Genomic DNA, 48,092 nt, shown 5'->3' on the forward strand with positions numbered 1-48,092 from the left:
CACGGTTGCCGAGTACCACGGACAGCACGAATCGATGTGGGGGTCGATCCAGGGTGGTGGGGTGTATTCGGGGGTGCCGTCGGGGTGGAAGTGGATGGTCCAGTGGCCGTGATGGATTTGGGTGTGGTGGTGTCGGCAGAGCAGGACGCCGTTGGTGTAGGCGGTGGGGGCGGTGCCGGTGGCCCAGTGGTGGACGTGGTGGGCGTCGGTCCAGGCCGGTGGCCGGTCGCAGCCGGGCCAGGTGCAGCCTTTGTCGCGCAGGGTGATGGCGCGGCGGATCGCGGCGGGGAAGACCCGGGTGGCGGTGCCGATGTCCAGGACCTGGGAGGGTGAGCCGAGCACGGCGGGGATGATTTTCGCGTCGCAGGCCAGGGCGCGGGCCTGGGCGGCGCTGATCGGGCCACCGTGTTCCAGGGTCCCGGTGCCGATCCCGGTGCGCAGCGCGTCGAGGTCGATGGTGACGGTGATGTGCGGTTGTTCCCCACCGGTGACCGGGGCGTGGGCGTTGTCCAGGTAGCGGCGCAGCGCTTCGAGCAGGCCGTGCCCGCGGCGGGTCGCTGCGGATCGGGGGTCCGGGCCGCCGTCGATACCGGGGATGGGGCGGCCGAGCCCGGTGATGGCCTGGGACAGGGTTTCCACCCCGAGGTCGTCCAGTTGCCCGGTGAGCCGGGTCAGCCCGGTCGCGGGGTTGCGGGTGCCCAGAGAAAGTTCCACCTTGTCCCCGGCTGGGGTGGGGTCAAGGTCCCCGTCCGGGTCGCAACTGGCGGCGACCATCCTGGCGAACACCGCGAACGGGACCGGTTCGGTGAGCACCGCGTTGTCGACCAGCAACCGCTGGCACAGCTCCCGGGTGTCCGGGTCCAGGGCGGCGGGCAGTTTGTTCATCGTGGTGACCACGACCCGGCACTGCTCCACCCCGATCGTCCCGGCGGTGACCGCGGCGGCCAGCAGCGGCAGCACCGGGCCGGTGACCTCCCCCGACGGGTGCACCCTGGGCAGGGTCACCGCGGCAGCGGTGACCCGGGCCCTGGCCTCGCCCTGGGAGATCAGCAGGGTGTTCCGCAGCAACGCCGCCGTCGAGGCGCAGCCGTGCGCCGCGGCGACCCCGCGGGTATCGAGCTGACCGGCCAGCTCGATCTGCACCGCCCCGACCAGCCGGGACAGCTGCTCGACCTGCCCGGCCACGGTCAGCAACCCCGGCCCGGACACCCGGCACCACCCGGTACCCGGCAGGTCGGCCACCGCAGCCCGCGCCGCGGCCACCGCGGCCACCGCCGCCCCGAACACATCCACATCACCCATACAAAAACCGTAACAGCGACCACCGACAACCCCCATTCCCCCGGAAACCCCCGCCACTCACCCCACCAATAATCAATGAGACGAGCGAACAATTGACCGCAGATATCGGTGTGCGGTGAGGGGAGGCGCGAAGTCGGCTTTTGTCGAGCTGGCGTGCGCACACGCATCTATCATAAGGGTCCGACAATCGTTGTGTCACAGGTACTCTGATGTGGACAACTGAGAATCGCGGTGCGGAATTGTGGACAGGTGATCGGTGAATACAGCACTGCATCCCTGCCACACATAGGGTGGGCGAATGGACTCAGAACTCGGTGGGCGCTGTCATGTGAATAGGAAGGCTGAATGGAACGCGGGTATCCCGAGCGGGTATGCCAAACATGCGTTGTGGTTTCGCCGCGCCCGCGCAGAAGGCCATCGTCCCCCGCGCGGCGCTTCCCCTGTCTGCCCTGTTACGGGCAGCTTTGGCGCGCCGCTCGGCCTCCCCGTTCCCATCGAGCTCCATCGAGCATGTTGGCCGGCGCCCTTCAGCGCACTTTCGCCAGCAGCTCCTCGGCCCGCTCGCTCAGCCGCTCGACCTCCGGACCGGGCGCGAGATCGCCCAGCAGGACAGCCATGTCACGGACTAACACCGTCAATGCGATGAGATGCTCGCTGGGTTCGTGGATCCGGACCGAGGAGAACGGGAACGCGACATTCACCCGGGTTGCCGACATCACCTTCTCCGGCGCCCTTTTGCCGTCCGATGCCTGGCCAGCGTTGTGCGACATCGCCCACCTGCTTTCCGCACTCGCATCGTCCCGCGGCGGAACTTGCGCCACCAGGGTCCTTGGACCCGCGCGCTCAGCGGCCGCGCGCCACTGCTTGGGACGGAGCCTCCGCGCCGTTGACGGCCGGCCCGCTGCCGGCAGGCGTCAGGCCACCGACCGGTGCGACCGCCACCGATCCGCGGGACCACACGGCGTACGTCAGTGGCACCCCTATTCGGTACGCGAGGTAGTCGTGAGAGGGCGCGTCGAGCACGTGCAGGTCCGCCCGCGCGCCCACCCGCACCGCGCCGACGTCGCTGCGCCGCAAGGCTGCGGCGCCACCGGCCGTCGCAGCGTGCACGGCCTCGGCAGGCGAAAGACGGCAGAGCAACACACCCAGGGCCACAACGAGATTCATCGACGATGTGTAGGAGGAGCCCGGATTGCAGTTGGATGCGAGCGCGACCGTCGCACCCGCGTCGACCAGCCGGCGCCCGGGCGCCGGGGGCTGCAGGGTCGACAGATCGCAGGCGGGGAGCAGAGTTGCCACCGTGCTCGATCCGGCGAGCGCCAGGACGTCGGCCGCCGAAAGATAGGTGCAGTGGTCGACCGATGCCGCGCCGGTGTCCACAGCGATGCGTACGCCGGGGCCCTCGGAAAGCTGATTGCCGTGCACCCGCAGCCCGAGTCCCTTGCGAACGCCGGCGGCGAGCACCCGCCGTGTCTGAGCCTCATCGAAAGCACCCTTCTCGCAGAACACGTCGATCCACCCCACCGAGGGCGCAACGACGTCGAGCATCGATCCGCACACCAGGTCGAGGTAATCGTCGGGTTCGTCAGCGAACTCCGGCGGCACCACATGGGCACCCAGGAAGGAGATCTCGTCGAAGCCCGCCGTCTCGGCTGCGGCCGCGCACCTCGCCTCGTCAGTCGCGGTCAGCCCGTATCCGGTTTTCGTTTCCATGCAGGTGGTGCCACCGGCGAGCATTTCCGCTCGATGCCGGCGCGCGCCGGCCAAGAGCTCGGCGTCGGTGGCGGCGCGGGTTGCGGAGACCGTCGCCTGCATGCCGCCCGCGGCGTAGGGCTGCCCTGCCATCCGGGCGGAGAATTCAGCAGCACGGTCGCCGCCGAAGACGACGTGACTGTGCGAGTCGACCCAACCGGGAAGGACCGCACGCCCTCCGAGGTCGACCGCCAGATCGGCCGTCGGCGCTGCCGACGACGGGCCCACCCAAACGATCCGCTCCCCCTCCATCACGACGGCAGCGTCGGGGATGATGCCGAGAAGGCCTGGGCCGAGCGAAGGATCATTGGTCACCAATTCGGAGATGCCGTGCAGTGCGAGACTGCCGCTCTGCGCAACAACAGGCATGCTCACCCCCAGGCTCGTTCGACAGCGGCGGCCAGCAACGGCCCCGGATCCCCGTACTTGACGTGTTTCCCCGCCTTGGCCCGGGTCAACCCTGCGACCACCACCACGTCGATGTCCTGCGCTGTGGCACACATCACCAGCTGTTCGGGGCCGGCACCTGCGGTACGCGCACTGTCGGTGCGCAGCGCCACCAGATCTGCCGGGGAACCGGCCGCAAGCACGCCCCCGGGTGACGCGATTGCCGCGTGCGAGTTGTCCAGTGCAGCGGTCCACAGGGTCGCCGGCGCGAACACACCACGGTGGCCACCCCGCAACCGTTCGCCGTACTCCAGGCCTCGGGCCTGGGCGAGCGGGTCGACGAGCACGTGCTGGTCGCCCCCGAGCGCCAACCTCGCTCCGGCGGCGTGGAGTTGTGCGGCCGCCGGCAACCCGTCGGCCAGGTCTGCCTCCGTGGTGGGACACACCACGACCGAGCCCCCGGCACTTCCCAGGAGCCGGATGTCGTCATCGGTCAGGTGGGTGGCGTGAACGGCCGCTGTCAACGGACCCAATGCGCCGGCGTCGGCGAGCAGCCCCGTCGGAGTCAGCCCGGTGGCATCCATCGAATCGGCGTTCTCCGCCGCCTGCTCGGACAGATGAACATGCAGGACGCGACCGGCAGCCGTATCGACGACCACAGGCAGATCCTCGGCCGGCACGGCACGGACCGAGTGCACGGCGACCCCGATCCTCAGCTCGGCGGGCAGCGCAGCGACCCGTTCCGCCCAACCCTGCACGGAGCGATCGGAGAACCGATGTTGCACACCTTTGACCGGCCGACCGAATCCGCCCGCCAGGTATGCGACGTCGATCAGTGTGAGCGAAATACCTGCCTGCGCAGCGGCATCCGCCACAGCAAGCCCCATCGCATTCGGATCGTCGTACGGGCGGCCATCGGGTTGATGGTGAAGGTAATGGAATTCACCGACCGCCGTATATCCCGCACAGAGCATCTCGAGGTAGGCGGCGAATGCGAGCTCGCGGAGGCTGTCGGGCTCCAGCCGGCCCGCGAGCTCGTACATCAGCTCCCGCCAGGTCCAGAACGTTCCCGTCCCGTCATGCGTGCGTCCGCGCAGCGCGCGGTGGAACACGTGCGAATGAGCGTCGGCGAAGCCGGGCACGACGAGCCCCGGAAGACGCTCGACAGGGGCAAACGAGTCCCGGGCGCGGGTTCCGGTCACCTCCGTGATCACTCCTGCAGCGCAATGGATATCGACGCCCGAGCGGATGTGCCCGTCGATCAACGCCGCGTCACACCGATAGATCCGGGGAGCCGCAGATGCCGTCACCGGAGCAGATTCTGCAGCGTGTCCGCCAGCGCACCGATACCGATCAGGCAGTCCGCCGGATCCGCATACTCCTCGGGCGCGTGCGACACCCCGCTCGGGTTGCGGACGAACAGCATCGCGGTGGGGACATGCGCGGAGAACACCCCGGCATCGTGCCCGGCACCTGTCGGAATCACTGGCGCCGCAAGTAGTTCCGAGAGCTCGAGTCCCAGACCCGCGTCGAAGGCGACTCGGTCGACCATCGACTCACGCTGCAGCATGACGGTGCAGCCCTCGGCGGCGGCCTCGTCGCGGACCGCTCCGACGATGGCGTCGACGATGGCGGCGGTCACGGTGGCGGACTCGTGTCGCACGTCCAGCCACAGCTGTACCGACGACGCAATGACGTTAGTCCCGCCGGGTACCGGATTGATCCGCCCGACCGTGGCAACTGCACCGTCGTTGTCGAGGGTCGCGCGGCGCGCGGCGAAGACCGCCGCGGCGGCCGGAATCATCGGGTCCTTACGATCGGCGGGCAGCGTCGTGCCTGCGTGGTTTCCCTGGCCGTTCACGGTGATGCGCCATCTGCCGTGCGCCACGATCTCGGAACCGACACCGACAACGGCTGCCGCGTCGGCACTCTGCAGGAGTCTGCCCTGCTCGACATGCAGTTCGACAAAGGCGCCGATGGAGGCGAGCCGGGCCGGATCCGGGCCCATCCCCGCCGGGTCGATCCCGACGTGGCGGGCGGCATCGGCGACCGACGTCCCGTCGGCGTCGTGCAATCGGCGAACCTGGTCGGCATCCACAGCTCCGGTCAGCAGCCTCGATCCCATGCAGGGCAGGCCGAATCGACCGCCCTCCTCCTCCGCGAAACATGCCACGGCGAGCGGGCGTGCGGGGGTCAGCCCGCGCAGCCGCAGTTCGTCGACCGCCAGCAACGCGGACACCACTCCCAGCGGACCGTCGAACGCCCCGCCGCCAGGCACCGAATCAAGGTGCGAACCGGTCACCACCGCGTCGGGTCCCGCCGCGCCCCACCACGCCCATAGGTTGCCGTTCCGATCGGTCTCGACGTCCAAGCCGCGGCGCTCGGCCTGCTCGGTGAACCACTGGCGCAACTGCGACTCGGCATCGTCGAACGCGTGCCGTGAATACCCGCCGCGGAGGTGGTCCCGGCCGACGCCGGCCAGGTCGGCCCAGGCAGAAGCGAACCTGCTGCCGTCAGCCGCGGATCCGCCGAACCTCATTCGCCGCCCCCAGACGTTGGTCCCGCACCATGACCGGCCGCAGCCGCGGCCGGTGCCATTGGAATGGTCAGATGATTGGCGACGGCGGCAGTGTCGGCCTCGGGGTAGCCGGCGTCGACATGGCGCAGGACGCCCATTGCCGGGTCGTTGGTCAGGACGCGCTCCACCTTCGCCGCGGCGAGTGCGGTTCCGTCGGCAACAGTCACCTGCCCGGCATGGATCGATCGACCGATGCCGACGCCGCCGCCGTGATGGATCGACACCCACGTCGCGCCCGATGCCGTGCTGACCAGCGCGTTCAGCAGCGGCCAGTCCGCGATCGCGTCGCTGCCGTCGGCCATCGCCTCGGTCTCGCGGAACGGCGAGGCCACGGAGCCTGCATCTAGATGATCACGGCCGATGACGACAGGTGCCGACAGCTTCCCGGAGGCCACCATGGAATTGAACTCCAGGCCCGCTCTGTCCCGCTCGCCGGCTCCCAACCAGCAGATGCGGGCCGGCAGACCCTGGAAGGCAATCCGCTCGGGGGCCAGCCGCATCCAACGCTGGAGGCTGTCGTTGTCCGGGAACAGCCGGCGGACCGCGTCATCGGTCGCATGGATGTCCGCCGGGTCACCGGACAGCGCAGCCCAGCGGAACGGCCCCCTGCCCTCGCAGAACAAGGGTCTGATGTACGCAGGAACGAAACCGGGGAAATCGAAGGCCCGCTCGTACCCGGCGAGCTGCGCCTCGCCGCGGATGGAGTTGCCATAGTCGAACACCTCGGCGCCGGCGTCCTGAAAACCCACCATCGCCTCGACGTGCGTGGCCATAGAAGCTCGTGCCCGCTCGGTGAACTCCTCGGGCTTCGCCGCGGCGTACGCGTGCCATTCCTCGACGGTGACGCCGGTCGGCAAGTAGGCCAATGGGTCATGAGCGCTGGTCTGGTCGGTGACGATGTCGATGTCGACACCGCGGCGCAACAGCTCCGGCAGCACGTCCGCAGCATTCCCGATGACAGCGATGGAGACGGCCCGGTGTTTCTTCTTGGCGTCGAGGGCGAGCGCTATTCCGTGCTCGAGGTCATCCGCGATAACGTCGAGATATCTTGTTGCAAGACGCTTCTGCGCACGCAGCGGGTCGCATTCGATGCACAGCACGGTGCCGCCGTTCATCGTCACCGCGAGCGGTTGGGCGCCACCCATCCCGCCCAGCCCGGCTGTGACGGTCAGCGTTCCGGCCAGCCCGGCCCCTGCGAGGCCGTCGCCTGGCCGTCCGGTGTTGAGCTTTTCGGCGACTGCGGCGAACGTCTCGTACGTGCCCTGGACGATGCCCTGGGATCCGATGTAGATCCAGGATCCGGCGGTCATCTGCCCGTACATCGTCAGCCCCATCGCCTCGAGCCGACGGAACTCGGGCCAGGTCGCCCAGTCCCCCACCAGGTTCGAATTGGCGATCAGCACTCGCGGCGCCCACTCATGGGTGCGCAGCACCCCGACCGGTTTGCCGGATTGAACCAGCAGGGTCTCGTCCTGATCGAGATCGATCAGGGTGCGGCAGATGGCGTCGAAGCTCGCCCAGTTCCGGGCCGCCTTGCCGGTGCCGCCGTAGACGACGAGGTTGTCCGGATCCTCGGCGACCTCGGGATCGAGGTTGTTGCAGAGCATCCGCAGCGGAGCTTCGGTGGACCAGCTGCGAGCGGTCAGCGTGGTCCCCCGCGCGGCACGGACAGGGCGTGGGCCGGACGCCGAGCCGGCGCGGGAGAACGAGCCGGCACCCGAAGCGGAAACGGCGCCCGACACCGGGACACTCGACACGTGCGAAGGCGGTACGGCGTTCATCGGATCTCCGTCTCGAGAGCTGTTGACACAGTGGTGGAATGGCTGTCCGCGGGCGACCCGCCGGGCGGCGAGGAAACGACACCGGGCAGTGCCGAACCAACACCGGGCACCGCGGAACTGACGCCGGCCGTGGAGATGGCGCCGGCCGCAGTGATGGCGCCGGCCGCGAGCAGGTCCACCACCGCGTCGATCTCGACCCCGAGATGCCGATCCGGTCCGGGTCCGCCGACCCTGGTTCGCACCGCATCGCGGACGGCGGCGGTGACGGGACCCGGCGTCAGCGGCGCGCGCAGATCCAGTGCCCGCGCCGCGGTCAGGATCTCGACCGCCAGCACTCGTCGGAGGCCATCCACGGCGCGGCGCAACTTGCGACCGGCGTGCCAGCCCATCGAGACGTGGTCCTCCTGCATCGCCGAGGACGGGATCGAGTCGACCGACGCGGGAACGGCCAGTCGCTTGAGCTCAGAGACGATCCCGGCCTGCGTGTACTGGCCGATCATGTGGCCAGAATCGACACCGACCTCGTGGGCGAGAAACGGCGGGAGCCCGTGGGACCGGGTTGCGTCCAGCATCCGGTCGGTGCGCCGCTCGGCGATGCCGGCAACGTCGGCGACCGAGATCGCCAGGAAGTCGAGGACGGCAGCAACCGGTGCGCCGTGGAAGTTGCCGTTGGATTCCACCCGCCCGTCGGGCAGCACCACCGGGTTGTCGATGGAGCTCGCCAGTTCGCGGTCGGCAATCCGTCGCGCGTGCTCGACCGTGTCCCGGGCCGCACCGTGGACCGCCGGCGAGCAACGGAGCGAGTAGGCGTCCTGGACGCGGGTGTCCTCCTTGCCGGCGTGCGAGGCAACAATCGCCGAACCGGCCAGCGCGGCCGCCATCCGCGACGCACTGACGGCCTGACCCTGCTGCGGCCGCAACAGTTGGAGATCGGCGGCGAACACCAGGTCCGTGCCCAACAGCGCCTCCACCGACATCGCAGCGGCGAGGTCTGCCGCGTCGAGCAGCACCGATAGGTCGGCGATCGCGAGCACCAGCATGCCCAGCATGCCGTCGGTGCCGTTGATCAGCGCCAGGCCCTCCTTCTCGGCAAGCACGACCGGCGTGAGCCCCGCGTCGGCCAGCGCCGCGGCGGACGGCCGGCGCAGGCCGCGGCGGTCGAACACCTCGCCTTCGCCCATCAAGGACAACGCCACGGTCGCCAGCGGTGCCAGGTCCCCGGAGCAGCCGAGGGACCCGTACTCCGGGACGACCGGCGTGATGCCCGCGCTGAGCATCGCGGCGAGCGCGGCCGCGGTCTCCGGTTTGATGCCCGTGCGGCCGCGGGCCAGCGTCGCCAAGCGGAGCAGCATCAGCGCCCTGACAACCTCCCGTTCCACCGGTTCGCCGCTGCCCGCGGCATGCGACCGGATCAATGACGCCTGCAGCGCGGTTCGCCGGTGCGGGGGGATCGACGTGGTGGCCAGCGCACCGAACCCGGTGGAGATTCCGTAGTGGGGATGGACGTCATCCGCGAGGGCTTCGACAATCGACCGGGTTGCCGCCATCGCCGCCAGCGCGTCGGCGGACAACCGGACCGGCCTACCGTGCCGCGCAACGGACAGCACCTCATCACCCCGCAGCGGCGCCGTTCCGAGCAGAACAGGATCGCCGGGCGTACCCGCCGACATCGAGCCGGGTAACAGGCGCTTGGACAGTGCATCGGACGTCACGGCTTCATTGGATGCCGTCAACCCTGCCGGCGCGAGTGGGCGGCAGCTGGTTCTGTCCGGTATACCGGACAGATGCCGACCAGGGAGCCCGCGGCGCCCGCACTCCGGCGCGGCCTCGAGGTGCTCGCCCTGCTCGGTTCCCGGGCGACGCCGGTGTCGGCAGGAGCGATCGCCAGGGAGCTCGGCCTTCCACGGTCCACCACCTACGAACTGCTCACCGAGCTCGCGGCGGCCGGCTTCGCCGTTCACCTGCCGAAAGAGCGACGGTGGGGACTCGGGCTCGCCGCATTTGAACTCGGAACCGCGTACCTCCGCGGGGAACCGCTGGAACGCGCGGGCAGACCCGTCCTCGCCCGGTTGTGCGCACGCACGGGTGCGACCGCGCACCTCGGCGTTCTGCACGGCGCAGAGACCCTGTATCTCGCGAAGGACAAGCCCGGCACCGGCCCCACCCTGGTGACCGATGTCGGCGTACGACTCCCGGCCGCGCTGACCGCGACGGGGCTGTCGATCCTTGCGCACCTTCCCGCCGAGCAGGTACGCGCGCTCTTTCCCGACCGCGCCGCGTTCGTCGACCGCACCGGTCGCGGGCCGGCCACCCTTCCAGAGCTCCGCACCGACCTGGCGGCGAGCCGGCGGCGCGGGTGGGCGATCGAGGACGGCCGGGTCTCGGTGGGCACGGCCTCGGTCGCGGCGCCCGTGTTCGATCACAACGGGCTGCCCATCGCAGCGGTCGGTGTGACCGTCGGACACCGCTGCACGGCAACCACCGAGACCAGTTGCGAGCATGACTTCGCCGAACTGGCCGGGCCGGTTCGGCACGGGGCTTGGGACGTGACCCAGGCGATCGGCGGACGCAGACCGTCTTGACCCGGCCGATCAGGCGGCCGGAATTCCCAGACGCAGCCGAAAGAGGGGATCCGAACCGCGCTGACCGTCGATCAGGCACCCGGCACTGCACCCCGATCGAACCGAATCAGCGGACCCCCACCGCGCGGATCGAGTCGATCGGGCGCCTGGGAGTACACCCCGACGAAGCCGAATCAGCGGACGCGAAGCGCACGACCGAGCAATCATCCGCCCCCCCCGACAAGGATCAGGCGACGAACCGATCGCCGACCGAACATGGCACCTACTCGGCGACACCTTCAGCCCGCGCCGCGGCCGTCACCGCGGTGGCGACCATCTCGGCCAACCCGGGTGTGAACGGGTCCGGAACGATCCGGTCGGCCGTCGCGCGACCCGGCACCGCGGCGCAGATGGCGCCGGCTGCAGCGACCTTCATGCCCTCGGTGATCCGGCTGGCACCGCAGTCCAGCGCGCCGAGGAAGATCCCCGGGAACGCCAGGACGTTGTTGATCTGATTCGCGAAGTCGCTGCGGCCGGTCGCCACCACGGCCGCGCCGAACCGGAGGGCGTCGACGGGGTTGATCTCCGGCGTCGGGTTGGCCATCGCGAAGACGATCGGCTGCTCACCCATGGTCGCGACCAGCGCCGGGTCGACGGCGCCGCCCGACACCCCGATGAACACGTCCGCGCCGGCCAGGGCATCGGCCAGCTCGCCGGTGACGCCACGCGGGTTGGTCCGCTCGGCCATCGATGCCTTGATCGGGTGCAGTCCTTGGCGGTCGATCGCCAGGATGCCCTTGGAGTCGACCAGGATCAGATCGCGCACCCCGGCGGCGAGCAGGATGTTCGCGCAGGCAACGCCGGCGGCGCCGACACCGGCGATCACCACGCGCAGGTCCACCATCACCCGCCGGATCACCGAGGCCGCGTTCATCAGGGCAGCAAGGACGACGACGGCGGTACCGTGCTGGTCGTCGTGCATGACCGGGATGTCCAGCGCCTCGATCAGGCGGGCCTCGACCTCGAAACAGCGCGGCGCCGAGATGTCCTCGAGGTTGATCGCGCCGAACGACGGCGCGATCGCGGTGACGGCGGCGACGATCTCGTCGGGATCGGTGGTGTTGAGCACGATCGGCACGGAGTCCAGTCCCGCGAACGCCTTCATCAGCGCGGACTTGCCCTCCATGACGGGCAGCGACGCCTTCGGCCCGATGTCCCCGAGGCCCAGCACCGCGGTGCCGTCGGACACCACCGCCACCACGCGCGACGCCCAGGTGTACTCCCGGGCGGCGGCCGGATTCACCGCGATCAGGCTGGAGACGCCGGCCACGCCGGGCGTGTAGAGCATCGAGAGGTCACGGCGATCGCGGAGCGGCGCGCGCAGGCCGATCGACAGCTTGCCGCCCCGGTGCGCGGTGAGCACGTCCTCCGGGGTGAATCCGGCCGCAGGAGCAGGGGTCACGTCAGTGCCGACGGGGAGATCAGTACCGACGGGGAGATCAGTACCGACGGGGAGATCAGTACCGCCGGGGAGATCAGTGCCGACGGGGAATACAGCGTCGACCACGGCAGCCGGCGGCAGATCGATCTCGACAGGTCTGTCAGTGGTCATCGACATACTCAACTCCAGTGGGTGAAGCGGGTCGCAGGCGGCGGTCCGGTCTCCGCAGCGCCTGCTCGATCGGACCGAGGAGGGAACGCCGTGGAAGAGCGTCGCAGCCGCGCCCGACCGTGCTCGGTCGGGGACAGTTCGCGTTCGACGGGCGGGCGCAGGTGTGCGCCTCGTTCGCGCGTCGCCCCTCGGCGATGGGCAGGTCCGTCACGGTGGGACGTCGACCGCCGCGCGGATGGGCCGGATCGGTCCATCGGGCAGAGGGGTGGTGCTCGCAGTTCGAGGGTGATTCGAGCGGGTGCTGCGGGGTGGTTCATGCGGGTGGTTCGAGCGGTGGTCCGCCCATGATGCAGGACGGTACGTCAGTTGGCGGCATCGGGTCGGCGTGTTGCCGCACCGGGCGCGTGTTGTGGGCCCCGGGTTAGCTGTGGGTGCCGGGTTAGCTGTGGGTCCCGCGCGTGTTGCGGGCCCCCAATGTGCTCTGCGGCCTGCATGTGCTGTGGGACCCGCATGTGCTGTGAGGCCCCGCGGGTGTTGTGGGCCGCCGCGGGTGGGCCGGCACTGGAAGACCCAGAGTTGCCGGCACCGAAAGACCCGCCTCGTCCGGGCGAATCGATTGCGACTTCAGGCCGGAACGGCGCCGGCCTGCTTGGCGAGGTCGTCGATGGTGGCCGCCATCCGCAGATCGCGCTCCGTCACGCCACCCTCGGAGTGTGTCGAGAGCACGAACAGCACATCGCGCCATCTGATGTCGATGTCCGGGTGGTGATCGGCCGCCTCCGCGGCCACCGCGACGGCGTCGACCAGCCCGATCGCGGCGGGAAAGGTCGGCGCGGTGTACCGGCACCGCACGTCGTTGTTGTCGCCTCCCCACCCCGGAAGGGCGTCGAGGGCATCGGCGATCTCGGGGCCGGTCAGCAGCGTCATACGGCTCACGCTGCCCCGCCGGAGGGCCGCCGGTCAAGGATCGGCGCCCGGATAGGATCCGCCACCATGCAGGTACGCGAACTACTGGTGCCAGGGGCGTTCGAGTTCACGCCCGTCCAACACGGGGACGACCGGGGGCTGTTCCTCGAGTGGTTCAAGATCGACAAGCTGGTCGAGGCGATCGGCCACCCGCTCTCCCTCGCCCAGGCGAACCTCTCGGTCTCCAGGGCGGCCACGTTGCGCGGGGTGCACTTCGCTGACGTCCCGCCCGGCCAGGCCAAGTACGTCACCTGCCCCCGCGGGGCGGTGCTGGACTTCATGGTCGACGTCAGGGTCGGATCGCCGACCTTCGGCGCTGTCGACGTCGTCCGGCTCGATTCCGAGCACCGGCGTGCCGTTTACCTGTCGGAGGGCCTCGGTCACGCTTTCCTGGCGTTGGAGGACGACTCGACGCTGACCTACCTGTGCTCGACCGGCTACGCGCCCGGCCGGGAGCACGGCATCAACCCGCTCGACCCGGGCCTGGCGCTGCCGCTTCCGGAGGGCGTTGATTTCCTGCTGTCGGAAAAGGACGCCGCGGCGCCCACCCTCGAACAGGCCGCCGAGTCCGGCCTTCTGCCGACCTGGGAGGCCTGCCGGGAGTACGTCGCCGGCCTTCGTTGAGCTGAACGCACCGAGCCGCCGACCCACGCGGCGTGATCGACCCGGCCCGGTGTGCGACCAGCCACCGGGATCCACCCACTTCACCGTTCAATCGGGACAGAAGTCGGACAGAAGGCGGAACAGATGGCCCACAGGATCGCGCTGATCAGGCACGGACAGACCGAGTGGAGCAAGAGCGGCCAGCACACGTCCACCACGGACATCGACCTCACCGACGAGGGCGTGCACCAGGCGATGACGATCCCCAGCCTGCTGTGGGGCCTGGAGTTGGCGCCGGCAACGGTCTGGAGCAGCCCGCGGCTGCGCGCCCAGCGGACGGCCGCACTCGCCGGCCTGCACGTCAACAAGATCGTCGACGACCTGGCCGAGTGGGCGTACGGCGACTACGAGGGGATCACCAGCAAGGAGATCCGCAAGACCGACCCGGGCTGGTCGGTGTTCACCATGGGCGCCCCCGGCGGCGAGTCACCCGAGCAGGTCGCGGCCCGCTGTGACCGCGTGCTGGCGAAGGCGAAGGAACGGCTCAGCAAGGGTGACGTCGCCCTGTTCTGCCACGGCCACATCTCCCGGGTCCTGGCGATGCGGTGGGTCGGCCTGCCGGTCGCAAGTGGCGGCCTGATCCTGATGAACCCCGCCGCGGTCACCGTCCTGGGCCACTACCACGACGCGCCGTGCATCGAACATGCCAACGTCGTGCCCCTGCGCGGCCCGTTGCTCGCCCAGCCGCTGGACGACGACGAAGGCGGCGACTCCGCGGCCACCGGGCCGGCCAACACCGGGCTGGGGCATGCCTGACCCGCGAATTGTCCCGATCGAGCCGGATGACGTACCGGCAGTGGTGCAACTGGTCTACGACCTGGCGGAGTACGAGCGGCTCCGCGAGAACTGCCTGCTGACGGTCGACCAGCTGCGGGACGCGCTCTTCGGCCCGTCACCAGCGCTGTTCGGGCTGGTGTCCCGGGCCGACGGGATCGTGGTCGGCTACGCGCTCTACTTCCTGAACTTCTCCACCTGGGAGGGCGTGCACGGCATCTACCTCGAGGACCTGTACGTGCGCCCCGATGTGCGCGGCTCGGGTCTCGGCAAAGCCATGCTGGTCGCCCTGGCCGAACTCGCTGTCGAGCGCGGTTACGCCAGGGTGGAGTGGTCGGTCCTGGACTGGAACCGACTGTCGATCGACTTCTACGAGGCGCTGGGTGCGGTGCCGATGGACGGCTGGACGACCTACCGGCTCACCGGTCCGGCCCTGCGGCAGGTGGCCCTGCCGGAGCCGGACCTCCAGAAGGCGGACCCGCAGTAGGTGGACCGACAGCAGGTGGATTCGCAGTACGTGGATTCGCAGCAGGTGGACCCGCAGCTGATGGACCCGCCGGGGGCCGATCCGCAGACGGCTCGTCCTCCGCGAACGGCTCGTCCTCCGCGAACGGCAGCGGGAAGCTACTGACCCAGGCGTTCGCCGGCTTGCTGAGCAACAGGTAACCGGTGACGCCGCCCAGCGCCAGCAGACCGATGCCCCACGCGTACTGACCGCTAGGTGCGATCAGCCAGACCCCGACCGCGACCAGCACGACCTGCGCGACCAGGCACGGCGTCCGACCCCAGCGCCGGCCGTGCACGAGGGCGTTGGCGCAGATCCCCAGCAGCAGCGCCAGGACGACGTAGTAGAGGAATTGGGCGAACGTCCGCCCGACGGCGATGTCCTCGGCGAGCCCGGAGACCAGGGTCGCGACGGACAGCACGAGCAGCCCGACCCCCTCGAGAAACACCAGCAGTGCCGCCATGACGACAGCCCGTGGCGGCGGGATGCTGAGGGGGCGGGGATCGACGGGCACGCTCACGTCGATCACGCTACTCACCCGACCCGGGCCCGCCCGGAACGACGCCAGCGGGCCGCACGCCGGGACGGACCCGGGCACGTAGGCTGCGCTGCGATGCGAGCACTGCTGATCGTCAATCCCCACGCGACCTCGACCAACGAGCGACGGCGTGACCTGCTGGCGCACGCACTGGCCGGCGAGATGACGCTCAGGGTGGCGCACACGGAGCGCCGCGGGCACGCTGCCGAGCTGGCCGCGGCTGCCGCGGACAGCGGAGTGGACGTCGTCGTCGTGCACGGCGGCGACGGCACCGTCAACGAGGTGGCCAACGGGCTGATGTACCGCGGCCGCCGCCGGGACATGCCGCTGCTGGCGGTCGTGCCCGGTGGCTCCACCAACGTGTTCGCCAGGGCGCTGGGGGTCGATCCGGACCCGACCGTCGCCACCGAGCAGATTCTCGAGGCGTTGGCGAAGGACCGTACGACGACCGTCTCACTCGGCCTCGCCGGGGACCGGTACTTCACCTTCAACGCCGGTCTCGGCCTGGACGCCGAGGCCGTCCGGGCTGTGGAGAACCGCCGGGGCGCCGGCAGCACGATCTCCAATGCGATGCACGTCCGCTACACCGTCAGCCAGTACTTCAGGTCAGACCGGCGACATCCGCGGCTGACGCTGGAGCTGCCGGACCGCGAACCGATCACCGGGGTGCACCTGGTCTTCGTCTCCAACGTCGACCCCTGGACCTATCTCGGCCCACGGCCGATCAGGACGAACCCGGGCACCGCCGTTTCCACCGGTCTCGGTGTCTTTGCGCTGACCAGCATGTCCATACCGGTGGCGCTGCGGGCGAGCTCGCAGATCCTGACCGGGCGGACCGGGCGGTCCCGCCGGATCATCCGCGCGTACGACCAGCCGTGGGCCCAGGTGACGTGCAGCGAGCCTGTTGCACTGCAAACGGACGGCGATTATCTCGGCGAAAAATCGGACATGCGCTTCAGCTCTGTTCCCAAAGCCCTTCGATTAGTACTGTAGGGGCAGTCGCCGGACCCAGTGACGTGTTCGGCAGTTTCACTCAAACCCTGGTCTGAATCGTTCCGACCAGGCATCATGGTCCTTGTATCACGTGCGGACCGGCGTGAAGTGATGTCCGTAACCCCGCAGTGATCAAACCTTGACACCCCTGCTTGATGTGGAACCCTTCACAAGGCCGTGCGGTCGAAACCGCGCCAAACGGTCTCCGTTACCGAGCCGGAACATGAATCCGGCGATTGCACTTAGGAGTACAGACCCATGGACTGGCGTCACCGCGCGATTTGTCGCGACGAAGACCCCGAACTCTTCTTTCCCGTCGGCAACTCCGGGCCGGCCCTGCTGCAGATCGCCGAGGCCAAGGCCGTCTGTCAGCGGTGCCCGGTGACGAGTGAATGCCTGAGCTGGGCTCTGGAGACCGGGCAGGACGCAGGCGTCTGGGGCGCCATGAGCGAGGACGAGCGACGCTCCCTCAAGCGTCGCCGCGCCCGCGCGCGCGCCCGGAGCATGTAGCCCGGCTGGCCGGATGATGTCTTCCTGGCCCCGCGCGGCGATCAGCCTGCGCGGGGCCAGTTTCATGCCCGGGACAGAACGGGCCGACGTCGTCAACTCCGACCCCGCAGCGGCACCACGATGTGCACGGCCGTGCCGTCGGTCCGCTCAGGGGCGGCCCCGTTCGGTGACGCCGGCTCAACACCGGCCCCAACGGGCCCACCAACGACTCCAGCAGTGGCCGGCACGGCGACATCCGCACGATTGCCCATCTCGATGGTTCCCAGCATCTCCGCCGCGACCAGGGTCCGGACGATCTGCAGGCCGAGGCCGGCTGCCGTGTCCATCGAGAAACCGTCCGGGAGACCCACCCCGTCGTCGGTGACGAGGATGTCGAGCTGCTTGGCCGACCGCTTCACGGTGATGCCGACGAGGCCGCCCTGACCCTCCCCGGAACCGCCGGCGGGCGCCGGCACGAACGCGTGCTGCAGGGCGTTCTGCACGACCTCGGCCAGCACCATCACCAGCGGGGTGGCCAGCTCCGCCCCCAGGATTCCGAACGTGCCGAAGCGCCGCACCCGCGCGGAGGTTTCCGCGGCGGCGACGTCGCTGATCATCGGCACCAGCCGGTCGACGATCTGGTCCAGGTCGACCCGGTCGTCGGGCGAGGTCGACAGCGTCTCGTGGACGAGCGCGATGGACGCCACCCGGCGGACCGATTCACTCAGCGCCTGCCGCACCGAGGGATCGACGGACCGGCGGGCCTGCATCCGCAGCAGCGCCGCGACGGTCTGCAGGTTGTTCTTCACCCGGTGATGGATCTCCCGGATGGTGGCGTCCTTGGACAGCAGCGCGCGGTCCCGGCGCCGCACCTCGGTGACGTCCCTGACCAGCACCAGGGCACCGGACGGGCGGCCATGCGGGCGGAGCGGCAGCGCCCGGAACAACACAGTCGCCGCTCTCGCCTCCACCTCCATTCGCAGGCTGGCCCTGCCGCGCACCGCCTCGCCGATGCGGTTGGCGAGCTCGGCGGCATCGAACGGATCGTCGATCAGCGGCCGGGTGAGCGCGGCCAGGTCCTGCCCCAGCACCTCGCCGTTGTAGGCGAGCCGGTGGTACGCGGACAGCGCGTTCGGGCTGACGTAGACGACCCTGCCATCGGCGTCCAGGCGCAGTAGGCCGTCACCCGCCCTGGGCCCGGTGTGCATCTCGCCCGGGTGGTCGTGCGGCGGGAAGGTTCCGTCGGCCACCATCTGGAAAAGGTCGTCGGCAGCGTCGACGTAGGCCGTTTCCAGCAGGCTGCCTTCGCGGCCGACCAAGCTGCTGGTGTCCCGCTCGATGACCGCGATGACCTCGTCGAGGTAGCGGACGGGAATGACGTGCCGATGGATCCAGCTGCCGGGGAGATCGATCGGCGGTTCCTCGGAAACGACGCGCTCCTCCTCCCAGGCCCGGCGCAGCAGCGGGAACTCGGAGAAGCTGGCGCTGCCCAGCACCCGGTCGTCGACGAACGCCGTGACTCCCGTCGTCGGTCGGGCCTGCGCCGCGCAGATCAGCCGATCGGTGTCCGTCGGAACCCAGAGCAGCAGGTCCGAGAAGGACAGGTCGGCCAGCAACTGCCATTCGGACACGACCGCCTGGAGGTGCGCAACGGCAGACCCGGAGAGCGTCGAGTGCTCGGCGAGCACATCGGACAGCGTCGACATGGCGGAAGGTCCCGGTGTGGTTCGGCACGCCGTGCGACCGGCAGGGCGGCACGCTCGTGCGGGTGGTGGGCGGTCATCGGCGGCAGGACCCGGCGCAGCGGTCCGCAGTCAGGCGATCTCCGCGATGAGGTCGCCTTCCTGGACCAGCCCGCCCTCCTGGACGGCGACCTTGGACACGGTGCCGTCGACCTCGGCGAGCACCGGGATCTCCATCTTCATCGATTCCAGGATGACGAGCGTGTCGCCGTCGGCCACCGTGTCGCCCTCGGCGACAAGCACCTTCCAGACGTTGGCCACCATCTCGGCGCGGACTTCCTCGGCCATCGTCGATCCTTTCGCTTGCACAGGATGCGACCCGTCGTCGGCCGCACCTTTCCGGCCGGCCGGCTGCCGCACCAGGGACTGGCCGTCATCCTTTCACCACCCGGCACGTTCCCGATCACCACCCGGAACGGGGGCCACACCGCGGACCTTGGTGGCCGTTGCGCAGGCGTCGGGGCCGACGGCCACGACGTGGCAAAATAGATGGGCGTCGCGCCGTCCGGTGCGGCGGAGATCCATCGACGAGATCGCCGCAGTGGTCCCCCGCGTTGCCAGCCGGGCGGAGTGCGCTGGTGCGAGTCTGTAGGGAGCACTCATGAGCAAGCGCGGTCGCAAGAAGAAGTCCCGCAAGAAGAGCAGCGCCAACCACGGCAACCGTCCCAACTCCTGACGGTGTCGCCCCGCCGGGCCGGGCTACCCCGCCGGCCCGGCCTGTTGCGCGCCGATGCGTGGCGCTGGGGTCAGCACCTCAGGAGACCGCGGTTGACCTGAGGTCGATGTCGAGCGCGTGATCCCTGACGTGGTCCAGGGCCAGCCTGACGGCTCCCACCGAGACGACACTCTCCCCCAGCGGCGATGAGGCGACCCGCGGTGGTGTAGCGGTGAGCGCCGGAAGTTGCTCGCCGATCGAGTCCAGCAGAACGTCGGTCGAGTTGCTCACCGCACCGGCGAGGACGACCAGTTCCGGGTTGAACATCGTTCCGAGAACCGCAACGACCCGGGCCAACCTGATGGCGATGCGGTCGAGAATCTCCAGCGCGACCCGATCCCCGCCCGCGGCGGCCGCGAACACCATCTCTGCCGTGAGGTCGGTCGGCCTGCCCGACGACAGCTCGGTGAGGGTGGTCTTCTTCCGCCCCCGCAGGGCCGCTGCACCCCAGCTCCGGGCCAGCACCGCGACCCCCTCCGCGGAGCCGACCCCGTCGAGCATGTCCAGCCAGCCCAACTCGCCAGCGCCGCCGCCACTTCCGCGCAGCAGCCGGCCGGATTCCAGCAGGCCGACACCGAGCCGCTCCCCCGCCAACACCACCGCGAGATTGTCCACCCCCTGCCCGACGCCTTTCCAGCGCTCTGCGAGCGCTGCGAGGTTGGCGTCGTTGGCCGTCAGCACCGGCGCCGCAACCAGATCGGCGACGGCGAAGCGGCGAGCTTGGTAGCTCGCCTGTGACGTCTCGTGTTCGGACGCGATGGTGCCGTCGAGCTCGACTCGGGCAGCAACGCCCATGCCGACCGCCAGCACGTGCAGAGCGGGAACGCGGACCTCGCCGAGCAGCTCCACGGTTGCGTCCCGCACATCGGTGCCATGCACCGCAGTGTCGTCGGGGTCAGTGATCAGCACCCGCTTCGCGGCGATGGTTGCCCCGCGCAGATCCGCCACCAGCAGGGTGGAACTGTGCGCCCCGGCGTCGACACCGAGGACACAGCCTGCCCGCTCGTTGAACTGGAACCATCTCGACGGTCGGCCGGAGCGGTTTCCCGCCTCACGCATCGACTCCATTTCGCGAAGCCAGCCGAGCTTGATGAGCTCGTTGCAGACCGCGTGCACGGTCGCCCTCGTCAGACCGGTCTGAGCCATCACAGCGGAGCCCGTGATGGCGCCCTCGGCGGCCGCTGCAACTGCGAGCACCCGCCCGAGGTTCACCCGACGGACCAAAGGGGTGGTGTCCACCAACAACTTTTCCATCACTACTTGACCTCCGAGGGATGCCCGGCCACACTACATCAAGACCTAAATTAAGGTCATAAATCATCCAGCGTGTGGCCGCCCGATCGCCGGGGAACATGTCTGCTGCCTCCAACGAAGGAGTTCCGATGAATGCCGCTTTCCGGCCCGAATGCCCCACCGGTTCGTCATGACAACTGCCGGAAGAATGCGGCGGTCACTGTTGGTTCTGCCGTCGGCGGTTCTGTTGGCCGCGTCCGGCCTGCTGGCAGGATGTTCGTCCACCGACGGGGTCACCACCTTGACGTTCATGCAGAACAAACGCGAGGTGGTCCAATACTTCGACAAGGTCATCGCTGATTTCGAAGCCGAGAATCCGGACATCACGATCGTTCAGGATTTCAACGAGGGCAATTTCGTCCCGAGTCTGATCCGTGACAGCCCGCCCGACGTGGTGACCCGGGGATATGGCTCGACCACGGCCGACTTCACAAAAAAGGGTGTCTTCGCAGATCTTTCCGGGATGCCGGCGGCGGCGACGGTGGATCCGAAGGTCCAGCAGCTGGTCAACGACTGGGGTCAGTACAACGGCGAGACCAGCGCGCTGCCCTTTTCGCTGACGGCTGCGGGCGTCATCTACAACAAGCAACTCTTCACCAAGTTCGGTGTCACGGTGCCCACCACCTGGGACGAATTCCGAAAGGCCTGCGAGACCTTCAAGGCCGGCGGCGTCACCCCGATCTACGGCACCTACAAGGACGGCTGGACCGTCAATCAGGGTGCATTCGACTATGCGGCGGGCGGACTGCTGGACGTCCAGGACTTCTACGAGACCATGGTCGAGGAAGGCAGCACCGTCGGCCCCGATTCACCCGTCTCGTTCAGCCGGACGCTCCCGCCGGTCACCGATGCGATGAAGACGCTGTTCTCCTACACCCAGCCGGATGCCCCCAGCCGCGCCTACCAAGATGGCAACGCGGCGTTCGCCAACGGCGAGGCGGCCATGTACCTGCAGGGACCGTGGGCGCTGAGCGAGATTCTCAAGGCGAACCCCGCTGCCGACGTCGGCACGTTCGCGCTACCCATGACGAACAATCCGGCGGAGACCAAGGCGCGGGTCAACGTGGACATGTCCCTGTCCATCACCAAGGGCACACCACACCTGGAACAGGCTCAGCGCTTCATCGACTACCTGATGCAACCCAGGGTGCTGAACACCTTCAACGCCGAGAACGCCGCGTTCTCGACGCTGAAAGGGGCACCTCCCCAGGAGAACCCACAACTCGCCGGTCTGGCTCCGCTGATCGAGGAAGGCAAGTACTACCAGGGGATCTCCACCTACCTGCCGGCGGCGATCACCAAGGACAACTACATCCAGGCCTTCGCCATCGACCAGGATGCCGACGCCTTCCTGTCCACCCTTGACGCCGATTGGCAACGCGTCGCCGAACGCACCGCAAACTAGGCATCCCGAAGGAGATCCCATGTCCGCCAACGAACCTGCGGTGTTGCAAACGGCCGAGTACGAAGCCGTCGAGCATGCCCGCCAACCCGACGCCCCGCCCAACAAGGACAAGGTTGACCGCGCCTATTACTGGATGATCATCCCGGTACTGGCGGTGTTCGGTTTCTTCATCACCCTGCCCGCGCTGATCGGTGCCTTCTTCAGCTTCACCAACTTCGCCGGGTACGGCGACTTCGAGTTCATCGGCTTCACCAATTACGTCAACATCTTCAAGGACCCCAGCGTCCTGCAGCCGTATCTGTTCACGTTCTTCCTGGCGGTGGTCTGCACCGTCGTGGTCAACGTCGTCGGCCTTGCCGTCGCGCTCGGTCTCAATGCAAAGATCAAGTGGCGGACCGGGGTCCGCGGGATCTTCTTCATCCCGATGGTCATGTCGGCGCTGATCGTTGCGTATATCTTCAACTTCCTGTTCTCCAATTCGCTGCCGACCATCGCGACGAATCTGGGCATCACGCCGCTGGCCACCAGCATCCTGGCCAACGAGAAGTGGGCCTGGCTGGCGATCGTCGTCGTCACCGTCTGGCAGGCCGCACCCGGCACGATCATCATCTACCTGGCCGGACTGCAGGCCATCCCCACCGAGATGTACGAGGCCGGCGCACTGGACGGAGCCGGAGCCTGGCGCCAATTCCGCAGCCTCACCCTGCCGCTGTTGCTCGGGTACCTGTTCATCAACATCATCCTGGGGTTCAAGGGCTTCCTGGGCGCTTACGAGATCATCGTCGCGCTGACCGGCGGCGGACCCGGTACCGCCACCATCTCGGTGGCGATGAAGATCTTCTCCGGCTTCACCGGCGGCGACTACGCCTACCAGATGGCCAACGCGGTCATCTACTTCCTGATCACCCTGATCATCTCGCTCATGCAGCTGAGGATCATCCAGCGCCGAGGGGTTGCACTCTGATGACCACGACAACCGCTCTCCGAACCACACCGACGGCCGAGCCGGCGGCGGCACCCCGACGTCGCCGGTTCCGCGCCGAACGCGACGGCTACCGGGTCAACTGGTGGCTCACCGCGCTGATGCTGGTCGCGTCGCTGACCGTCCTGGTCCCGCTGTACTTCGCCATCGTCATGTCGTTGAAGACGCCCGAGCAGATCGCCAACGGATCGGGCTTCGAACTGCCCAATCCGGTGCGGTGGAGCAACTTCTCGGAGGCTTTCACCCTGGTGAACTTCCCGACGGCGTTCATGGTGACCGCCGTGGTCACCCTCGTGACGGTGTTCGGATCGGTGCTGGCCAGTTCGCTGGTCGCCTACGCGATCGCCAGGAACTGGGAACGCAGGTTCTTCAAGATCTCCTACATCTACCTGCTCTCGGCGCTGTTCATCCCCTTCCCGGTGATCATCCTGCCGCTGATCAGGCAGACGGCGCTGCTCGGTATCGACAGCCCGGTCGGCGTCACCATCCTGCACATCGTCGGCGGCATCTCGTTCTACTCGTTGCTCTACATCGCCTTCATCCGATCGCTGCCGACCGAACTCGAAGAATCGGCGCGGCTGGACGGCGCCAGCACCTGGCAGGTCTTCTGGAAGATCATCTTCCCACTGCTCGCGCCGATGAACGCCACCGTCGGGATCTTCGCGTTCCTCGGCTCGTGGAACGACTTCCTGCTGCCGCAGATGATGATCGCCGACCCCGCACTGCAGACGTTGCCCGTCGTGCAATTGCTGTTCCAGGGCCAGTTCAACACCAACTACGGCCTCGCCTTCGCTTCCTATCTGATGGCGATGGGGCCCGTGCTGATTGCCTACCTGTTCTCGCAGCGCTGGGTGATGTCCGGCGTCATGCGCGGCGCCGTCAAATAACCGCAAACCTCCAACGAAAGGAACCTGCGCCCGTGCCCGCGTCGAGTTCTGTCACGCTGCCCACCACCGATCCCCGCCAGCACACTGCACAGCACCAGTGGTGGAAGTCCGCCGTGGTGTACCAGATCTACCCGCGCAGTTTCGCCGACTCGAACGGCGACGGGATCGGCGATCTGCCCGGCATCATCGCCAGGCTCGACTACCTGGCCGAACTCGGCGTCGACGTCCTCTGGCTGTCCCCCGTCTACCCGTCGCCTCAGGACGACAACGGTTACGACATCAGCGATTACCAGGACATCGACCCGACCTTCGGGACGCTGGACGATTTCGACGAACTGCTCGCGCAGACCCACGCCCGGGGCATGAAGCTGGTGATGGACCTGGTGGTGAACCATTCGTCCGACGAGCACCCGTGGTTCGTGGAGTCCCGCTCCTCGAAGGACAACCCCAAACGGGACTGGTACTGGTGGCGGCCGCCGCGGGCCGGTCGGCAGCCGGGCGAGCCCGGTGCGGAGCCGACGAACTGGGAGGCGGCCTTCAGCGGGTCGGTCTGGGAGCTCGATCCGGCCACCGACGAGTACTACCTGCATCTGTTCTCCCGCAAGCAGCCCGACCTGAACTGGGAGAATCCGGAGGTGCGGGGGGCCGTCTACGCGATGATGCGGTGGTGGCTCGATCGCGGTGTCGACGGATTCCGGATGGATGTCATCAACATGATCTCCAAGGATCCGGCCTTACCCGATGGAGCGGTCAACGCCCGCAACCGCTTCGGCGACGGCCAACGGCATTTCATCAACGGGCCGCGCATCCACGAGTTCCTGGCAGAGATGCGCCGGGAGGTGTTCACCGACAGGGAGGGAGAGTTCCTGACTGTGGGTGAGATGCCCGGCGTGACGGTCGACGAGGCCGCGCTGTTCACCGACCCGGAGCGGGCCGAGGTCGACATGGTGTTCCAGTTCGAGCATGTCCAGCTCGATCAGGGTGCGCACAAGTGGGACCGCCGCCCGCTGGACCTTATCGATCTGAAGACCTCCCTCGGCCGATGGCAGGAGGGTCTCGCCGAGCGAGGCTGGAACAGCCTGTACTGGAACAACCACGACCAGCCGCGGGCCGTTTCCCGATTCGGTGACGACGGCCGGTACCGGGTGGAATCGGCGAAGCTGCTGGGCACGGTGCTGCACCTGCACCGCGGCACTCCGTACGTCTACCAGGGCGAAGAGCTGGGCATGACCAACGCCCCGTTCGGCGGGCCGGGTGATTTCCTGGACATCGAATCGGTCAATCACTTTGCCGCCGCCGTCGCGCTGGGCAGCGATGAGGAGGAGACGCTGGAGGCACTGCGCAAGGGCAGCCGGGACAACGCCAGGACGCCGATGCAGTGGGACGACTCGGCCGGCGCCGGGTTCTCCGAGGGGGTGCCGTGGGCGCCGGTGAACCCGAACCACCGGGACATCAACGCCGCCTCGGCGCAGGCGGATCCGGATTCGGTGTTCCATCACTACCGCCGGTTGATCGAGCTTCGGCATTCCGAACCCGTGGTCGCACACGGCGATTTCCGGATGCTGTTGCCCGATCATCCGACCGTCTACGCCTTCACCCGGACGCTGGAGGGGACCACGCTGCTGGTGGTGGCGAACTTCTCGGGGAGCGATGCCGACGTGCACGACGAAATCGCGGATGCCGGCAGCTGGGCCGGGCGGCAGGTCGTCCTGGGGAATTACCCGGCCCGTCCTGAAGCGCGGATGGTGCTGCGGCCCTGGGAGGCGCGGGTCTACCGCCACGGGTGACGACCGCCGGGAAGCATTCGGTGTCGCAGTCGGTTGCCAGCAGCGAGAGCAACCACTGCAAAGAATGGGGCGTCACCATGACCTACGTCATCACCGGTGCGACCGGCCAGCTCGGCCGCCTCGCCGTCGAATCCCTCCTCGCGCGCGGCGTCGAGCCCGGCAACATCCTCGCCACCGGGCGCAACGTCGAGCGATTGAAGGACCTGGCCGACCGCGGGGTACGTACCAGAGCCATCGACTATGACGAGATCGATTCCCTGCGAGCGGCTTTCAGCAGAGGTGACACCGTCCTGTTCGTCTCCGGGAGCGAAGCGGGCCGGCGACTGGCCCAGCACCGCAACGTGATCGAGGCGGCCCGGCAGGCCGATGTCGGCCTACTCGCCTACACCAGCATCGCCAATGCCGAGCTGTCCAGGATGCAGCTGGCGGCCGAGCACCAGGCCACCGAGGAAGCTCTCGCAGCGTCCGGCGTCCCGTACACCCTGCTGCGCAACAGCTTCTATCTCGAGGTGTACACCGCGCAGCTGCCGACCTACACGGCCCCCGGCGCGGTGATCGGCAGCGCGGGTGGCGGCCGGATCAGCGCCGCGACCCGGCACGACCTGGCCGAGGCGGCGGCGGTGGTGCTGCTCAGCAGCGACCAGGCCGGGCGCATCTACGAACTCGGTGGCGACACCGCCTTCACCCTGGCCGATCTCGCCGCGGAGGTCAGCGCAGCCACCGGTGTGCCGGTCGAATACCGGGATCTCCCGGAGGCGCAGTACGCCGAGATCCTGTCGGCTGCCGGCGTGCCCGCGTCCTTCGCCGCGGTCCTCGCCGATGTCGACGTCAACATCGCGCGGGGAGCCCTCGAGGTGACCAGTGGCGACCTCAGCCGGCTCATCGGGCACCCGACCACCGGCATGCCCGAGGCGGTCCGGGCAGTCGTCTGAGAGCGAACCTGCCTGGCCGTCCCGGCGCCGCCGGGGCGGTCCGGGTGGGGCGGCCCGAAGGGTGGGTCAGCTATTCGGGACGATCGGTCAGCCGAAGGCTCTCGACCGTCACCTGCTCGACGCCGGCCTCGGTGACGCTGGTCACCTGAACACTGCTCAACTGTGCGAACAGCCTGTGCCGGAGCTGCTCGGGAGCCCGCTCGCCGCCGCACTTGCGGTGCAGCAGGTCCTTGAGCTTGCGGTCGAGCCCCGCTTCCATCAGGCACGGGGAACACTCGTCGAGGTGCTGCTGCACCTTCGCCCGATTCTCCGGGTCCATCTCGTTGTCCAGGAACAACCACACGTCACGCAGCACCGAGGTGCATTCGGACTCGGCATCCATCTCGTCGACAGGGTCACCGCAGGCCATCGCCGGCACCTTCCCTTCGGTCGTCGGATAGTGAGTCGTCGGAAGTGCTGACACCGGCGGGCACCGGCACCGGTGGACTGCTGTCGGCCGTGGTGGCCGCATCCCGCTTCGGTCGCAGGAAGCCCCGCTCCTTCGCGTACTCGGTGAGAAGGTCGCGCAGCTGCCGGCGCCCCCTGTGCAGCCTGGACATCACGGTGCCCAGCGGAGTGCCCATGATCTCGGCGATCTCCTTGTAGGCGAATCCCTCGACGTCGGCGAGGTAAACGGCCAGCCGGAAATCCTCCGGGAGCTCCTGCAGGGCTTCCTTGACATCGGAATCGGGTAGCCGGTCGAGGGCATCCATCTCCGCCGACCGCAGCCCCGTTGAGGTGTGCGATTCCGCCGCCGCCAACTGCCAGTCGGTGATCTCGTCGGTCCCGCTGACGACCGGCTGGCGCTGCTTCTTGCGGTACCCGTTGATGTAGGTGTTGGTGAGGATGCGGTACAGCCACGCCCGTAGGTTGGTGCCCTGGGTGAAGCTCTTGAACGCCGCGAACGCCTTGAGGTAGGTCTCCTGGACCAGATCCTCCGCGTCGGCCGGGTTCCGCGTCATCCGCAGGGCGGCCGCGTACAGCTGGTCGAGCAGCGGCATCGCCTGTTCGGTGAACCGCTGGCCCAAATCGTCGTCAACCGACGTAGTCGCCACGTGATTCACCCGCCTGTTGGACGCCAGCGGCGGGTGCGTCCGGTTCCCCACGACGCGGTGGCCGCGACGCAGCGTCGAGGATACCCGGCCCGCGGGGCGCGTCCTCGTCACCGGCCCGGCCGGCCGAGCGTCGACGGTGCCCGTTGATCGCGGTGCGGCGCCGATGTCGGCAGCGGTCCGGCGACCGGACCGGGCGGCGACATCAGTCATGACCGGCCTCCTGCTGATCGATGGCGGTACCGGTGTTCCCGGCGTTTCAGGCTTCTGGTCGGTCAAACGCCCACCCGCCGGAAGCTATTCCGCCGACCCGGTCCGCGGCCGCGGGGCGCAGGGTTGCCGATGCCGCGTCAGTCGACGGGATCCAGTACCACCACAGGGATCTCCCGATCCGTTCTGGTCTGGTAAGTGCGGTAGTCGGGCCAGACCGACGCTGCGCGCTCCCACCACTCTTCGCGTTCACTGCCGGTGGCGACGTGCGCGCGATAGCGACGCTTGACCGCCTTGTCCTGCAGCTGGACCTCCGGATCGGCCAGCAGGTTGAGGTACCAGACGGGATGCTCCGGTGCCCCGCCCTTGGACGCCACCACCGCGTATCGCTGACCATCGGTGACCCGCATCAGCGGCGATTTGCGGATCGCCCCGCTCTTGTTGCCGACAGTGGTCAGGATCACCGTCGGCACTCCCCGAAGGGTCGATTCCAGCGCACCATCGGAGGCCTCGTAGGCGGCGACCTGCTTGTTCGCGAAACTGTCCGCGCCTGGCACATAATCCTTGTCCGCTGACACCCGTTCCCCCTTCGGTCCACTGCGTCTCGGTCCACTGCGTCTCGGTCCACTGCGTCGCAGCACCGCTCATTTGAGCGGTCACCGGCCATTCTGCCCAGCGGGCTCACCAGGTGACCGGCAGGCTCTCCGCGCTGTAGACGATCGAGGAATTCCGGAATCGCAGATCCTGCAGGGCGATCGCCGGGCGCAGCGTCGGGAACCTGCGGGCCAGCGCCGGGAACGCCATCCGCAGCTCCATCCTGGCGAGCTCGGCACCGACACAGCGGTGGATGCCGTAGCCGAACGCGAGATGCGACGTCGGCGCCCGGGTGGGGTCGAACCGCTCGAGATGGGACGCGCCGGAGTCCGCTGCCAGGGCCGGATCACGATCGGCAGCCGACAGCGACACGAGAACCAGTGCCCCCTGCGGGATCAGCTGATCCCCCACCTGCACCTCGGAGCGGGTGAAGCGCGGGAAGGCAACCTGGACCACGGTCAGATAGCGCAGCAGTTCCTCGACCGCGCGGTGCACGGTCTGGTCGTCGGCCGCGCCGAGCGCCGCAAAGTGTTCGGGACTCTGCATCAGAGCGAGCGCACCCAGCGCGAGTGAACTCGCCGTCGTCTCGTGGCCGCCGGTCAACAGGCCGTCGGCGAGGCCGGCGAGCTCCTGGTCGCTGATGTCGTCGCCGTACTCGCGAACCAGCATGCCCAGCAGGCCGTCACCCGGATTCGCCCGCTCCTTCTCCGCCAGCCCCTTCAGATACTCCAGTGACGAGGAGATGGCGTCGAGCGGCGAGTCGTCGCCCAGGTCGAAACGAGCCGTGCTCAGCGCCTGGAAGCCGTCGCGGTCGGCGTACGGGACGCCGAGGAGTTCGCAGATCACCAGGGAGGGAATCGGCAGCGCAAAGGTGGGCACGAGATCCGCCGGCGCCCCGGCCTCCTCGATCTCGTCCAGCTGCCCCTCGATGATCTCGCCGATCCGCGGCCGGAGCCGCTGCAGCCGGCGCATCGTGAATTCCGGCGTCAGCATCTTCCGCAGGCGGGTGTGGTACGGCGGGTCCGTCATGCCCAGGCCGCCCGGATCCTGCTCGTCCGCGGTGCCGCCCGTCGTCAGGTTGCCGAACGCGTTGCTGAACCCGACCGCGTCGCCGAGCACGGCCTTGGCCGCCGGATAACCGGTCACCAGCCAGGCGGTGATGCCGAACGGCAACTCCAGCTTGGACACCGGCTCGGCGGTGCGCCGCTCGGCCAGCTCGGGGATCGGGTCGAGCCCGTCGCGGGAGAACAGCAGCGGGAAATGCAGCGGGTCCGTCATCGGGATGGTCCTCCGGGTTCGTGGCGGGCAGCCCCATCGTGCCCCGGGTCCGAGCCGAAGGCGGCGATCTCGTCGAGCACCCGCTCGGCGAGCCGGACGTCCCCGGTGAGATCGCGATCCTCCATGTCGACCGGCAGCGGCGCGCAGAACGACCACGCGGCGGCGAGCGGATCGGGAACGGTCAGCCCGCGAACCCTGATCGCGCGCACCGCGGCGACCAACTCGACGGCGACCAGAACACGTGCCGCGCCGATCGCGTCGGTCAGCTGATCGGCGGCAAGCGGCGCGTACGTCGCGTCCTGCTCGACGCCGCGGGACAGGCCCGCGGTCTGCGTCGCGGCGGGGATGGCGCTGGCCCGCACGGTGCCGAGCGCGGCCGCCGCGGTGTATTCCAGGATCATGATTCCGGACGCGGTGACCGGCCCACCGGCAAGGAACAACCGCCCGGGGCCGGGGGGAGGTCGCGTCGGATCATCGAATTCACCGTCCGGTGGCGGCTCGGTCAGCAGCGCCAGCCGGTTCACCGAGCCGACTGCCGCGCGGGCCAGCCCCAGCGCCGCGTCGTCCAGGGCCGCGGTCAGGTGGACGGCGTGAAAGCCGCCGTGATGGACGACCGTCGCCGTTCCGTGTTGGCCCGGGAGCGAGGGTTCCGGACCGTCCAGGACCAGCGGGTTCTCAAGTCCGGCAGTGGTGAGCGCGGTGACGACGTCACGCAACGTCGCGGCGGCATCAACCGCGATACCGAGGGTCTGCGGGGCCGCCCGCAGGCCGTACTGGTCCTGCAGCCGAGCGGCCTGCCTGCTCCCTGCGCCGAGCGCACGGAGCATCCGCGCGACGTGCCGGGGCCCGCGGAACGGTCCGGCCGCACTCGGATGCAGCGCACCCGCCGCGCCGTCCCTGGCCAGGAAGGTCAGCGCCGTCACGACCGTGGCAGCGGCCAGCAGCCGATCGAGGTCGATGACGGCGAGCGCGGCCCGGCCGATCGTCAGGGCATTGGAGGACATCAGCGCGAGGCCGTCACCGGTGTCCAGTGCCCCGGGCGGCAGGGCGAGCGCGAGGCGCGCCAGCGGGGCGACGTCACCGGTGCCCAGTGAGTTGAATCGCCCGATCGTCGGCATCCGGTCCTGGTTCAGCAGGTCGACCAACGCCTCGGCGGTCGCCGGGCCGAGCCCGCTGCGGCCGACCGCGATCTGCTCCAGCCTGACCACAGTCATCGCCCTGACCTGATCGTTCGACAGCGGTGGACCGGCGGTGGTGGCGTGACTGCGCAACAGCCCGTCACCCGACCCGTCCGGTGAATCCGGGCCGTCCATGACGCGTGCAGTCAGCAGGGCGCCGACCCCGGTCGACCGGCCGTACACCGGTCCCTGCGCGGCGAGTTCCTGCACCGCCCGGTGACCTGCCCGGAGTCGCTCAGCGACCGCCGGTGCGAGGCCGATCGGCTCCCGGTCACGGGCGATCGCGCAGATCTGTTCGCAGGTCATCGTGCCGTTGCCCACTTCGATCACCGGTCCAGTGTGGACGTGCGGTGTCGGTGTCCGAGACAGCACGTCCGGGGTAGAGCGGGTCGGCTGTCGGAGCCTCGGGGTACTGTCTGGCACGAGCGTTGATGGGTCAGCCGGGTGATCGCACCCGGCCCGCGAGGCGCTCGGACGTCAACGACGACGGCCGCTCCGCCTACCTGCCCGGCTCCACAGGCCTACCCGAGAGGGACCGCCGTGATCAGCTTCCAGTCAGTGTCGAAGGTCTACCCGGATGGAACTCCGGCGGTCCAGGACCTCACCATCGAGATTCCCACCGGGAAGATCACCGTTTTCGTCGGGCCATCGGGGTGCGGCAAGACCACCTCGGTCCGGATGATCAACCGGATGATCGAACCGACCGGCGGGACGGTGCTGATCGACGGGCAGGACACCAAGAGCATCGACGCACCCACCCTGCGCAGGGGCATCGGCTACGTCATCCAGAACGCCGGCCTGTTCCCGCACCGGACGGTGCTGGACAACATCGCCACCGTCCCGGTCCTGCAGGGCAAGAGCCGGCGCGAGGCCAGGGCCGCCGCCGCCGAACTGCTCGACCGGGTGGGCCTGGACACGGCGATGGGAAAGCGTTATCCCGCACAGCTTTCCGGCGGTCAGCAGCAGAGGGTCGGGGTCGCCCGCGCGTTGGCGGCGGACCCGCCGGTGATGTTGATGGACGAGCCGTTCTCCGCGGTCGACCCGGTGGTCCGGGCACAACTGCAGGACGAGTTCACGCGGCTGCAGGCCGAACTCGGCAAGACCATCGTCTTCGTCACCCACGACATCGACGAGGCCGTCAAACTCGGCGACGGCATCGCGGTGTTCGCCGTCGGCGGCCGGCTCGCGCAGTACGCCTCCCCCGCCGAGGTACTCAGCAGGCCGGCGGACGACTTCGTCGCCGACTTCGTCGGACGCGACCGCGGATACCGCGCACTCTCCTTCCTGCTGGCCGGCGCGCTGCCGCTGCACGACGAGCCGACCCTGGTGATGGGCCGGTCGGTCGAGGCCGGCATCGTCCCGGCAGGTGCCCCGGCCGACGCGCCGTACTGGGTGCTGGTGGTCGACGACGGCAGACAGCCCCGCGGCTGGGTGGACGCCAGGAGGCTGCAGCCGGGCCACGCCGTCGACATCGGCGATCTGGTCCTCGGCGGCTCGCTCGCCGGGCCCCGGGCTTCGTTGCGCACCGCGCTGGACGCGGCTCTGTCGTCACCGTCGGGACGTGGTGTCGCCGTCGACGAGGACAGCCGGGTGATCGGCACGGTTGCCGCCACCGACGTGCTCGACGCGATCGAGACCGCCCGGTCCGCCCCCGATGCGGCCGACGGCGACCACAGTTCCGGCCGGCTCACCAAGGACCAGTCCGGAGCGGCGGTTCCGTCGTGAACTGGAACTGGCTGAACCGCAACACCGACCAGATCCTGTCCTGGCTCGTTGCGCACATCTGGCTGGCGGCGATCCCGACGATCCTCGGGTTGCTGATCGCGCTGCCGCTCGGTGCCATCGCGTTCCGGTACCGCTGGAGCTACGCCGTGTTGATCACCATCGCCGGCCTGCTGTACACGATCCCCTCGCTGGCGCTGTTCGTCGTCCTGCCCGGTCTGCTCGGCACCAGGATCCTGGACCCGATCAACGTCGTGATCGCACTGACGCTCTACACGGTGGCCCTGCTCGTGCGAGTGGTGGCCGATGCCCTGGATTCGGTGTCGCCGCTGGTCCGGCAGAGTGCGGTCGCGATGGGCTACCGGCCGCTCCGGTCGTTGGTGACGGTGCAGTTCCCGCTCGCGGTCCCGGTGATCGGGGCGGGTCTTCGGGTCGCCGCGGTCTCCAACGTCAGCCTCGTGTCGGTGGCCGCACTCCTGGGGATCCCGCAGCTCGGGCAGCTCTTCACCACCGGGTTCCAGCTCAATTTCTTCACCCCGATCATCGCCGGCATCGTGTTGTGCCTGTTGGTCGCCGCCGTCTTCGACGGGCTCATCCAGCTGGCCGTCCGGCTCAGCACCCCGTGGGAGCGGGCGGTGAGGCACCGGTGACCGGCGCGTTCAGCTGGCTCGCCGACCCGGCGAACTGGACCGGAAGCGGCGGGATCCTGGCCAGGCTGTGGCAGCACCTCTGGTACGCGCTGCTCTCGCTGGGCATCGCGATGGTCATCGCACTGCCCATCGGCGCCGCGATCGGCCACACCGGCAAGGGCACCGGGCTGGTGTCCGGGCTGGCCAACGCGCTGCGGGCGCTGCCGACTCTGGGCCTGTTGATCATGCTGGCGCTCTGGGGGCTGAACACCCTGCCCGGCTCCGTCGCGCTGCTCGGACCGACGATCGCGGTGCTGATCATCCTGGCCGTCCCGCCGATCCTGTCCAACACCTACGCCGGGATCGCGGCCGTCGACCCGGCAGCGAGGGATGCCGCGCGTGGGATGGGAATGACCGGCGGCCAGGTCCTGACGAAGGTCGAGTTCCCGGTGGCGCTGCCGCTGATCATGTCCGGCATCCGCTCGGCCTACCTGCAGGTGGTGGCCACCGCGACCATCGCCGCCGTGGTGTCGCTCGGCGGGTTCGGTCGCTACGTCATCGACGGCCTTGCCCAGCAGAACTACCCGATGATGGTCGGCGGTGCGTTGCTGGTGGCCCTGCTGGCCATCATCGGCGATCGGATCCTCGCCCTGATCGCGCACTTCGCCGTCTCCCCGGGCATCACCGGCCGATCCGTCAAGGGGCGGGCGACGAGCGCCGACCTGGTCGTCCGGCGCGATCCCGGCGCCGACGGCGGAACCGTGACCGACGGCGAACCCGAACGGGTCGACGCCGGCATGGTGCGTGCCACCCAGATCGCCGACCGGACCGGTCCGCTGTGATCGCCCACCACCAGCGTTTTCGATGTCGCGGCACCACCGTCCCCGACCCCGCCTGACCCAGCCGCTCAGCCACCCCGTCAAGACCGTCACCACAACCACCGCACAATCAGGAGTGACCGTGCACCATCGCCTTCGCACCTTCCGGCCGGCATTGCTCGTCGCCGGCGCCGTCGCCGCATCGTTGGCTCTGTCCGCCTGCGGCAGCTCGTCCGACCCGCTCGCCGGGTCGTCCACGTCCAGCGCCCCCGCCGCCACCAGCGCCGCATCCGGTGCGTCGGGCTCGGCAGGGAGCGGCTCCGCCGGTGCCGGCGGCACCATCACCATCGGCTCCGCGAACTTCCCGGAGAACGCCACCCTGGCCAACATCTACGCGGAAGCGTTGAAGGCCAAGGGCATCGACGTCGCCACGAACCTGAACATCGGCGCCCGCGAGGTCTACATCAGCGCCCTGCAGGACGGCTCGATCGACCTCATCCCCGAGTACTCCGGGGTGCTGCTGCAGTACTTCGACAAGGCGGCGACGGCCGTGACCTCCGAGGAGGTGTTCGCCGCGCTGCAGGAGGCGACACCCGACGGCCTCAAGGTGCTGACCCAGTCCGCCGCGGAGGACAAGGACGCCGTCGTGGTGACGAAGGAAACGGCGGAGGCGAACAATCTCAAGACCATCGCCGACCTTGCTCCCGTCGCGTCCACCTTCGTTCTCGGCGGGCCGCCCGAGTTCCAGACCCGGCAGACCGGCGTTGTCGGGCTCAAGGACATCTACGGCCTGACGTTCAAGGAATTCAAGGCCCTTGATACCGGAGGCCCCCTCACCGTCGCCGCGCTGAAGGGCGACCAGATCCAGGCCGCCAATCTGTTCACCACCGACCCGGCGATCGCCACCAACGAGTTCGTCGCCCTCGAGGACCCGAAGAACCTCTTCGCCGCGCAGAACGTGCTGCCGCTGATCAACGCGGACAAGGCGACGCCCGAGGTGCAGGAGGTGCTCGACGCGGTCTCGGCCAAGCTGACCACCGAGGCTCTGCTCGAACTGAACACCAAGGTCCAGGTCGACAAGGAGGACTCCGTGCAGGTTGCCCAGGAATGGGTGGCTGCGAACCTGAGCTGACCGATCGACGACCGAAAGGGCCGACTCCCACCGCGGGAGCCGGCCCTTTCGGCGTTCCAGGGCTTGCCACCGCCGTCGACCGGGTCTATACCTCGCGCAGGAGGCCGACATGCCGACACAGGAGACCGCGCCGCCCGGGATTCCCGGGCAATCGACGACGACAACGGGGTACGCCTTCAGTACCGAGGGTCGCCTCGCGTCGCCCGATGAGGGGATATCCGTCGAGGAGTTGCAACTGGCCGCCCGCAACCACGCGATGCCCCTGGAGGCGCTGCGGTACGACGTCACGCCGATCGGACTGCACTACCTGTTGACCCACTACGACATCCCCGATGTCGACCCGGCGAATTGGCAGCTGACCATCGGCGGCCACGTCGAGCGGGAGATCACGCTGGACGCCGGCACGTTGCGCGCCGGGGCCAGGCAGACGCGGCGGGTCACGATGGAATGTGCCGGAAACGGGCGGGCGCTGCTTTCACCCCGGCCGGTCAGCCAGCCCTGGCTGACCGAGGCCGTCGGCACCGCTGAGTGGACCGGGGTCGCGGTCAGCGACCTGCTCGCCGAGGCCCGGCCGCTGCCCGGTGCGGTCGACGTCGCCTTCACCGGCGCCGACCACGGCATCGAACGGGGTGTCGAGCAGGACTATGCCCGCGGGCTGTCGATGAGCGACGCCACCGATCCGTCCGTCATCGTCGCCGACGAGATGAACGGCCAACCGCTCCCGCCGCAGCACGGCGCGCCCGCCCGGCTGATCGTCCCGGGCTGGTACGGGATGGCGCACGTCAAGTGGCTGCGCCGGATCACCGTGCTGGACAGACGTTTCGACGGCTTCCAGAACGTCACCGCCTACCGGATCAGGCAGGACACCGAACCCGGCGAACCGGTGATGAGGATCGTCCCGCGGGCCCTGATGGCACCACCGGGCCACCCGGACTTCATGAGCCGGATCCGGCTCGTCGACCCCGGTCCGGTGCTGCTGACGGGCAGGGCGTGGTCGGGCCGGTCGCCGCTGCGGGGTGTGCAGGTCAGCACCGACGGTGGAGCCCATTGGCACGAGGCGGCCCTGGGACCGTCGGCGGGACGCTGGGCCTGGCGCCCGTGGAGCCTGCACTGGGATGCCCGCGATCCGGGGCCGGCCGAACTGCTGTGCCGGGCGACGGACGAGAGCGGGACAACGCAGCCGGTCGACCAGCCGTGGAACCGGCAGGGAGTGGCCAACAACATGGTGCAGCGCGTCCGGGTGGTCGTCCGCGGCTGACCCGGGGTGCGAGGGGTCAGCCGAGCAGTGCGATGCCGACTGATGTTGCTGCGAAGAGCGTTCCGCCGGTCAACAGGACCATGATCATCGAGCGGCCGCGGAGCGCGACGAAGGCCGCCACCAGCACGGCGGCCGCGGTCGGCAGGACCGTCGCGAGCTCGATTCCGGCCTGACCCGACGGATCCGACGATCCGTGACCGATCACGCCGGCGAGCAACAGTGCCGCGATCCCGCCCATCCCGGCGTGCCGGAGGCCCTGCTGGGTCCGCTCGCCCAGCCGCAGCCGCTCGCCGAGCAGCAGCGGGGTGAGCCTGAACGCGTAACTGCCGGCGCCGACGAGCAGCACGACGACCCACACGGTCATGACCGCGCCGACCGGGACATCGTTGACCCGGACACCGCCGACCGGGACCGCGCCGACCGGGACATCCCTGACCGAGACGTCCCTGACCGAGACGTCCCTGACCGAGACATCGCCACCAGACTGCCGGCCAGCGCGGCAGCGGCCATCGCCGCGAGGATCCCGGTCCCCGGCGGCCAGGAGCGGCCGACCAGCGCGACCCCCGTCGCGGCGCCGACGGCGGCGAACCCACCAGGGACGCGCACGTGCGGCGCGACAATGGCCGTCAGGCACAGCGTGACGGCGATCGAGAGATGCTGCGCCAGGTGATCGAAGGAGCCGAGCAGGGCGCCGGCAGTGACCGCGACCGTCCAGCCGACCGTCAGGCAGATCGACGCGCCGGCATAGTGCGCGCGCCGCTCGGCGAGCCCACCCGGTTCGGCGGCCCGCCGCTCCGCGAGCATCCAGGTCGGGTCGATGACGGCCGCCGCGGCGAGCATCTTGGCCACCGGGCGCGCGGTCCCCCAGAGTGGCGCGAGCGCCGTACCGAACACGAGCAGCCGCAGGTTGATCAGCAGTGCCGCCCCGACAGCGGCGGCCGCGCCGGACCCGGTGTGGATCAGTTCCACCACGGTGAGGTGCGCGCTCCCGCCGTAGAGCAGCCCGGTGCCGGCCCAGGCGGCGAGCGGGTCGATGCACCGGCCGACCGCGGCGCCCAACAGCAACCCGAACGGCAGGTAGCCCACGGTGATGGGCGCCATTGCCGCGGCCCCGCGCAGCATTTCGCGGCGGGCCAGGTTCGATGCGGGGGCATCGGACTGTGCCGTCCCGTCGTCGGTGGTGATGTTCATGACGGCATCGTTCCCGGGCGGCCTTCCGCGGACCTTCCGTCGGCGGGCGGTGTGGCGGGCACTCGGGAAGACCTCCGGAAGGAACGCCCAGCGAAGGACCCCGCGGGGAATGAGCCGGCCCGGACCGAGACGTCCGCCGGATCAACCCTGGACGACACCCGGTGCGGACGGCGAGCGGCGGCACCGGCGGGCGTCGAGCGGCTGCCCGGACGCCTCGAACAGGTCGGCGGCCGCCGTCCGCAGCCGGTCGGCCGCCTCCGTCGCACCCTCCGCTGCGGCCAGGTGTGCCTGGACCTCCAGCAGCGATGCCTGCCAGGCCGTGCCTTCCCAGTTCACCGCCGACTTCTCCGCCGCCCGGAGGTGTCGGCGGGCGTCGTCGAGATCACCGACGTCCGCGCAGGCCCGAGCCGCCGGAACCGACAACATGACCGAACACAGCGGGCAGTAGTCGCTCATCCCGAGGGTCGCCTCCGCCCGGGCGACCATCTCGCGGGCCGCGACCGGGTCCGGGGCGGCGGCGATCATGGTTCCGTAGATCCGCTGAATCAGGTGCGAAGGGACGCTGGAGAAGCGGGCGAGCGGGAGCGAGCGGACCAGCAGCCGGTTGGCCTGTGCCCGGTCCCCGCGCTCGAGCGCCACCTCGGCCAGTCGTTGCAGGCTGAGCGCCTCGCCGGCCGCCGAGCCGATGTCGCGGTGCAGGTCGGCCGCCTCCAGCAGCTCGCTTTCGGCCAGACCCAGATCGCCCATCAGCAAGGCGGTTTCGCCGCGCAACGCGGTCGCGAAGGCCACCGCACGGAGTACGCCGGATCGCTCGGCGGTGTCCCGAAGAGCGGCCGCGAGTTCGAGGACCTCCTCGTAGGGGGTCGGTCCGTAGAGCAGGTACTCGGCGACGCACAGATGCGAGTCGAAGATCCGGCTGGCCAGCGCCGGCCGGTCGACGCCGACGCGCAGTTCCGCCCGCAGCCGGTGGAACCATTCACCCCGGGTGTGCGCGACGAGACCCTGTAACGCCATCAGGTCGAACATCTGCCATTCCAGCGGGACGCCGAGGGTGACCCGCTGCCTGGCCTCGGTCGCCGCAGCATCGGCGGCTGCCATGTCGCCCCGGAAGAAGGCGAGGTGGCCCCTGGCCAACAGCAGGATCGCGTCGTCCGCCGACCCGTCGGGTGTCAGGCCGTCCAGCGCGATCGTGGCGGTCTCAAGATCACCGGCGAAGATCGCCGCGCGGGCCAGTTTGGCGCGCAGCCGGGCACCGGCGGTGGGGTCGTCGACGGCCGCCAGAGCCTCCCGATAGGCATCGACCGTTCCAGCGTCGGCGCACGCCATCAGCAGATCGGCGCGCATCGTCAGCAACATTGCCAACTCGGCGCCCTGCACCTGGCCCCGCACGGAAGCCAGGATGTCCAGCGCCTCCTTGTAAGCACCGAGCGCTGCGGAGGTCTCCGCGGCCCGCAACATCCACGGCGCCGCAGCGCCCCGATCACCGGCCTCCACCAGGTGGTGGCCGATGCGCGCCGCCGACCGGTCGAGGCCGATGAGCGCGTCGGCGGCCCGCCGGTGCAGCGCGCGTCGCCGGGGGCCGGCGAGCCGTTCGAGGACGGCATCGCGCAGCAACGAGTGCTCGAACGCATAGCCGGTTTCCGTCCGGACCACCACGTGATGGACGCGGGCGGCGTCGAGCACCGCGTACGCCTCGTCGTCGGACAACCCGGCCACCGACAGGAACTCGTCCGTGTCGAAGGAGTTGCCGAGCACAGCGGCCGCCGCCAGGGCGGTGACCTGCTCCGCCGAGAGCGCCCTCAGCGACAGTGATCTCGACGGCAGCGCCGTCGGGTCCTCCCCGGACCTCAACAACTCGACGACGGCGAACGGCACCCCGCCGGACGCCACCCGGACCGCGTCGGTGAAGCCCGCGTCCGAAGTGGGCGACAGCCGTTGTACGAGTAACGCGACATCGTCCGGCGCCAACGGTCCGAGATCGAGCGCGTCCGCACTGGCCCTGCCCAGCAGGCTCCGCCGGACGTCGGCCAGCGCCGCGGACGGTTCCGGACGGTGCGCGACGACGATCAGGACGCGCTCGGAAACGGTGCTCCGCGCCAGATAGTGCAGAAGCCGCAGACTGGCGTCGTCGGCGAGATGCGCGTCGTCGATGACAAGGACCGCACCGGCGCCCGCCGCCGCGAGTCGCAGTAGTTCGGCGACCGCGACGAAGAGCCGCTGATGGCCGCCCTGCGCCGTCCAGCCGACGTCCTTCCCGGACAGGCCCATCTCGATCTGGCCGCGAAGTGCGTCGTCCAGACCGTCGAGCAGGGTGGGATGCCGACGGCTCAGATCGGCGATCGCCTCGAGCACGGGTGCATACGGCCAGGCTCCCTCGATCTGCGCGGCCACCCCGCTGCCGACCCGCAGACCGAGCGCGGCCGCCGTCCGTTCCGACCAGTCCAGCAGTGCGGTCTTGCCGATTCCGGCCGAACCGCTGATGAACAGGATCCGACCGGACCCGGCGGTGACCGCCGACAGCAGTCGGCGGATTCGCAGCAGTTCACCGTCGCGACCGACCGGGGGAAGGGCATCCCGCGCGAAATCGTCGACCTGGCCGGCGGTGGTCCCCATCGGCAGGACGGTGGTGCTGACCGACGGGGCGGTGGTGCTGTTCGACGGGGCGGTGGTGCTGTTCGACGGGGCGGTGGTCCTGACGGGTGGGGCGGTGATGCTGACCGGCGGGGCAGCGGTCCCGACCGGCAGCGCTGCCCCCGCGGCGGTCTCCCTGCCGGCAACGGCACCCGCCGAATTCGACTCGGCCGCCACCAACTGCGCCCGCAGCCTGACGGCCGCCCTGCTCGGAGCGACGCCTAGTTCGCTGCGCAGCGCCCGTTCCAGCCGCTCGTACTGGCGCAGGGCGCCGCGGTGGTCACCGCGCCGGGCCAGCGCGGTGATGATCCGCAGGTGCGCCTCCTCGTCGGCGGGTTCCGCGCGGGTCAGCGCCTCCCACCTTCCGGCCACCCGCAGCACGGCGAGATGACAGGACCGCAGGCTCTCCCGGGTGTCCCCGGTCCAGTCCTCGTACAGGTCCTGCGGGAGGAGGTCGCCCGGGTAGAGATCGGCGGCCCGGCCCGCAGCCGCCGCATCCTGCGCGGCGATCGCCGCATCGGCCGCGGCCCGGAACGCCACGGCGTCGACGACGATCTCCCGGTCGGGGAACAGCGACACCACATCGCCGGCCAGCACGACCGAACGGGTCTCCCCCAGCGCGCGCCGGGCGTAGTGCGCGGCCTTGTGCAGGCGCGGCGCCGCATCGTCGACGGGCACCTCGGGCCAGAGCCGGTCCATCACCTGCTCGCGGTGCAGGCGGCGCCCGGGAGCCAGAGCCAGCACCTTGACCAGCGCTGCGGCACTGCGCCGGGCCCAATGCGACTGGTCGACCGGAACACCGTCCACCGCCACGGCAAAGGTGCCGAGCATCGTGATGGCCACCTTCATCGCCGGGCCACCTCCCGATCCTCGATGTTAGGGGCTTGCCCGGGTCCCGGCAGGAGTTGTTGTGCAGACCCCCTGCGGGGATGCCGCGTCACGCCGGCGCGTCGAGACCGGCGAGGGCTTCCACCTCTTCGGTCATCGCCGACGCGAGCCCGCGGAGCAACCCCCGAATCTCGCTGAGATCCCAGTCGTACGAGGCGATCTCCTCGGTGACTGCCATCATCGGCCGGGACAGCCGGTCCCGCTCGGCCTGGTACGCGGCGAGCGCATCCGGCCGTTCGTCACCTGTGGACGACGCGACGGCCCGGGCGAGCAGTTCGGCGTCGCGCAGCGCCGCGGTCATGCCGTGGGTGCTCATCGGATCGAGCCAATGTCCGGCGTCACCCACCAGGGCCCAGCCGCCGCCGGCGGCCGTCCGTAGGTAATTCGCGGGAAGCCCGTGGACATGCCGGACCGGGCCGAACCGTCCCGCCGAGCGCATCCGGCTCCGCAGGCCCGCCGCCTGCGCGAGCCGGGAGAACGCGGCGCCGGGCCCGGTCGCTCGGACCAGAGGCGCCAGCCGGGCGGGGCGGCCGCCGATGAAGACACACGTCAGGCCGTCGTTGGTCGGGATCGCTCCGGCCGTCAGCCCCGGTCGGTAGAACCACTCATAGCCGTCGGTCGGGAAGTCGGCCCAATACCCGTAGAGAAAGGAACTGGCGTGCGATCCGGCCGACTCGATCCCCGAGCCGGCCCGCTCAGCCACCGTCGACGCCCGACCGTCGGCGCCGACCACCAGTTCGGCCTCTTCGACATGCGAACGTCCCGAACGCTTGTCGGCCAGGACGACACCGCGGACCGCGGCGTCGTCGGAGCGGTGCAGGTCGGCAACCGTCACACCGAAGCGAAACGTCACACCGGCCCGAGCGGCAGCATCGACGAGGAGGGTGTCGATGACCGTGCGGCGCGGCGCGAACAGCGCGTCCACCCCGCCGGACGGCCGGATCGAGACGGCGTAGGACTCGTCGCCGTAGTGGAAGACGGTGCGCCGCACCGCCGGGGTCCCGGCGGCCTCCAGAGCGGGCAGCAGCCCCCAGCGTTCCAACTGGGTGACCCCGCCGCGCATCAACGCATGCGTCGACAGCGTGTCGCTGCCGTACCGCGACCGGTCCACACACAGCACCCGCAACCCCGCGCGGGCCAGCAGCAGCGCGGTCGCGGCGCCGGCAACCCTCGCGCCCACCACCACGACGTCGAACCGGGGACTCATGACGCCCACCGATGCGGCTCGCGAACGCCATCGGAATCCACTGCCCCCCAAAGAACCCAGTTGCTCGGACAGATCATCGTCAACCCCTTCGACGGACCGGACGGATCGGCTCACGGCCGACGTGCGGGCACCGGCGACCAGCACATGCCGGGAAGGTAGGCGGTCGACCTTCCCCCGACCTTCCCGATCGCAGCAGGGGGCCGACGGGTGTGGGCGAACACGGAAGGTCCGCGGAAGAGGGGGTTCCTACCTTTTTGCCCATGACCGAACATCGAGAAACCGAACGCACCACCGACGAGCCGGACACCGCAGCCATCGGCACACTGCTCGGCATCTGGGCCCATCCCGACGACGAGGCCTATCTGTCCGCGGGCCTGATGTCGGTGGCCCGGGACGCGGGGCACCGCGTCGTCGTCGCCACCGCGACCCGCGGCGAAGCCGGCACCGACGATCCCGTGACCTGGCCGCCCGAGCGACTCTCCCGCGAGCGGGAGAAGGAGGCAGTCGCCAGTCTCGCCGCCGTCGGTGTCCACGAGCACCGCTGGCTCGGCCACCGCGACGGGACACTGCACCTGGTGCCACCGCCGGACGGCATCCGTCAGGTGGCCGCACTCATCGACGAGGTCCGGCCGGACACCATCGTCACCTTCGGGCCGGACGGGATGACGGGCCACGGCGACCACCGGACGATCTCCGAGTGGGTGACCACCGCCTGGATGGGCGCCGGAAGGCCCGGCCGGCTCTGGTACGCCACCTTCACCCCGCAGTTCCACCTCATCTGGGGAGCGCTGAACACCGAGGTCGGGCTGTGGTTCGAGGGCTCGGATCCGCCGTCCGACCTGCCGTCCGAGCTCTCCTTCACCGTGCGGTGCGACGGCGAGCGGCTCGAACGCAAGTACGCCGCGCTCGCCGCCCACCGCACCCAGACCGCCGGGCTCATCAACCATGTCGGACCCGATCGCTACCGGAACTGGTGGGCCGCCGAGTACTTCGTCGACGCATCCCGGCGCATCGAGCAGCGGCGGGCGGCGTGAGATGAGAATCGGCGACAGCGCGCGGCGGTCCCGGCGCATCGAACGCGCGGACATCGCACTGTTCGCCGCCATGACCGGCGACCACAACCCCGATCCACTTCGACGAACAACTGGCCGCTCGCAGCCGGTTCGGCGGCATCGTCGTCCAGGGCGGCGTCACCACCGGGCTGCTCAACGCGCTGGTAGCGCAGGATCTCCCCGGACCGGGCAGCGTTTTCCTGCACACCGATCTGAACTTTCGCGCCCCTGTGCGGCCGGGTGACCTGATCACCGCGGAAGCGGTGGTCACCGGGGTACGCGACGACAAACCGGTGTGCACCCTGCGGTTGACCATCACCGACCAGCACGACGTCGTCGTGCTCGACGGGACCGCAGTCGTCTGGCGCGATCCGACCGTCGCCGCCGCCGCCGACGCTGCCGCGGCGCCGGCCGGCATCACCGATCTCCCCGATACCGCCCCGGCACGGGCCGTCCCGTCACAGGCCGTTCTATCAACGGCCGTCCCGACCCAGCAGGTCCCAACCCAGGCTGCGCGCAGCCTACGAAAACAGGAGGCATCATGACCATCACCGCAACCCCGGCGGACACCATCGAACGAGCCGACCGGCCTGCCATGCCGTTGGGCGCCATCACGCACGTCGCGCTCACCGTCTCCGACCTCACGGTCAGCGTGCCGTGGTACCGGGCGGTCATCGGCGCAGAACCGGTGCTCGACGAGGACACCGGCCCGTTCCGGCACGTCGTCTTCGCCGTCGGCGGAACACTTCTCGGGCTGCACTCCTTTCTCGAGGGCGTCGACCTGACCGACTTCACGCCGCGGCGGATCGGTCTGGATCACGTGGCATTCGGCTGCGCCGACCGCGCCGAGTTGGCGATGTGGGTACGCCGGCTCGACGAGCTCGGCGTCGCGCACGGCGAGATCCTCGACGCCGGTTACGGTTCGGGACTCGCGTTCCGCGATCCGGACGGGATCCCGCTCGAATTGTTCTGCCCACCCGCCGGCTGACCGGGGGAAACGGTGCCGCCGCACGGGCCGATGGTCCGTGCGGCGGCGCTACCCTGCCTCATGCCAGCCGCCCCGACCCCGGCCATCGCCGCCCTCGTCCGCGCGAAGGCGCCGCACACCCTGCACCCGTACCACCACGACCCCGCGACCACCGCGTTCGGCGATGAGGTGGTCGCGGCCCTGGAATGGGACCCGGAGCGGGTGTTCAAGACCCTGGTGGCGTCGGTCGACGGCTCGCTCGTGGTCGGCATCGTGCCGGTGGCGGCCCATCTCGACCTCAAGGCGCTGGCCGCGGCGGCCGGCGGCAAGAAGGCACAGATGGCGAAGGTCGCCGACGCGGAACGCTCGTCGGGCTACGTTGCGGGCGGCATCTCACCGCTCGGCCAGCGCAAGGCCCTGCCCACGGTGATCGACAGCGGCATCACCGGGTTCGACACGGTCCTGGTCAGCGCCGGGAAGCGGGGCCTGCAGGTCGAGCTGGCCCCTGCCGACCTGATCGCCCTGTGCCGGGCGACGCTCGCCGATATCTCCGCAGAATGACGGCATTGCGGCTGGCAGCGTACGGCTGTTTGGGTGATGATCAACGCGGTGCCGAAAGCGACAAAAGCGAGCACCCCGTCATCACCGCGCACGAGGGGGACTTTGCCGATGAGCCGCCCGCCCGTTGGGCAGGTACAGCAGGCGCCTGGCCGGCCCGCGGGGCCGCAGCAGGGCGACCTGACTCCTGAACTGATCGAGACCGACATCTGGACCGACGAGATGATCGCCAGGGCCGGGATCCCCATCATCGACACGAAGTTCGTGACCGTCGGCGGTGGCATCGGTTCGTTCGTCACCGTGGACTTCCTGCGGATCTACGGAGTCGCCCCTTCCGACATCACCGTGCTCACCCAGCTCGAGACGCCGTGGTCGAGTTACGAGTACCTGACCCGGGTCTCGCAGATTCCGCGGGGTGAACGGCTCCGCTCCGACTCCAAGTCCACCCCGGACAACATCTGGGGCTTCCCCAGTTACGCCGTCCGCGAGGCGTTCGGCGCGAAGTCGGTCGGCGGCTTCGTCAAGCCGCTGTGGAACGTGCTGACCGAGCCGATCCTGTCCGACTACTACACCCCGAGGGCCGGGCAGGCGTTCGAGACGATGGAGCGCGAATACCACCGAATCGGCTACCCGCAGTGCGTTCGCAAGGGGCAGGTCCGGATGGTCCGCCGGCGCCGGGAGGGCGGCTACTTCACCATCCTGACGCCGCCCGCGGGTGCCACCCCGACCAAGCGACTGGCCTACCGGAGTCCCTACGTGCACGTCGCGATCGGGTACCCGGGGCTCAAGCTGCTGCCGGACCTGCAGCGCTATCGCGAGTACTACCGGGACCCGTCCAAGGTCGTCAACGCCTACGAACCGCACGAACACGTCTACCAGCAACTGGCACTCCGGCCGGGCACCGTGGTCATCCGCGGCGGCGGCATCGTCGCATCTCGGGTGCTGCAGAGACTGATCGACGACCGCGACAAGCTCGGCCTGCAGACGCAGATCATCCACGTCTTCCGCACGTACATCACCGGCGCGCACGGCCCCAACATCTTCATGCGCCGCAAGGGCGGCGACGGTTGGGCGTACCAGGGGTTCAACTACCCGAAGTCGGTGTGGGGCGGCCAGCTCAAGGCCAAGATCCGCGGGCTCGAGGGCGAGGAGCGGGCCGAGGCGTACAAGCTGATGGGCGGCACGAACACCCCGGTCCGCAGGCTGTGGCAGTCCCAGCTCACACGCGGCAGGGCCGAGGGCTGGTACCGGACCATCACCGGCGAGGTCACCGAACTGCGTCCCGGGCGCGGGAACCAGGGCGTGGTCACGTATCTCAAGACCAAGGACCAGGGTGCCGTCGAGGTCTACTCAGACTTCGTGATCGACTGCACCGGGCTCGAGGCCGACATCCGCGAGCATCGGGTGCTCGCCGATCTGCTCGACCACAGCGGCGCCGGCCGGAACCCGGTCGGCCGGCTCGACGTGGACCGGAGCTTCGAGGTGATCGGCACCCGAAGCCAGCCCGGCCGGCTGTACGCCTCCGGCAGCGCGACGCTCGGTGGGTACTTCCCCGGCGTCGACACGTTCCTGGGCCTGCAGATCGCCGCCCAGGAGATCTGCGACGATCTGGTCAAGCTCGGCTTCTGCCCGCGGTTCGGCGTCGCTGCATCGGCCAGGCAGTGGTGGCGCTGGGCACGCCACCAGAAGATCTAGGGGGCAGCCGTGGTACCCACCCTGTACGGGCGGATCCAGACCAGGATCGTGCTCCTCGTCGTGGTCGGCGGGATCTGGACGCTGATCATCACGCCGTTCCTGCCGACCGGTGAGTCCCTGAGCCAGTCGTACCGGACGACGTTCCTTGTGCTGCTCACCGTGCTGGTGCTCGGCGTTGCCTGGGAGTTCCTCTACCACGGCCTGCAGCAGTTCCGTTGGGAGAAGGACTGGCCGACCTTCTTCGGCCTGCTCACCATGATCAACGAGGGGTTGCTGGTCTGGTTGCTGATCAGGGGCGGGGCCGTCCCGGGCGTGGGCGACATCCCGCTGAGCGCGTTCCTCATCCAGTTCATCACCACCTGGCTGGTGGTGTGGCTGGTCGCGAACGGGCCGGTGCAGATCTTCTTCTCGCGCTGGCGCTTCCGGGGAGGTCGGTTCTGGTGACGGGAGGCACGGGTCAGGATCCCGCCGGTGACGTGCCGTTCGACCGGATCAGGGCCGACGTGCTGCCCGGCGCACACCTCGTGGCGCGGGTACCGGGGGTGCTGCTGGTGCTCCGGCAGGACGGCACGACCGACCCCGCCGTCTCCGGGGAATTGCTCGCGCTGGTCCGGGACGCGGCCGAACGGAGCGCACCGGCACCGGGACGCGAGCTGGCCCGGCTGCTCACCGAGTTCGTCGTCGGTGTCGGGAAGGCGCCGGATTTCGGCACCGTCGCCGCGACCGAGGACGGCATCGCGGTGTTCCTGCGCGGCGATGTCAGCGTGTCCGAGGTGCCCGACCCGGGCTCCGCACCGGCCGGAACCGGCCAGCCGCTCCAGCTTTCTGGGCGGACGGCGGCATTCGCGGTCGACCGGCTGCTCCCCCTGCCGCGGGGCAGGGTCGTGCTCGCGGCGGGACCGCCGCGGGACAGCCAGGCCGACCCGGTGCTCGTTCCCGGTTGGCCGGGACTTGTCGGCGGGCTCGTGCCGGGTGACGGCGTGGTGCTCACTCCCGTCGCCGGAGCCGTTGCCGCTGCGCCCGTCCCGGCTCCGGTCGGACCTCCGGCGCAGGCCCGGGTGCCCGCACCGGTCGGACCTGCCGGGCAGCCCACCGAGGAACACCCCGCGGCACACCCGGAGCCGGCTGCTGCGCCACAGGCAGAGCCCGCGCTCCGGGCGACGCCACCGCCGGCCGGGCCGGGCGACCCTGTTCCCGCTCCCGCGTTCCCCGTCGGGCCGCCATCATCGGTCGGGCCGCCGTCGTCAGTGGGGTCGCCGTCGTCAGTGGGGCCGCCGTCGTCAGTGGGGCCGCCGTCGTCAGTGGGGTCGGGGCAGCCGGCCGCGCCCCCGCCGGCCGCGCCCCCGCTT

General features: G+C 69.6%; 44 protein-coding genes and 2 pseudogenes. 24 read left to right on the forward strand and 22 right to left on the reverse strand.

From position 1 onward, the window contains the following. From ACVBEQ_RS24485 to hutH, 7 genes are all read right to left on the reverse strand, one after another. On the reverse strand, positions 1–1,302 hold a 1,302-nt coding region (locus ACVBEQ_RS24485; protein WP_447156014.1), incomplete at its 3' end, for an HNH endonuclease signature motif containing protein. A 527-nt stretch (positions 1,303–1,829) separates the two neighbouring features. Beyond that, a complete protein-coding gene (locus tag ACVBEQ_RS24490; RefSeq protein ID WP_447156015.1) occupies positions 1,830–2,072 on the reverse strand; it encodes a hypothetical protein in 243 nt (80 codons plus the stop codon). Between the two features lie 73 nt (positions 2,073–2,145). Beyond that, positions 2,146–3,423, reverse strand: coding sequence for an imidazolonepropionase (hutI, locus tag ACVBEQ_RS24495; RefSeq protein ID WP_447156052.1), 1,278 nt, complete (start codon positions 3,421–3,423; stop codon positions 2,146–2,148). A 2-nt stretch (positions 3,424–3,425) separates the two neighbouring features. Then, positions 3,426–4,751 (reverse strand): formimidoylglutamate deiminase, encoded by a 1,326-nt coding sequence (locus tag ACVBEQ_RS24500; protein WP_447156016.1) that lies wholly within the window; start codon positions 4,749–4,751, stop codon positions 3,426–3,428. Further along, positions 4,748–5,980, reverse strand: a complete 1,233-nt coding sequence (locus tag ACVBEQ_RS24505; protein WP_447156017.1) for an allantoate amidohydrolase — start codon at positions 5,978–5,980, stop codon at positions 4,748–4,750. The genes ACVBEQ_RS24500 and ACVBEQ_RS24505 overlap by 4 nt, the downstream gene beginning before the upstream one ends. Then, on the reverse strand, positions 5,977–7,800 hold the full coding sequence (locus ACVBEQ_RS24510; protein ID WP_447156018.1) for a urocanate hydratase: 1,824 nt from the start codon (positions 7,798–7,800) through the stop codon (positions 5,977–5,979). The genes ACVBEQ_RS24505 and ACVBEQ_RS24510 overlap by 4 nt, the downstream gene beginning before the upstream one ends. Beyond that, on the reverse strand, positions 7,797–9,470 hold the full coding sequence (hutH, locus tag ACVBEQ_RS24515) for a histidine ammonia-lyase (protein WP_447156053.1): 1,674 nt from the start codon (positions 9,468–9,470) through the stop codon (positions 7,797–7,799). The genes ACVBEQ_RS24510 and hutH overlap by 4 nt, the downstream gene beginning before the upstream one ends. Positions 9,471–9,584: 114 nt before the next feature. On the opposite strand from hutH, the gene ACVBEQ_RS24520 reads away from it, so the two are divergent. Continuing rightward, complete coding sequence (locus ACVBEQ_RS24520) at positions 9,585–10,382, forward strand: IclR family transcriptional regulator (protein WP_447156019.1); 798 nt, start codon at positions 9,585–9,587, stop codon at positions 10,380–10,382. 262 nt (positions 10,383–10,644) lie between these two features. On the opposite strand, the gene ACVBEQ_RS24525 is transcribed toward ACVBEQ_RS24520, so the two are convergent. Together ACVBEQ_RS24525 and ACVBEQ_RS24530 are read right to left on the reverse strand one after the other, a co-directional pair. Next, positions 10,645–11,973, reverse strand: coding sequence for an NAD(P)-dependent malic enzyme (locus ACVBEQ_RS24525; RefSeq protein ID WP_447156020.1), 1,329 nt, complete (start codon positions 11,971–11,973; stop codon positions 10,645–10,647). Positions 11,974–12,597: 624 nt separating this feature from the next. Beyond that, positions 12,598–12,900, reverse strand: a complete 303-nt coding sequence (locus ACVBEQ_RS24530) for a 4a-hydroxytetrahydrobiopterin dehydratase (protein WP_447156021.1) — start codon at positions 12,898–12,900, stop codon at positions 12,598–12,600. Positions 12,901–12,966: 66 nt separating this feature from the next. Here ACVBEQ_RS24530 and ACVBEQ_RS24535 point away from each other — a divergent pair, with 66 nt between their 5' ends. The 3 genes from ACVBEQ_RS24535 to ACVBEQ_RS24545 all read left to right on the forward strand — a co-directional run bounded on the left by ACVBEQ_RS24535 (position 12,967) and on the right by ACVBEQ_RS24545 (position 14,863). Beyond that, positions 12,967–13,563, forward strand: coding sequence for a dTDP-4-dehydrorhamnose 3,5-epimerase family protein (locus tag ACVBEQ_RS24535; protein ID WP_447156022.1), 597 nt, complete (start codon positions 12,967–12,969; stop codon positions 13,561–13,563). Positions 13,564–13,686: 123 nt separating this feature from the next. Next, positions 13,687–14,358 carry a histidine phosphatase family protein gene (locus tag ACVBEQ_RS24540; protein WP_447156023.1) on the forward strand — a complete coding sequence of 224 codons (672 nt, stop codon included), beginning with the start codon at positions 13,687–13,689 and terminating at the stop codon, positions 14,356–14,358. Further along, entirely contained in the window at positions 14,351–14,863 is a 513-nt protein-coding gene (locus tag ACVBEQ_RS24545) for a GNAT family N-acetyltransferase (protein ID WP_447156024.1), read from the forward strand. Before ACVBEQ_RS24540 ends, ACVBEQ_RS24545 begins: the two co-directional genes overlap by 8 nt. Here ACVBEQ_RS24545 and ACVBEQ_RS24550 read toward each other — a convergent pair. Next, positions 14,796–15,401, reverse strand: coding sequence for a hypothetical protein (locus ACVBEQ_RS24550; RefSeq protein WP_447156025.1), 606 nt, complete (start codon positions 15,399–15,401; stop codon positions 14,796–14,798). The two genes, ACVBEQ_RS24545 and ACVBEQ_RS24550, sit on opposite strands and share 68 nt — an antisense overlap. A 93-nt stretch (positions 15,402–15,494) precedes the next feature. Here ACVBEQ_RS24550 and ACVBEQ_RS24555 point away from each other — a divergent pair, with 93 nt between their 5' ends. Further along, on the forward strand, positions 15,495–16,412 hold the full coding sequence (locus ACVBEQ_RS24555; protein WP_447156026.1) for a diacylglycerol/lipid kinase family protein: 918 nt from the start codon (positions 15,495–15,497) through the stop codon (positions 16,410–16,412). Positions 16,413–16,670: 258 nt separating this feature from the next. Further along, positions 16,671–16,922, forward strand: coding sequence for a WhiB family transcriptional regulator (locus ACVBEQ_RS24560; protein ID WP_447156027.1), 252 nt, complete (start codon positions 16,671–16,673; stop codon positions 16,920–16,922). 92 nt (positions 16,923–17,014) lie between these two features. Here the strand turns inward: ACVBEQ_RS24560 and ACVBEQ_RS24565 are convergent, their stop codons facing one another. Both ACVBEQ_RS24565 and ACVBEQ_RS24570 read right to left on the reverse strand, forming a co-directional pair. Continuing rightward, the gene (locus ACVBEQ_RS24565; RefSeq protein ID WP_447156028.1) at positions 17,015–18,607 is read right to left on the reverse strand and encodes a sensor histidine kinase; all 1,593 of its coding nucleotides are present in this window, start codon (positions 18,605–18,607) and stop codon (positions 17,015–17,017) included. A gap of 108 nt (positions 18,608–18,715) precedes the next feature. After that, entirely contained in the window at positions 18,716–18,931 is a 216-nt protein-coding gene (locus ACVBEQ_RS24570) for a biotin/lipoyl-binding carrier protein (protein WP_447156029.1), read from the reverse strand. 313 nt (positions 18,932–19,244) lie between these two features. Between ACVBEQ_RS24570 and ACVBEQ_RS24575 the strand changes: the two genes are divergently transcribed. Further along, the gene (locus ACVBEQ_RS24575; RefSeq protein ID WP_447156054.1) at positions 19,245–19,319 is read left to right on the forward strand and encodes a 50S ribosomal protein bL37; all 75 of its coding nucleotides are present in this window, start codon (positions 19,245–19,247) and stop codon (positions 19,317–19,319) included. A 78-nt stretch (positions 19,320–19,397) separates the two neighbouring features. Here the strand turns inward: ACVBEQ_RS24575 and ACVBEQ_RS24580 are convergent, their stop codons facing one another. Continuing rightward, positions 19,398–20,612 (reverse strand): ROK family protein, encoded by a 1,215-nt coding sequence (locus ACVBEQ_RS24580; protein WP_447156030.1) that lies wholly within the window; start codon positions 20,610–20,612, stop codon positions 19,398–19,400. A 169-nt stretch (positions 20,613–20,781) separates the two neighbouring features. Here ACVBEQ_RS24580 and ACVBEQ_RS24585 point away from each other — a divergent pair, with 169 nt between their 5' ends. The 5 genes from ACVBEQ_RS24585 to ACVBEQ_RS24605 are packed head-to-tail and all read left to right on the forward strand — an operon-like array spanning position 20,782 to position 26,644. After that, positions 20,782–22,056 carry an ABC transporter substrate-binding protein gene (locus ACVBEQ_RS24585; RefSeq protein ID WP_447156031.1) on the forward strand — a complete coding sequence of 425 codons (1,275 nt, stop codon included), beginning with the start codon at positions 20,782–20,784 and terminating at the stop codon, positions 22,054–22,056. A gap of 19 nt (positions 22,057–22,075) precedes the next feature. Continuing rightward, on the forward strand, positions 22,076–23,020 hold the full coding sequence (locus ACVBEQ_RS24590) for a carbohydrate ABC transporter permease (RefSeq protein WP_447156032.1): 945 nt from the start codon (positions 22,076–22,078) through the stop codon (positions 23,018–23,020). Further along, the gene (locus ACVBEQ_RS24595; RefSeq protein WP_447156033.1) at positions 23,020–23,925 is read left to right on the forward strand and encodes a carbohydrate ABC transporter permease; all 906 of its coding nucleotides are present in this window, start codon (positions 23,020–23,022) and stop codon (positions 23,923–23,925) included. Before ACVBEQ_RS24590 ends, ACVBEQ_RS24595 begins: the two co-directional genes overlap by 1 nt. A 56-nt stretch (positions 23,926–23,981) precedes the next feature. Next, on the forward strand, positions 23,982–25,712 hold the full coding sequence (locus ACVBEQ_RS24600) for a glycoside hydrolase family 13 protein (protein ID WP_447156055.1): 1,731 nt from the start codon (positions 23,982–23,984) through the stop codon (positions 25,710–25,712). A gap of 20 nt (positions 25,713–25,732) precedes the next feature. After that, a complete protein-coding gene (locus ACVBEQ_RS24605) occupies positions 25,733–26,644 on the forward strand; it encodes an SDR family oxidoreductase (protein WP_447156034.1) in 912 nt (303 codons plus the stop codon). Positions 26,645–26,714: 70 nt separating this feature from the next. Here the strand turns inward: ACVBEQ_RS24605 and rsrA are convergent, their stop codons facing one another. The 5 genes and pseudogenes from rsrA to ACVBEQ_RS24630 form a co-directional block, all read right to left on the reverse strand. Next, entirely contained in the window at positions 26,715–27,053 is a 339-nt protein-coding gene (gene rsrA / locus ACVBEQ_RS24610) for a mycothiol system anti-sigma-R factor (RefSeq protein WP_447156035.1), read from the reverse strand. A 118-nt stretch (positions 27,054–27,171) separates the two neighbouring features. Further along, positions 27,172–27,948: pseudogene (locus ACVBEQ_RS24615) on the reverse strand (sigma-70 family RNA polymerase sigma factor); the annotation flags it as partial. Between the two features lie 137 nt (positions 27,949–28,085). Then, on the reverse strand, positions 28,086–28,523 hold the full coding sequence (locus tag ACVBEQ_RS24620) for a nitroreductase family deazaflavin-dependent oxidoreductase (RefSeq protein WP_447156036.1): 438 nt from the start codon (positions 28,521–28,523) through the stop codon (positions 28,086–28,088). Positions 28,524–28,626: 103 nt separating this feature from the next. After that, on the reverse strand, positions 28,627–29,817 hold the full coding sequence (locus ACVBEQ_RS24625; RefSeq protein ID WP_447156037.1) for a cytochrome P450: 1,191 nt from the start codon (positions 29,815–29,817) through the stop codon (positions 28,627–28,629). Then, complete coding sequence (locus tag ACVBEQ_RS24630; RefSeq protein WP_447156038.1) at positions 29,814–31,325, reverse strand: aromatic amino acid ammonia-lyase; 1,512 nt, start codon at positions 31,323–31,325, stop codon at positions 29,814–29,816. The genes ACVBEQ_RS24625 and ACVBEQ_RS24630 overlap by 4 nt, the downstream gene beginning before the upstream one ends. Before the next feature lie 210 nt (positions 31,326–31,535). Between ACVBEQ_RS24630 and ACVBEQ_RS24635 the strand changes: the two genes are divergently transcribed. The 5 genes from ACVBEQ_RS24635 (at position 31,536) to ACVBEQ_RS24655 (ending at position 36,554) form a co-directional block, all read left to right on the forward strand. Further along, the gene (locus ACVBEQ_RS24635; RefSeq protein ID WP_447156039.1) at positions 31,536–32,720 is read left to right on the forward strand and encodes an ABC transporter ATP-binding protein; all 1,185 of its coding nucleotides are present in this window, start codon (positions 31,536–31,538) and stop codon (positions 32,718–32,720) included. After that, complete coding sequence (locus ACVBEQ_RS24640) at positions 32,717–33,367, forward strand: ABC transporter permease (RefSeq protein WP_447156040.1); 651 nt, start codon at positions 32,717–32,719, stop codon at positions 33,365–33,367. Before ACVBEQ_RS24635 ends, ACVBEQ_RS24640 begins: the two co-directional genes overlap by 4 nt. After that, the gene (locus ACVBEQ_RS24645; protein WP_447156041.1) at positions 33,364–34,188 is read left to right on the forward strand and encodes an ABC transporter permease; all 825 of its coding nucleotides are present in this window, start codon (positions 33,364–33,366) and stop codon (positions 34,186–34,188) included. The genes ACVBEQ_RS24640 and ACVBEQ_RS24645 overlap by 4 nt, the downstream gene beginning before the upstream one ends. Positions 34,189–34,306: 118 nt before the next feature. Further along, the gene (locus ACVBEQ_RS24650; RefSeq protein WP_447156042.1) at positions 34,307–35,296 is read left to right on the forward strand and encodes an ABC transporter substrate-binding protein; all 990 of its coding nucleotides are present in this window, start codon (positions 34,307–34,309) and stop codon (positions 35,294–35,296) included. Between the two features lie 109 nt (positions 35,297–35,405). Then, a complete protein-coding gene (locus ACVBEQ_RS24655) occupies positions 35,406–36,554 on the forward strand; it encodes a sulfite oxidase (protein WP_447156043.1) in 1,149 nt (382 codons plus the stop codon). Positions 36,555–36,570: 16 nt separating this feature from the next. On the opposite strand, the gene ACVBEQ_RS24660 is transcribed toward ACVBEQ_RS24655, so the two are convergent. From ACVBEQ_RS24660 to ACVBEQ_RS24675, 4 genes are all read right to left on the reverse strand, one after another. Then, positions 36,571–36,918, reverse strand: a complete 348-nt coding sequence (locus tag ACVBEQ_RS24660; RefSeq protein WP_447156044.1) for an AzlD domain-containing protein — start codon at positions 36,916–36,918, stop codon at positions 36,571–36,573. Further along, positions 36,915–37,745 carry an AzlC family ABC transporter permease gene (locus tag ACVBEQ_RS24665; protein WP_447156045.1) on the reverse strand — a complete coding sequence of 277 codons (831 nt, stop codon included), beginning with the start codon at positions 37,743–37,745 and terminating at the stop codon, positions 36,915–36,917. Before ACVBEQ_RS24665 ends, ACVBEQ_RS24660 begins: the two co-directional genes overlap by 4 nt. Positions 37,746–37,886: 141 nt before the next feature. Continuing rightward, positions 37,887–41,225 (reverse strand): ATP-binding protein, encoded by a 3,339-nt coding sequence (locus tag ACVBEQ_RS24670; protein WP_447156046.1) that lies wholly within the window; start codon positions 41,223–41,225, stop codon positions 37,887–37,889. 88 nt (positions 41,226–41,313) lie between these two features. Further along, positions 41,314–42,471 (reverse strand): FAD-dependent oxidoreductase, encoded by a 1,158-nt coding sequence (locus ACVBEQ_RS24675; RefSeq protein ID WP_447156047.1) that lies wholly within the window; start codon positions 42,469–42,471, stop codon positions 41,314–41,316. A gap of 260 nt (positions 42,472–42,731) precedes the next feature. On the opposite strand from ACVBEQ_RS24675, the gene ACVBEQ_RS24680 reads away from it, so the two are divergent. From ACVBEQ_RS24680 to ACVBEQ_RS24710, 7 genes and pseudogenes are all read left to right on the forward strand, one after another. Next, a complete protein-coding gene (locus ACVBEQ_RS24680) occupies positions 42,732–43,505 on the forward strand; it encodes a PIG-L deacetylase family protein (protein ID WP_447156048.1) in 774 nt (257 codons plus the stop codon). A gap of 137 nt (positions 43,506–43,642) precedes the next feature. Further along, positions 43,643–44,068 (forward strand): hotdog family protein, encoded by a 426-nt coding sequence (locus tag ACVBEQ_RS24685; RefSeq protein WP_447156056.1) that lies wholly within the window; start codon positions 43,643–43,645, stop codon positions 44,066–44,068. Between the two features lie 50 nt (positions 44,069–44,118). Then, positions 44,119–44,511 carry a VOC family protein gene (locus ACVBEQ_RS24690; protein ID WP_447156057.1) on the forward strand — a complete coding sequence of 131 codons (393 nt, stop codon included), beginning with the start codon at positions 44,119–44,121 and terminating at the stop codon, positions 44,509–44,511. Positions 44,512–44,571: 60 nt separating this feature from the next. Then, positions 44,572–45,051 (forward strand): Cys-tRNA(Pro) deacylase, encoded by a 480-nt coding sequence (ybaK, locus tag ACVBEQ_RS24695; protein WP_447156049.1) that lies wholly within the window; start codon positions 44,572–44,574, stop codon positions 45,049–45,051. A gap of 108 nt (positions 45,052–45,159) precedes the next feature. Next, a complete protein-coding gene (locus ACVBEQ_RS24700; RefSeq protein ID WP_447156050.1) occupies positions 45,160–46,743 on the forward strand; it encodes an FAD/NAD(P)-binding protein in 1,584 nt (527 codons plus the stop codon). A 9-nt stretch (positions 46,744–46,752) separates the two neighbouring features. Beyond that, on the forward strand, positions 46,753–47,187 hold the full coding sequence (locus tag ACVBEQ_RS24705) for a hypothetical protein (RefSeq protein ID WP_447156051.1): 435 nt from the start codon (positions 46,753–46,755) through the stop codon (positions 47,185–47,187). Next, positions 47,184–48,092, forward strand: a pseudogene (locus ACVBEQ_RS24710) (hypothetical protein); the annotation flags it as partial. The gene ACVBEQ_RS24705 and the pseudogene ACVBEQ_RS24710, both read left to right, overlap by 4 nt.

The sequence above is a fragment of the Nakamurella sp. GG22 genome (genome assembly GCF_052976845.2).

Bases quoted from the DNA above. Each gene is read 5' to 3' on its own strand.
- ACVBEQ_RS24670 (WP_447156046.1), bottom strand. From the start codon at position 41,225: ATGAAGGTGGCCATCACGATGCTCGGCACCTTTGCCGTGGCGGTGGAC.
- ACVBEQ_RS24555 (WP_447156026.1), top strand. From the start codon at position 15,495: ATGCGAGCACTGCTGATCGTCAATCCCCACGCGACCTCGACCAACGAG.
- hutH (WP_447156053.1), bottom strand. From the start codon at position 9,470: ATGTCGGCGGGTACGCCCGGCGATCCTGTTCTGCTCGGAACGGCGCCG.
- rsrA (WP_447156035.1), bottom strand. From the start codon at position 27,053: ATGGCCTGCGGTGACCCTGTCGACGAGATGGATGCCGAGTCCGAATGC.
- ACVBEQ_RS24545 (WP_447156024.1), top strand. From the start codon at position 14,351: ATGCCTGACCCGCGAATTGTCCCGATCGAGCCGGATGACGTACCGGCA.
- ACVBEQ_RS24625 (WP_447156037.1), bottom strand. From the start codon at position 29,817: ATGACGGACCCGCTGCATTTCCCGCTGCTGTTCTCCCGCGACGGGCTC.
- ACVBEQ_RS24590 (WP_447156032.1), top strand. From the start codon at position 22,076: ATGTCCGCCAACGAACCTGCGGTGTTGCAAACGGCCGAGTACGAAGCC.
- ACVBEQ_RS24510 (WP_447156018.1), bottom strand. From the start codon at position 7,800: ATGAACGCCGTACCGCCTTCGCACGTGTCGAGTGTCCCGGTGTCGGGC.
- ACVBEQ_RS24535 (WP_447156022.1), top strand. From the start codon at position 12,967: ATGCAGGTACGCGAACTACTGGTGCCAGGGGCGTTCGAGTTCACGCCC.
- ACVBEQ_RS24580 (WP_447156030.1), bottom strand. From the start codon at position 20,612: ATGGAAAAGTTGTTGGTGGACACCACCCCTTTGGTCCGTCGGGTGAAC.
- ACVBEQ_RS24540 (WP_447156023.1), top strand. From the start codon at position 13,687: ATGGCCCACAGGATCGCGCTGATCAGGCACGGACAGACCGAGTGGAGC.
- ACVBEQ_RS24585 (WP_447156031.1), top strand. From the start codon at position 20,782: ATGACAACTGCCGGAAGAATGCGGCGGTCACTGTTGGTTCTGCCGTCG.
- ACVBEQ_RS24675 (WP_447156047.1), bottom strand. From the start codon at position 42,471: ATGAGTCCCCGGTTCGACGTCGTGGTGGTGGGCGCGAGGGTTGCCGGC.
- ACVBEQ_RS24690 (WP_447156057.1), top strand. From the start codon at position 44,119: ATGCCGTTGGGCGCCATCACGCACGTCGCGCTCACCGTCTCCGACCTC.
- ACVBEQ_RS24490 (WP_447156015.1), bottom strand. From the start codon at position 2,072: ATGTCGCACAACGCTGGCCAGGCATCGGACGGCAAAAGGGCGCCGGAG.
- ACVBEQ_RS24680 (WP_447156048.1), top strand. From the start codon at position 42,732: ATGACCGAACATCGAGAAACCGAACGCACCACCGACGAGCCGGACACC.
- ACVBEQ_RS24560 (WP_447156027.1), top strand. From the start codon at position 16,671: ATGGACTGGCGTCACCGCGCGATTTGTCGCGACGAAGACCCCGAACTC.
- ACVBEQ_RS24520 (WP_447156019.1), top strand. From the start codon at position 9,585: ATGCCGACCAGGGAGCCCGCGGCGCCCGCACTCCGGCGCGGCCTCGAG.
- ACVBEQ_RS24530 (WP_447156021.1), bottom strand. From the start codon at position 12,900: ATGACGCTGCTGACCGGCCCCGAGATCGCCGATGCCCTCGACGCCCTT.
- ACVBEQ_RS24655 (WP_447156043.1), top strand. From the start codon at position 35,406: ATGCCGACACAGGAGACCGCGCCGCCCGGGATTCCCGGGCAATCGACG.
- hutI (WP_447156052.1), bottom strand. From the start codon at position 3,423: ATGCCTGTTGTTGCGCAGAGCGGCAGTCTCGCACTGCACGGCATCTCC.
- ACVBEQ_RS24570 (WP_447156029.1), bottom strand. From the start codon at position 18,931: ATGGCCGAGGAAGTCCGCGCCGAGATGGTGGCCAACGTCTGGAAGGTG.
- ACVBEQ_RS24595 (WP_447156033.1), top strand. From the start codon at position 23,020: ATGACCACGACAACCGCTCTCCGAACCACACCGACGGCCGAGCCGGCG.
- ACVBEQ_RS24565 (WP_447156028.1), bottom strand. From the start codon at position 18,607: ATGTCGACGCTGTCCGATGTGCTCGCCGAGCACTCGACGCTCTCCGGG.
- ACVBEQ_RS24660 (WP_447156044.1), bottom strand. From the start codon at position 36,918: ATGACCGTGTGGGTCGTCGTGCTGCTCGTCGGCGCCGGCAGTTACGCG.
- ACVBEQ_RS24505 (WP_447156017.1), bottom strand. From the start codon at position 5,980: ATGAGGTTCGGCGGATCCGCGGCTGACGGCAGCAGGTTCGCTTCTGCC.
- ACVBEQ_RS24700 (WP_447156050.1), top strand. From the start codon at position 45,160: ATGAGCCGCCCGCCCGTTGGGCAGGTACAGCAGGCGCCTGGCCGGCCC.
- ACVBEQ_RS24525 (WP_447156020.1), bottom strand. From the start codon at position 11,973: ATGACCACTGACAGACCTGTCGAGATCGATCTGCCGCCGGCTGCCGTG.
- ACVBEQ_RS24665 (WP_447156045.1), bottom strand. From the start codon at position 37,745: ATGAACATCACCACCGACGACGGGACGGCACAGTCCGATGCCCCCGCA.
- ybaK (WP_447156049.1), top strand. From the start codon at position 44,572: ATGCCAGCCGCCCCGACCCCGGCCATCGCCGCCCTCGTCCGCGCGAAG.